Here is a 57,671-nt window from a genome sequence, read left to right as displayed (position 1 = left end):
AACCTCTGGAAAAAAAAGAAGAAGCTGGCAGACTACCTCTTATATCGTGGGTGGGAATCGCACTTGGTTTATGAAAAAGTAAGTGAATTAATTTCATAAAAAAGTCCAGCAACATGCCGGACTTTACTTTTAAAAATAAAAATGTTTTATAAGTTGAAAACCGCTCCCACATTAACGTTAAACTGATTGTAAAGATGTTCTGCTGGTGTTAGATTGTCATTGTATTTGGCAATTGGGAACTGTGCCTCGGTATATAAACCGAATCCTTCTGTGAAAAAGTATCTGGCCCCTACATGGCCTCCAAAGTTTTTAAGGCTTAAGTTTAAACCAGGATATAAGTCAAAATTCTCATCAATGTTCAGGACGTTTCCGATATTGGCATTAAAGCGGGCCTTTAAATCAAAGCGATCTGTGAAATCTGCTTTTTCAACGACAGTTCCACCATAAACAACCACATCTTTGTCCAAACCATTTGAAATTCCCAAGGCATAGCTTGAAGACACCCCAATAGAGATATTTTCTCCTAAACCATAATCATAAGATAGATTAATACCCGTGGCTGAATCTTGAAAGTTGGCGCCAATTTGTAGTTTTTGGTCACCTTTACCCTTGAAAGCTTGTGCGTGAACAAACGATACAGCTAATAAGGAAAGGGCGCATAAAAATTGTTTCATAGTAATAGGTTCTAAATTTTACTAATCAAAAATACTAGATACTTTTGAGATATCTATGGGTTTTTACAACGGCTTGTTCATTTTTCCAGTCAATCCATTTTTGCCCTTGTAACCGTCTCATCAAATTATCTATATGACGCATAACGAAAATGTTATAAATGGCTTTACCTAAATTCTTAGGTTTTTTGGGTATGGACCTCAAGCTCATTGAGAATCCTGGGGTGATATAACGCATATAGTGCCAATAACCTTCAGGCATATAAAGGACCTCGCCATGGTTGAGTTCGGTTTTAAAACCTGTGGCATGCTGTAGTGCTGGCCATTGAGAATAATCGGGATTGGAAAAGTCGATGTCTTCTCTGGTGATTAGGGAATGCGGAATCTTATAAAGTACTTTGTTCTGATTTTGATCAAAAAGAATGATCTCCTTTTTGCCTTCGAAATGGAAATGGAAAATATTGGCTAGGTCAATATCATAATGCATAAAGGTATAGGAGTTCTCCCCGCCAAAGAAGAGCATGGGGAGTCCCTTCATCAATTTTAAACCAAAGTCTGGGTAACTATAATCCGCTTGTAATTGTGGCACTTCCTTTAAAATGTTCCATAAAAAAATGCGATAACGGGTAGGCTCATTTTTGAGTAAATCAATATAGTCACCCATTTTCATTTTAGAGTGAGGTTCGTTAAATCCATCTTTGTGGCTTACCGGTCGATCATCATAGAGAGGAACCACCTTATCTCCAGCAACGGATTTTATATAATCTAAATTCCATTTTGAAAACGCTGGCCAATCCTCAATAAAACGCTCGATAACCACAGGTTTTTGAGGTTTGTAATACTCTTTGAAAAAGGTGTCCTTATCTAGGGTCTTTACGCGAGGAATGGTTTTTAATTGCACCTAAACTGAAATGATGATTAACCTTTCAAAGTTAAGAAAAGGTTACCAAATGAATTATAGGGATTTGTTAATAATAAAAAACCCCCTAAAAAAGGGGGCAATTATTAAGTAGTTGGAGTTTCTTCATCTTGAATGATGGGTTCATTAGGATCTTTACCTTTTAAATATTCAGGTAATTCCATTCCAGCCATGTTGAACATTTCCTGTAAAGGCGGAACAGATTGATATAAGCCTGATAAAAAGTTGGCTGTAGATCCTTTTCCGTCCTTACTTTGACCATTTTCCCAAACAGTCACTTTATCTATTTTAATATTTTTAATAGCCTCTGCTTGGATTTTTACCAATTCTGGAAGCTTGTCAGCAATTAAAAGTAATACAGCATCTCTAGAATTGTTGCCTGCTGCTTTTACAATTTGATCAAGACCTTGAGCTTGTTTTGTTAATACTTCAAACTGTCCTTGAGCTTTGGCTTGTGCTTTAAACAAAATGGCATCGGCCTCACCCCTAGCTTTTCTTCTGATTCTTTCAGCTTCAGCTTCCGCATCGATTTCTGCTTTGCTTTTTTCGATTTCAGCTGGGATGATAACATCAGCAATTTGAGAAGATCTTTCTCTTTCAGACCTGGCCATCTCTGCTTCTTTTTCTGCAGCGTAAGATTCTTCTAAAGCTTTGGCTGCTTGAACTTTTTCAGAGGCAATAGCCAATCTTTCTGCTTCTGCTTCTTTTTGTCTTCTTAGAGCATTGGAATTTGCTACCTCAATTTTTGCCGTGTTTTCTCCATCTACTGCCTTTGCATTTGCAGCCGCAACTTGAGTTCTTTCGTCTTGAACCGCATTAGCCTCACCAATGGACCCGTCTCTATTTTTTTCTGCTACGGATTTTCTGGCCGCGTTAATAGCGTGGGCAGCTGCTTCCTTACCTAAAGCTTCGATATAGCCAGATTCATCAACGATATCCGTAATGTTTACGTTGATAAGTTTAAGTCCTACTTTCTTAAGTTCAGATTCAACACTTTGGGAAATATTGGTCAAGAACTTATCGCGATCGGAATTGATTTCCTCAATATCCATGGAAGCTACAACCAAACGCAATTGTCCAAAGATGATTTCTTTAGCCAATTCTTGAATGTCCTGTAGACCAAGTCCTAAAAGACGTTCGGCAGCATTTTGCATCACCCCCGGTTCTGTGGAAACCCCAATGGTAAACCTTGAAGGAACATTAACACGAATGTTTTGCTTACTTAGGGCATTTACCAGATTAACCTCAATAGAAATGGGTGTTAAATCCAAGTATTCATAATCTTGAATTACAGGGATAATCAAAGCTGCCCCACCATGGATACATTTGGCAGATTGGCCTCCGCCAACCTTACCGTAAACCACCAAAATTCGGTCTGAAGGACATCTTTTATATCGCTTGATAAGAACGACTAGGATTACGAAGAAAAATAAAATAGTGAAAATGATTCCTAGGGGCAAACCTAGGTCTGTCATTTGTAATAAAGGTATAGTCATGGTATAGATAATTAGGATTGTTTTTTAATAATTAGGATGCCATTGGCGGTTATTTCAGTAACAGAAATTACTGAGCCAGGTTTTAGATCTAGACTTTCATCTGTTATAGCTTCAAGTTCTCTTAGGGATCCTTGAACGTTAATATGTACTTTTCCAATGGAAGAACGATTTTTACCTACGGTTAAATATACTTCCCCAATAGAATTGATGGCATTTTTATAGTTTAGGGTACCACTATCGTTTAACTTTTTCATATAGTGGAACATGGTTGCCATTAAGGCCATCATAATCAATCCGCAAAAGAAAGATATTAAAATGGTTAATGGCTTTGAAAGACCAGCATCCATGCAGGCGATACCAGACCATCCAAATATGGTAAAGAAACCAACTAGGTTCTTGAAAGTTAAAAATTGGAATCCAATTCCTGTATCTGTTTCTATTTCTGTATCAACATCTCCTAAATCGGTTTCTCCTCCTAAAAGGCTTAAAATTAATGTGATAGTAAATATTAATGAACCTGCAAGGGCAACGGTCCAATAGATTTTTGGAAATGTTTCCATGGTAGTATACCAATCCATCATAGTTGTTAGTTGTAAGTAAAGTTGAAAGATAAACTTTTTATAAAAAGAAAAAACTTACAAACGTCATGTTTTTTCCTTTACAACTTATGAGTATTCCAAAATCATTTTTTGTTACAAATAAAAAAACCCAAACGCTTCGTTTGGGTTTAGATTCTATGTGTTTTTATCCTTATTTAAATCTATAATTAAGACCGAAAAGAAGGTTGCCTTTTGGCATGGGAACTAAGTTCGTTTCATAATATTCTTCATTAAAAATATTGTTGGCAAAAACTGAAAGTTCCAATTGGTTGATGATAACTGATAACCCAGCGTCATACACGGTATAAGCTTGCCCAGAAGTTCTTTCGGCATATTTATATACAATAGTAGGTTGTAAAATATTAAAGAATCTTCCTTTATAGGTTGCCGTTACTTGATGTTTTAAAGAATTGATGGAATAGCGTGAGAAAGCGATGTCCAAATCTTTGACTTCATCATCAATAAAGGTATAACCTAAATCCATGAGTTGTGTATCACCTGCTATATCAAAACGATAATTGATATTGGTCTCAAATCCTTTGGTGTTCAAATCTCTGATATTGGTAGCTTGCCAAAGATCATCTTCATTTTCCTTGACATAGTCAATCAATTTTTTGGAATCACGATTAAAGAATGCCAAAGATCCATTCCATTTTGCACCTAGATATTTGATACCTATTTCCTCTGCTATGGCCTCTTCAGGATCCAATTGGTCATTACCCAAAGTCGTTGGATCACTGTAGTACAGGTCGGTATAGGTTGGAATTCGGTAAGTATAACCAACATTTCCATAAAATTTAAATTGTTCTGAAATGGAATACCCAATGTCAACCCCGGGGAAGGCATGAAACTTAAAATCTGAAAAATAGGTCAGAGCAACACCAGGAGTCACATCTAGTTTATCATTTAGAAACTTGAAACGATGCTCGAGGAAAAAATTGGTCATGAAGCGTTCGCGGTCCCCTAAATTATTGCTGGAAAGATATACTTGTGCCAAATCAACCCCAAATCCTGTTGTTCCTAAAGAAGATGAATAAGATCCATGAAGTTCGGCAGCAACTTTGTTGGTGATATGTAAATTTCTGTAAACCTCGGGATTGGTACGAATGAAAACATATTCATCCTGATTTCTTCTCCAGTACAATCTCGGTTTTAAGGTGAGGTTGTTATGTTTGTAAACCGAAGAAAGTCCTACCAAACTTGCTTGGGTTTCTTCATATTGATCAGTTGCAGATGGGGTAGAATAAAAACCATTGGCACCAAATTTACGCTCCTGAAATGTTGCAATGAGATCAATAGGCATATGGTTCTTGTTGAAGCTACTTTTGATAAAATAGTTCTGGTTGTCATAATCGGTATTGTAGCGATATCCTTCAGAAGTGTTTCTGGAATAGTGCACCAAATGAGAGGTGTTCTGTAAATTACTGCTCACCGTAACTTCTGCATTTTTTTGACCAAAAGAGCCACCTTGAACTCCTAATTTTACCTGGTTTTCCAAAGCTTTTTTAGTAACAATGTTTACTGCACCAGTAAAAGCATTTTGACCAAAAACTCTGGCTGCCGGTCCTTTTATAATTTCTATGCGTTCTATGACATCTAAAGGTAAGATAAGGTTCATGGTATGATGACCTGTTTGAGCGTCTTCCAGTTTTATTCCATCTATTAAAAGAAGGGTTTGGTCAAAACTCCCACCTCTAATGTATAAATCAGCTTGGGAACCGGCGGTACCTCTACGTCTTATATCGACCCCGGCTACCTGCTGCAATAAATCTACTACGTTGGTAGCGGCACTTTTTTGGATCATTTCCGAGTTGATGACGGTGATGGTTCTAGAATTTTCTTTAAATGGAAGTTCAATTCTGGAAGAGATAATCACCACTGAGTCTAAATCTTGTTGAGGGAAATCCTGAGCTTGTGTCAGGAAGATACCTGCGAGAAAACTAGCTAAGAGGAGATTTAATTTCATTGTATATTTCATTAGGGATTTTTAAAAAACGATGCAAAATTCGTAATTTTCCGGATTAGTAAACTAGTCCAGTTTTAAAACAATGAATAGTCCGGTTTTAGATCGAGTAAAACAATTAATTCAAGTCGATAAATCGGCTACCCAGCCCGTTTATGTTCAAATTTCCCAACAAATAATCAATGCTATACAAAGGGGATATATTACTAAAGGTACAAAACTTCCGGGTACACGGGTGTTTTCCAAAGCTTTAAATATACATAGGAACACGGCTGTGGCTGTTTATAATGAATTGGCAGCGCAAGGATGGGTAGAAATCTTGGCAAATAAAGGATCTTTTGTACTGGTTCCAGAAAGGAAGAAGGAAGCGATTGTAGCACATGGATTTCAAGTAGATCAAATCAATAGGTATCCCGATAAAACAGGTTTTCCATTTCAAGCTTCTTTTCATTTGGCTTCTACCAGAGAATATTCAGAAGCAAAAATTAGTATCAATGATGGCCAACCAGATTTGAGATTGCATCCTACCCATCAGTTTTCTAGATGGTACAATTCGACTTTAAAACGTAGAAACTTGCCGAGTAAATGGCATCAAAATGAAGACTCCTTCTATTTTAATTATGAGACCCAGCTGTGTAACTTTTTGAATACTACTCGCGGGTTCAATATGAAGCCTCAAAATTTGATTAGTACCAGAAGTACCGAAATGAGCTTGTATGTGGTCTCTCAATTGCTTTTGAAAAAAAGGGACGTGGTTTTGGTAGGTGATTTAAGCAACTATTCTGCCAATAGAATCTTTCAACAAGTAGGTGCCGATGTAAAAATCATTCCGGTTGATCAAGATGGTTTGGATGTCAATTATATAAAAACCCATTTTATCAAGAAATCTATTAGGTGTGTCTATATAAATCCGCAAAGGCATTATCCCTCCAATCAAACATTAAGTGCTGAAAGGCGTCTGCAGCTTTTGGAGTTGGCCAAAGAATATCAATTTGCCATCATTGAAGATGATTTTGATTATGATTTTCAGTATGAAGGGTCTCCTATGTTACCTTTAGCTAGCTCTGATACACACGGAATGGTAATTTATTTGGGCAAGTTTGGTCAATCTTTATTTCCGAGTTTTCAAACCGGTTTTGTAGTAGCTCCCAAGAACTTGATTTCTGAGGCTAAAAATTATTTGGAGTTACTAGATGCCCAAGGTGATTTGATTCAGCAACAAATGCTATCTGCGCTTATCTATGAAGGTGAAATCCACCGCTATTTAAAAAAGAATGTGTTGCTTTATAGACAGCGACTGGAGGTTTTATGTAACCAATTAGATTTTCATTTTGGAGATATTTTAAAATGGGAAAAACCAACTGGTGGACTTGCGATTTGGCTACAATTTACTGAGCCAATTTCCTTGGTCCGTTTTACGGAAGAGAGTGTCAAGGAGAATGTCTTTCTTCCCAAAACTATTTTATATCAAGATAAGAATACTTGCGCCATCCGTTTTGGGTTTGGTCACCTTAACGAAACAGAAATAGAGTACGTTATGGATAGCTTGAAAAGCGCCTATTTAAGGATAGCAAAATCTCACTAGGTTTAGAATATTATTGAATGAAATCAAATTGTGGAATGCTTGAAGTTTGTATTATATTTAGCAGATAAATAAACGCTTTCATGATTCATCTTTCTTCCTTAGACTTTGTTATAATCGCTTTGTTCTTTGCATTTTCTATCCTAATTGGTATTGTAGTCTCCAAAAAATCAGGGGAAAATAGCTCTGAGTTTTTTCTTTCTGGACGAAACATGCCTTGGTGGTTGTTAGGGGTATCTATGGTAGCGACTACCTTTGCAGCTGATACACCTGGATTGGTTACTGAATTGGTGAGAACCAATGGGGTTTCTGGAAACTGGGTTTGGTGGGCTCTGTTGCTTACGGGAATGCTCACTGTTTTCTTTTATGCCAAATTATGGCGAAAGTCGGGAATTACTACGGATTTAGAATTTTATGAATTGCGGTATTCCGGGAAACCAGCTAGTTTTTTAAGAGGATTTCGAGCTATTTATTTGGGGGTTATTTTTAATATAATCACCATGGCAGGTGTTTGTTTGGCCGGCTCTAAAATTGCCAATATTTTATTGGGATTGTCCCAACAAGAAACGCTGCTATATTCTTCAATTATAGTGGTGATTTATTCCTCGTTAGGAGGTTTAAAGGGGGTATTGATTACAGATTTCTTTCAATTTCTTTTGGCCATGGTTGGGTCTGTTTGGGCTACAATTTATATTGTTAATTTGCCTGAGATTGGTGGAATGGGAGAGCTTTTGCAACATGAAAATGTTTCAGGAAAACTTAATATTCTTCCAGACTTCTCCAATACTGAAACATTAATAACGTTGTTTATCATCCCATTTGCGGTGCAATGGTGGAGTACTTGGTATCCCGGAGCAGAACCAGGAGGTGGTGGATATATTGCACAACGTATGTTAGCTGCCAAGGATGAAAAACACGCCACTTGGGCGACTCTGTTTTTTAATTTTGCCCATTATGCTTTAAGGCCGTGGCCATGGATTCTAGTAGGTTTGGCTTCTTTGGTTGTGTTCCCTTCCTTAGAGAGTATTGGAGTCGCCTTTCCTGGGTTGCATGAGGATATGCACGGTCATGATGTGGCGTATGCGGCTATGATGACTTATTTGCCTGCTGGCTTAATCGGTTTGGTGATTACCTCTCTCGCAGCCGCTTTTATGAGTACGATTTCCACACAATTGAATTGGGGTAGTTCCTATATTGTTAACGACTTTTATGGAAGATTTATAAATGAAGGTGCTAGCGAAAAGCAGAAAGTGCTCGTTGGTAGAATTTCAACAGTCCTTTTGATGGTTTGTGCTGCTTTATTCTCCTTTTATATCAAATCAGCTAAAGACGTTTTTGATCTGTTGTTACAAATAGGAGCGGGGACCGGCCTGTTGTTTATACTCAGATGGTTTTGGAAGCAAATTAATCCGTACAGCGAGATTGCTGCCATGGTGATTTCATTCATTATTGCGGTAGTGTTTTTTGTTAATGGAAAATTGGAACAACCATGGTTTGAGTTACAAGGGTATATGCAATTGATTATAGGTGTGGTCTTAACCACTATTGGGTGGATTGTTGTGACACTAATGACGCCTAGAAGTAATCAAGAAACACTTAGCCATTTTGAAAATGTAGCCTTTGGTAATGAAAGTAAATTCAAAAATATTGGTTATAAGATATTAGCTTTCTTTCTTGGTGTCATAGGAACTTATAGCGTGTTGTTTGCTACTGGTTATTATATTTATGGGAAAATCTTGGCAGCATTCTTATTGACGGTTTTGGCTATTGTTTGTGCGGTTATACTGAAGATGATTTGGAACAAGGTTCTTGATGAGGTTGAATAGATTTAAGAAATGTACTTTATTTCTTTAGTAAATTTGAAATGGTCCATATCAATAAATTCATTATCACCTTTGTTTGTGGCATCCAAAACATCAGCAGATAGGGTTTCTGCAATCTGAATAGCCACATCAAAGGCCTCGATTTTATCTTGTGTGGAATAGGCCTCAATTTTTTGGTTTCTGCTGTGAAATAAGTTCAATTTAATTATGTCTTGAGTTCTACTAGATTGGGCAGAGACTGCTCTCATAGTTACTGTTTCTGTTGTGGCAAATACAGAGACATAGTCTATTTCGGGTAAGTCCTGCCAATTTCCAAAACTGAGACCTAAAAAGGAGGTGATATTTCGATATTTTTTTGAATTTAAATCGATTTCAGTGCCTTGTCGCTTGAGGGTTTGGAAAACCAAGACTAATGGCACAATGGCTAATATCCCAAATAGAAGTATAAATAGTGGGATATTAAGAAGAAAGGTGACTCCTAAGATGGTTTTCCAAAGGGGTACTTTTTGGATAAATTTAATGGTATGGGACATGGCTAGTTGATTTGTTTGGTTCTGGCTAAAATAAAAAAACCGTAAAGAAAAACTTTACGGTTTTAAAAATTATAGCGAAATAAAGCTTACTCGACTAAAATAATGGCTTTATTATCTTTCATTTCTAAAGTGCCAGAGTTGATTTTAAGTTTTAAAAGTTTGTCTTCTGGTACCAAAGACCCATGCAGTTCATCATAAACCAATTTACTATCGGAATGCGTATGAATCTTAATGGTTCCTTCTTTCAATAACGACACAATAGGTGCGTGGTTATTTAACATTTGAAACTCTCCCATAGCTCCAGGCACAACCACAGAATCAACTTCTGAACTGAAAATGGTGGCTTCTGGTGATACAATTTCTAAATACATAGTTTCTTAGTATTTAGTAATCAGTAATTAGTAATTAGTGGATTAAAGCCAACTGCATACGGCATACTGCTTACTGTTTTACGCTTCCGCTAACATTTTCTCTCCAGCTTCAATAGCATCTTCAATAGTTCCTTTAAGGTTGAAAGCTGCTTCAGGTAGGTGATCTAATGCACCGTCCATAATCATGTTGAAACCTTTGATGGTATCTTTAATATCTACCAAAACTCCAGGAATACCAGTAAACTGCTCAGCTACGTGGAAAGGTTGTGATAAGAAACGTTGTACACGTCTTGCTCTTGATACGGCCAATTTATCTTCTTCAGATAATTCTTCCATACCTAAGATGGCAATAATGTCTTGTAATTCTTTATAGCGTTGTAATAACTCTTTTACTCTTTGTGCACAGTCATAGTGCTCTTTTCCTAAAATGTCTGCAGTCAAAATTCTAGAAGTAGAATCTAACGGGTCTACCGCTGGATAAATACCTAGCTCAGCAATTTTACGAGACAATACGGTTGTAGCATCCAAGTGAGCAAAGGTTGTTGCAGGCGCTGGATCCGTTAAGTCATCCGCAGGTACATAAACCGCTTGTACTGATGTAATAGAACCTCTTTTGGTAGAAGTAATACGCTCTTGCATCGCACCCATTTCTGTTGCTAAAGTTGGTTGGTAACCTACCGCAGATGGCATACGACCTAGAAGTGCAGATACCTCAGAACCAGCCTGTGTAAAACGGAAGATGTTATCAACGAAGAAAAGTACGTCTTTTCCTTGTCCGTCTCCAGCTCCATCACGGAAGTACTCAGCAATAGTCAAACCAGACAAAGCAACACGTGCACGTGCTCCTGGTGGCTCATTCATCTGTCCGAATACGAAAGTCGCTTTAGAGTCTTTCATAACGGCTTTATCTACTTTTTGAAGATCCCATCCTCCGGCTTCCATAGAATGGATGAAGTCATCACCATACTTGATAATTCCAGACTCAAGCATCTCTCTTAAAAGGTCATTTCCTTCACGAGTTCTTTCACCTACACCAGCAAATACTGATAAACCACCGTGACCTTTTGCAATATTGTTAATCAACTCCTGAATCAATACCGTTTTACCTACACCGGCACCACCAAATAATCCAATTTTACCTCCTTTTGCATAAGGCTCGATCAAATCGATTACTTTAATACCTGTAAATAAAACTTCGGTAGAAGTTGATAAATCTTCAAACTTAGGAGCTTCCCTGTGAATTGGAAGTCCGTTGTCTCCAGTTTTTGGTAAGTTTCCTAGTCCGTCGATGGCATCACCCATTACGTTGAAAAGACGTCCGTAAACATCGTCTCCAATTGGCATTTGGATAGGAGATCCTGTTGCAATAACTTCAGTCCCTCTACTCAAACCATCGGTAGAGTCCATGGCAATAGTACGAACAGTATCCTCACCAATGTGAGATTGAACTTCAAGTACTAATGTGGAACCGTCTGGTCTGCTAATTTCTAATGAATCGTAAATCTTTGGAAGTGCAGTCTCAGAACCAAATTCAACATCGATAACTGGACCTACAATTTGTGCAACTTTACCTGTAACTTTTGACATTACTTATGTATTTAATATTATGCAATTTAATTGAATGAAAACGCCTCTGGTTTTCGCGCTGCAAAGATATGTTTTTTAATTTAATATAAAATATGTTTTTAGGGTTTTTGGTGCCAAAAAAAAACGCCCACTTTTAAGGGGCGCTTTTTTTTATGCAATGTGTTGGATTACTGAATGTAAACTCCTGTAAAATCTACTGGATTAACCCCTTGAATATTCGATCCGTATTTGGCGTTTATCACTTCCAAAATTTTGTTTGCAATTACCGAATAACCTCTTGGAGATGGGTGAATTCCATCTAAAGAAAAGGTTCCTCCAGTCACGTAATCTGCAGTCATAAATGCACTTCCAGCTTGATATCCAGTGTTGGCCACTTCTGTAAAAAAGCTATTGACATCAAAAAATGCCAAATCGTTGGTCATCGCTGCATTTTCAATGATATTGTTAAAGGCTGAAATAGCATTGTTGACATCTTCTTGTTCTTCTGGTAAAAGGACCCATTGGTCATCCATGGCATAGGTAATTCCTTCTAAGGAAAACATGCCTGCCAATTGTTGGGCGGAGGCAGCTGGAATACCATTATTAATCAATTGGGTGGCCAAAGCGGTTGCCGATGCCATGTTTGGAGTTCCAATAACTGAACTGCTCGTTAAGACAACTAAGTCTTCAGCAGTGGCTTGTCTACATTGTCCGTACTGTTGCCCTAAAATATTTGCGATAAGTGGCGCTGCTTCTGGAGGTAAACCAAATTGACCAATAAAAGCAGGAAAAGTAGGACTGCTGTTCAACGCAAATTCAATAGAGGCTGAAATATCTGTTAAATTTTCATCTTTGATGACAATGGCACTTGCTGCATTTTCATTGAATATAATGGCTCTTTCTGGTTCGCCTAATGCAGTGAAAACACCATTTAAAGCGCCAAAGATCATATTTAGAGTCGGTATTTGCGGACCAAAATCTGGATTGGTTGGGTCTAATGGCGCATATGGCACGGTATTGAAATATGGGGTAGAAGTCACATCAGGAATATTCATAATGACCCCTTCTGCACCTCCTGAAACCATGGTTTGAACCAAGCCATTGTATACTTGGGCAAAGACATTGGAGTTAGTAATATCATTAGAAGCATAGGTCGATGGGTCTAAATTCCCAGTCACATTATGATCTGTCCCAGACCCACCAGATGCGGCGTAACCCAAAACGTCATTATTTCCTATCCAAAGAGAGAAAAAGGTTGGATTCATAGCCATGGCATCAGCTATAACAGTCGTGTTTGGTGATGTTGCCATTCTCACAAAATAAGGATTAGCAGCTCCAACAGCTAAATTGGCAAGGTTCCCATAGCCAGGAGCTACCAAGTGGTATGTTTTGGCTCCAGGAACTCCCATGTTGTTGAATGGACCGTTTAAAATATTTGATACTTCAGTAGAAGGCGTACCGCTAACCACTGAAGGTGTTTGTGTAGCGATATCGAAAAACATTCTAGGAGAAGCAATCGGATTTCCTCCTAGTAGAAGACCTCCAATGTCGTCATTCATATAGGGTTGTGTAAAATCTCCTCCTCCGGCCAAGGCAAATTGACCAGCCAATAGGTTTGGGAAGGATACCTCTTGTCCCATAGCAAAAAGGGAATTGTCAGAGTATCCTGCTGTTAGTGAATTTCCAACACTTACAAAGGTTGAAAAGTCTGCCGATCCACTACTGTATTGAATGTCCGGATTCCCTTCTACAACCTCATTGTTGACAGGGTCTGAAAGAGCGTCTATATCACTGTCACAGGCATAAAGTGCAAGTGAAGCAGTTAGAATTAAAGAAATATATTTAATTTTCATAACCAGTTTTTTTAATTGTTGAATGTCCAAGAAATGTAATAAAGAGCTCCTACTGCTCCTGAACCTGGAGCACTTACATATTCATAGCCCAAAATGTTGGAGCCTCCTAATTTAAAAGTTGATTTGATACTTGGAATGGTATAATTAATTTGGGCATCAACTGTACTTCTTGCAGGTAAATATGCATCAGCAAAGGATGATTGCCATAGGTAGGTGTCATTCCATCTCCAATTCACATTAAAACCAAAATTTTTAAACAATTCGTTGTGGCCTAGACTTGCTTTGACTTTATGTTCAGGGGTATTGAAGGATGTTTCAAATCCGGGGTCGCTTGCTTCATCAAAATCCAATTTGGCATAGGTATAGTTGACACCAAAATTAAACCCATTCCATACTTTGGTATTAAACCCAATAGAGGCACCATAAGAATTGATATCTGCCGTTGAATTTGTATAGGTTTGGTAAGCTTGGTAGTCACCATTTTGTAATGCTAATAAGGATAAACCATTATCTCCAGCTTGTCCGTATAAAGGAGTTAGAACCGTTTTATTAGAAATAAAATCTTCATATTGGTTATAGTAAACACTCAAATCAATATTGACGCGTTCTACAATACCACGATACCCCACTTCATAAGCGGTCACTTTCTCCGGTTTAACTAGACCCACATTAATAGCTGTTGGATTACCAGCATTAACAGATGCCAAGTCAAATGCATTAGAATAAGCATCACCTCCATTCAACTGTACATTTGGAGCTCCTACTATGGCAGCACCGTTCGTACTTAAAGGTGCGCTTGTAGCTGTATATCTGTCTAGATTCGATGGAGAAGAACCGACCAATATGGCACGTCCTGCATTTAAACCAATAAATAAATCTTGAGTTGTTGGATTTCTAAATCCTGTTTGGTAAGAAGCGCGAATGTTGTGCTTTTCAGCTTCATCTGCAGCATAAACAAAAGACACTCTTGGAGAGAAGAAACCATCAAAAAATTCTGATTTGTCATAACGAACAGACCCAGTGAATTTTAATCGGTCACTTAATAATTTTTTCTGAAGTTGAACATAGGCTCCATATTCATTATAATCAATAGAACCATCATAGTCTGTGTATATAGTACCTCCAGAATTTAAGGAATATTGTCTGTAAGAACCTCCAACCATGATGTCAACTACATCAATTAAATGACTTAAATTGTAATTGGCATCCACGTGGTAAATTTTGGAGTTGTCCTTAAACTTGGCACCAGTTTCTAGGTTAGGATCAGAAGTAACTCTGTCGAAAGTATTGTTAAATGCATCCGTTCCAGGTATCAATCTTCCAGTATCTGCTGCAGATCGTGCTGCGAGATGTGCTGCCGCTTCTTGCTCTGAAGTTGGGTCAAAAATACCCTGTCCCGCCAAATATCCCAAATAGGCACCAGCATAATCGGTAAACCATTGGGTGTCTCCTTTCCATGCTCTGTTCATATTAATCGCTGCGAAACGAGAATCATATGAATTACCCGCCTTTTCTGCGGTAGTGTATCCCCTTACAAAAAAGTTCTTGTTTCTTATTTCCAACTTATGTTGTTGCATTAAGAAATCTTTGATGGAATATCTATTGGCCCCTTGATAGATGGTACTTCCTCGACCTATTTTGGAATTCCATATGATTTCGAAATCATTTTCCCAAGGTCTATAATATAGTCCAAAGTCAGCCTTTAAACTTTCAGCATCGTAATTCATTAAATCCACTTCGTTATAACCAGTCCTTGATACCATTGAAGAACCATAATTAGTTGCTACTGGTATTGGAAGTGCTCCAGCGGCAATTTCATCAAAATTTAAAGTAGTGGATACTTCATCGCCGTATACATTTAATCCATCATATCCAGGGTCATTTCTGTTCCAACCTGGGTTGTTGAAGTCTCTATAATCTGTAGCATACCATTCCGTACCATTTAAAAATGATAAAGATGCTTTAGCTGCAAATTTTTCACTGAATTTATAAGCAGCTCTTATTCCCACGTCAACATATGTATTATCCCCGGCATTTTGACTTGAAGTCATCCCTGTTTTGCCATAAACACTAATACCAGAATGCTCAAAAGGATTCTTACTGGTCATGAACATGATACCATTGAAAGCATTTGCTCCATATAGTGCAGAAGAGGCACCAGGCAATAATTCAACCGAATTAACATCTAATTCTGACATCCCCAATAGATTTCCAATCGGGAAGTTCAAGGCTGGCGATGAATTATCCATGCCATCCACCAATTGCATAAATCTTGAATTGGCAAACGTGGCAAATCCTCTAGCATTTACCGATTTAAAAGTTAAACTATTGGTGTTTATGTCAATACCTTTTAAATTTTCAACAGAATCATAGAAGGAGGCCGACGCTGTATTCTTGATTTCAGTGAGATCCATTCTTTCGATGGTCACTGGGGATTCCCTTATTCTTTCGGGAGTCCTTGATGCAGAAATAACAACTTCATCCAACGAAGTTCCTTCTTCAAGGATAAAATTGACTTCCTGACTATTTTGTGTGATTTCCATGGTTTCAGAAGTGAATCCTACGCTACTTGCTTGGATTGTAAACGGAGGGTCCTGTTCTACTGAAAAGGTAAAACGACCGTCAAAATCGGTTGCCGTTCCTTGAGACCTTCCCATTACCACTACATTTGCTCCAGGTATGGGTTGTCCATTATTGTCCGTAACCGATCCTGAAATTGTTGTTTGAGAATATGTTGTAAAACATAGTAACAACAAAAACATCGATAGAATTGATTTCATTTGTGAGTCTTGGTTTTTGATTAATTCGATTAGCAATATATGTAAATATGGGGCAAAATAATGCATTTTTCTCAAAAAAGTATGCATGCATAGTAAATTTTCTCAAAAAAGATATGTTAAATTTGATTATTTACTATTTGATAGGGCTTTAAAATAAAAAAATCCCGAAGAATTCGGGATTTTATATAATTGAAAATCAGTAAGTTATTCGACTGTAACTGACTTAGCTAAATTTCTTGGCTGGTCAACATTTTTTCCAAGCATAACTGCTATGTGATAAGATAAAAGTTGCAATGGAATAGTTGTTACCAATGGTGAAAGGAATTCTGATGTTTCTGGAACCTCGATAACATGATCTGCTAATTCCTTTACGTGAACATCCCCTTCAGTAACAATACCAATTATTTTCCCTTTTCGAGATTTGATTTCCTGAATGTTACTTACAATTTTTTCGTAATGCCCCTTTTTAGTAGCAATAACCACAACTGGCATGTGCTCATCGATCAATGCAATAGGACCGTGTTTCATTTCCGCAGCTGGATAACCTTCGGCATGGATGTATGAAATTTCCTTAAGTTTTAAGGCGCCCTCTAAAGCTACTGGAAAATTAAAACCTCTTCCTAAATACAAGAAATTTCTAGAGTCTTTATATATATCTGCAATGGTTTTTACTAAATCGTCTGATGTCAAAGCTTTTTCCACTTTAGAAGGAATGCCTTCCAGCTCAAATAGATAGCGCCTAAAGTCACTGCTCGATATGGTGCCCTTAGCTCTAGCTAATCTTAAAGCCATTAAACTTAAGACGGTAATTTGGGTCGTAAATGCTTTAGTAGAGGCTACCCCAATTTCAGGACCAGCATGAGTGTATGCTCCAGCGTTGGTCTCTCTAGCAATAGAAGAGCCTACCACATTACACACACCAAAAACAAAGGCTCCTTTAGATTTGGCCAATTTAATGGCGGCTAGGGTATCTGCTGTTTCTCCAGATTGCGAAATAGCGATAATTAAATCTTTTTCTGATATGACCGGATTGCGATACCTAAACTCAGAGGCATATTCAACCTCTACTGGAATTCTAGCTAAATCTTCAAAAATATATTCAGCTACAATACCCGCATGCCAAGAGGTTCCACATGCCACTATGATGATTCTTTCGGCATTGAGGAATTTTTTCATGTTGTCCTCAACTCCTGCCATTTTTATAATGGCCTCATCGGTCAAAAGTCGCCCTCTAAAGGTATCTAAGATAGCACTTGGTTGCTCGTAGATTTCTTTGAGCATAAAATGCTCATAGCCTCCTTTTTCAATTTGCTCCAAATTCATTTGAAGTTCTTGAACATAGGGATCTACTAGGCTATCATCTTTTATTTTGCGTACTTTTATTTCTTTACCTAAACGTACAATAGCCATTTCTTCGTCTTCAAGATAAATGGCATTTTTGGTATACTCTAGGAAAGGAGAGGCATCACTAGCAATAAAAAATTCGTTGTCTCCAATTCCGACAGCCAATGGACTTCCAAGTCTGGCAATAACGATTTCTTCTGGTCTGTTTTTGTCAAAAACAGCAATGGCATAGGCACCAACAACTTGGTTAAGGGCTGTTTGAACAGCTTTTCCTAGTTTGACATTTTCTTGCTTCTTAACATCTTCAATTAGGTTTACCAAAACTTCTGTGTCAGTATCTGACTTAAAGTGGTATCCTCTTGAAATCAATTCCTTTTTAAGGGACTCATAATTTTCAATTATCCCGTTATGAATGATGACTAAATCACCAGAATTTGAATAATGTGGATGGGCATTAACATCATTGGGTTCCCCGTGGGTTGCCCATCTAGTGTGCCCTATCGCTAATTTTCCTGTACTTGGGATTTCTTTTGAAACACGATCTTCTAAATCAACTACTTTACCTTTGGTTTTACAGACGTTTAAATCGGTACCATCAAATAAAGCAATACCAGCGCTGTCATAACCTCGGTATTCTAAACGCTTCAGGCCTTCCATTACTATGGGGTAAGCTTCACGGTGTCCTAAGTAACCAACAATTCCACACATAGATTTTTAATTTTGATCTGGTTCTGAATAAAATATTTCTAATTCTACCCTTTTATCATCAGGTACGTTTGAATTACCACCATGCAAAATAGTTCCTTTCGGGGATAGAACTGTTCCAGGAGAAATTTCTTTTACCTCTTCCCCATTTTTTATTTCAGAATTTAAAACACTATTCCTATTAACGCCATTTATGACTTCTGGAGCATATAGGATATTCGTAGTGACCATCAAGCCAAGGCTGAAATTAGTTGAATCACGAAGTAGAATATTATTTAGGTGTTCAGTAATCCTTAACTTATATCGATAACCTCTACCATTTTCATCTTTCTCCAAAATGGTAGAATGATAAACTTTTGAATAAAGAGGTGAATTAGCAACAGCTGAAGTGAGATCGTAATTATAATCTATTACAGGTATATTATTTTTTAGGTCATAGAGAATTACCCGCTCTGGCTCTTGAGATTCCTCTTGCGCAAAAACGGCATCTTGATCTACATAGAACACCATGTTGGCCTCATTAATAAGTCTGGTAGGGTTGCCATTATCATCCTTAAAGGAGCTAATAAAATCATCATATACCGCCTCATCTTTGAATAGGTCAATGATTGCAACTGAGCCTTCTCCTCCTTTTAAAAATAACTGCTCGTCACCATTGAATTCATCTGCATTGGCATCGGCATTTTCAATCAGGGTATTTGAGGGATCATTTTTAATAATGGATACTCGGTTACCAGAAAATGACATTTCAAAAATATCCTGATCTCTTACAGTGTCTTCTTCATCATTGGTGTAATATAAATTAACACTAGCGCTTGAAGCTTCAAAATTCAACATGAAATAGCTTCCTTGACCATTCACTGGCTCTACTTTAAAGTATAAACCTCTGAAGAAATTGGTAAAATTATTTCTATTGCTCAACTCTGGCTGAAAAGGAGCTTCTGTATCTGGCTCTTGTGGTTGTGGAGGAAAAAACAATTCCTGCCAAAATGAATCTGGTTGTTCATTTAATTTTAGCCTTAAACTTGGAGCAATCTTTCTGTCTTCAATATATGTAGGCAGACCCTCGTCGTCATATGTAATCTCACCGTTCTCATCTCTTTCATAATCTCCCAGGCTTATGGCGTTTGGGTTAATTGTGAAATTCTCATTAACATAAAGTAATTCACCTTCGTTATTACCATTGTCAAAAGCACTTAAATCAGAATAGTAGAGTTGTTCTACCACTGGTTCTGATGCTTGGTCGTAATCACTTAAAAAATAGTTAGACCTGTAAACTGACAATTTCATTGGCGCTTCGTTAAAGATTGAATCCAATTCATAGATTGAATTTCCTTCCGAGTCAGTGCCAGTGACATTTGAAAAATAAGGAATGGTTACTACAATCGAGTCAAAAACAGGGTCGGTTCCCCAATCTGGATTGTAGCTATCAGGTATAATTTGTGTAACCACATGGTTCGTGGTTGGCCCATAAACAGGGTCATCATAAATTCCTAAGCTGTTGGCAGGTAATCCAGATGTTTGCACTGCGTTGAGCATCTTGTTATACGTTGCAATAGGATATCTAACACTAGAAGTGTTGAAATTATGGTTTCCTTGCAAGTCACTATCTGACGATATAAATTCTTTTTTACAACCTGTTAAAAGGAGTGAAAATATAGCAAATGCACCAACTGTTTTTAATAGATTCATGTTTCTTTTCATAGAGGTTTTAGGGGTAAAACGTTTAACCTAGTAATTCATTGTAAAACTCGGTATAAGCATCTGAAAAATCATCAAATGGTTTAAAATCCAATACCGGTTTGTTGGAGTTGGTTAAGTAGTTTTCCAATTCATCAGGGATGACTTCAGAACCTACAATTAAGGCATCTGAATTGTCTATGGCTACCTTCATTAAGTTGTTGTAAGTTGGTTCTTCCAAGGTATTGACCATGGCATCACTGATATTGTCAAATTTAATTTTCCCAGACATGCCTTTATTCAATGTGCCATCAAAGCTTTGTCCGTAAATGGAAGTTACTATTTTACTTTCGTTAAATAAGGGTTCGTCTTGATAGTATTCTTTTAAATAAAGAGGCAATAAAGAAGCTAGCCATCCATGTACATGAATAATGTCTGGAGACCAATTTAATTTCTTAACCGTTTCAATAACACCTTTTGCAAAAAATATGGCGCGCTCATCGTTATCTGGAAAGAGATTACCTTCTTCGTCGGTTAATGTTGCTTTTCTTTTGAAATATTCGTCGTTGTCAATAAAGTAAACCTGAATACGTTCCTTTGGGATGGAGGCTACTTTAATGATAAGTGGCATATCTAAATCATTTATGACCAAATTAATCCCTGAAAGTCTAATCACCTCGTGTAGTTGGTGTCTTCTTTCATTAATATTACCATATCTTGGCATAAAAATCCTAATTTGCCCACCTTGTTGGTTTACCATCCTTGGGGCTTCAAACGACATGGAGGAGATTTCGGTTTCGGGTAAATAAGGCACTACTTCAGATGATACATACAATATCCTCTTATCTTTCATAAACTTGTAAGTTTTTGGCAATTCAGAATAAAAAACATGCGAAATTACAAAATTTTATGCAGATTCCCTTTAAAATATTAATTTTGCGCCCGTTAATTTTTTACTAAATATGCCGATTTTCAAGGATAAGAAAAGTTTGCAGAAGGTTATTCATGCCTACAAGTCTAAAGGAAGTAAAATAGGTTTAGTGCCTACTATGGGGGCTTTACACGAGGCCCATCTGTGCCTAGTTAGGGAAGCTTTGAATGATAATGATTGGGTGGTGGTGAGTATTTTTGTGAACCCAACCCAGTTTGATAAAAAGGAGGATTTGGATAATTATCCACAAACTTTGGAGAAGGATGTCGCTTTGTTGAAGGAAGTATCCCAAGATATTTTGGTTTTCGCACCAACTGTTGAGGATATGTACGAAGGAAACACGGTGGCAGAGCATTTTGATTTTGGCGGTTTAGAACACGAAATGGAGGGTAAATTCAGGACTGGCCATTTTGATGGTGTAGGAACCATTGTAAAGCGCTTGTTTGAAATCGTTGAACCAGATGTCGCTTATTTTGGAAAGAAGGATTATCAGCAGTTACGGATTATTGAGAAAATGGTCGAAAAGCATCAGATTCCCGTATTGATTAAGGGTTGTGAAATTCACAGAGAGCCCAATGGATTGGCGATGAGTTCCAGAAATATGAGGCTTACTCCAGATCAACGAGAAAAGGCTTCTGTAATCTATAAGATCTTGAATACTGCCAAAGAAAAGTTTGGCACAAAAAGTGCTAATAAAATTACGGAGTGGGTTGAAAAACAGTTAGCTAAGCATGCCATGTTTCAATTGGAATATTTTACTATTGCTGATTCGGAAACCTTAAAACCAATTCAAAGAAAGTCTAAAAACAAACATTACAGAGCGTTTATAGCGGTATACGCTGATAAAATTAGATTGATTGATAATATCGCTTTAAATTAATTACCTTTGCCACATGCAAGTACACGTAGTAAAATCTAAGATTCACAGGGTAAAATGTACAGGTGCAGACCTAAATTACATTGGGAGTATCACTATTGATGAAGACCTAATGGAGGCTGCTAACATTATCCAAGGTGAGAAGGTTCAAATAGTGAACAATGATAATGGAGAACGATTAGAAACTTATGTGATTCCTGGACCAAGAAATAGCGGAGAAATTACATTGAATGGAGCAGCAGCAAGGAAAGTATCGGTTGGAGATACTTTAATTCTAATTTGCTATGCTATTATGGACTTTGAGGAGGCCAAAACGTTTCAGCCTGCTCTTGTTTTTCCAGATGAAAGCACCAATTTATTGAAATAATTTGAGCTCCACTTTAAAGAAATATTTAAAAATCATACTCCCAATTTTATTGGGAGTTTTTTTAATGTGGTTTTCACTGCAGCAAGTGTCCTTCCATGAATTATTGGGATACTTTAAAAATGCCAATTATACTTGGGTTGGTTTAGGAGTTCTTTTTGGGATATTAAGTCATTTATCAAGAGCCTATCGATGGAAATACCTCTTGGAGCCTCTGGGTTACAGGGTAGATTTTTGGAATAGTGTGATGTCTGTATTTTCAGGATATTTAATTAACTATACCATTCCTAGAGCAGGTGAAGTTGCTAGAGCCTCCTTACTTACTACTTATGAGGAGGTGGAATTTGAAAAGGTTTTTGGAACCATAGTGGCTGAAAGAATGGCTGATTTACTTATGATGCTTTTAGTCATATCGATGACCCTCTTCATTCAATTTGAATTTATTTCCAGTTTTTTTATGGGTAAGTTTCAAAGTCAAAATTTGGGTGTTGGTTTGGTTTTGTTGCTTTTAGCATTTGGAGCGTTCGCTTTTCTAGTTTTTAAAAGTTCTTCCAAATGGGCCATTAAAATAAAACACTTTGTTAATGGTTTGGTTCAAGGGGTTCTAAGTATTACAAGAATGGAAAATAAATGGGCTTTTATGGGGCATACCGTATTTATTTGGGTGATGTATATACTCATGTTTTATGTAGTGACCTTTGCAGTTGATGAATTGCGAGGTGTCACTCTAGGTATGGCTTTGTTAGGCTTCATTTCTGCTAGTTTTAGTATTGCAGCAACCAATGCGGGCATAGGTGCTTACCCATTAGCTGTATTTGCGGCTTTTTCACTTTATGGGCTTGAAAAAGCTCCTAGTTTGGCATTTGGTTGGATCACCTGGGCCTCCCAAACTTTTATGTTGGTGCTTTTGGGTGGATTGTCTCTAATCTTATTGCCAATTTATAACCGATTGAAAAATAACTGATTCCGAAACGTTTTTATTTTAAAACCTACATCAAATTTGCTATCTTGCCATAAGGTACGAACTTAACCCCTATTCATGAAAAGATTTATCTGCCTCACTTTTGTTCTGCTTTTATTTCAGTCGTTGACTGCCCAAGTTATTTATGAGCCTTTCAATTCGGCCAAATTAGGGCGTAATTGTGAAATTAAAATCCAATTACCTCGCGGATATGATTCCGAAGAGAAAATTGAATATCCATTGATTGTGGTTCTTGATGGAGACTACTTGTTTGAACCAGTAATAGGTAATGTAGATTATCAGTCTTATTGGGACGATATGCCTGGTTGTATCGTGGTAGGGATTAATCAAGATCAAACACGTACCGATGACTTTTCGGTTACAGAGGAGAACTATTTTCCATCGATGGATGGGGCTAAGTTTTTTGAATTTGTAGGACAGGAATTGGTGCCCTATATTAATGATACGTATCACGCATCTGATTTTAGAATCATAGTAGGTCATGATTTGAGCGCCAACTTTTTGAATTTTTATTTGTTCAAGGAATTGCCGCTGTTTAGAGCTTATGTATCTTTAAGTCCAGACTTGTCACCTATGATGGTTGAAAGGTTGGGAGAAAAGATGCCAGCTGTCCAGACAGATACATTTTACTATTTGGCTACTGGAGAAGAAGATGCCTCTGCTTTAAAAGAAGGGATCGAGGCCTGTAATGCGGTTTTATCTGCCGTCGAAAACCCTAAATTTCATTACCGTTTTGATAATTTTGAAGCCACAAACCATTATTCATTGGTGGGGTTGGCATTGCCAAAAGCTATTAGTCAAATATTCAATTTGTATAAGCCTATTACTAAAAAGGAATATCAAGAAGACATCCTTACTTATGAAGGGTCGCCTTATGATTATCTAGTTAAAAAATATGAAAGTATTGAATCTTTCTACGGATTCAAGAAAAAGCTGATTGAAAATGATATTCGAGCTATAGCAGCTGCTTCTAATAAAAAAGATGATATTGAATCTCTTGAAAATTTGGCTAAATGGGCAAAAAAGGAATACCCAGATTCTATGATTAGTTCGTACTATATGGGTATGTGGCATGAAAAGGCAGGCGATATGAAACGTGCCTTACATAGCTACCAAAGTGGTTTGCTTCTTCAATCATCCCAGTTTATTGATAAGGATATGTTGCTTGAAAAGATGTACGAAATTAAGGGCGAGAATTAATCGATATTGTATTTCATCGAAAAAATTTAGCATTTTAACTAATAAGTAGTATGTTTACGTCGCAATCTAACTCTACTTATCATGAAAAAAGCTTTACTCCTAACACTAGCTTTAACCATTATTGGTGTTACTTTCGCCCAAACATCTACCAAAGTTTTTGAGTCTTCTAAGCTGAATTCTAAAAGAACACTTAAAATTCATTTGCCAAAGAATTATGACCCAAGCTCGAATTTGAAATATCCTTTGGTTTTTGTGTTTGACGCAGATTACCTATTTGAGCCAGTAGTGGGGCAAACCAAGTTTCAATCTTACTTTGATGAAATGCCAGGTTCCATTGTTGTGGGTGTAGTTCAAGGAAATGAAAGAGTATATGATAGTTTTTTTGATGAAGTAACTGGATTGCCATTTGAGTCTGGGGCTCGTTTTTATGAATTTGTTGGTCAGGAATTGATTCCGTATTTGGACTCTAAATACAAAACAAGTGATTTTAGAGTGGCGGTTGGTCACAACATTATGGGGAACTTCATCAACTCCTTTATGTTAAAAGACAAGCCCTTGTTCCATGCCTATGTGAATTTAAGTCCAGATTTGAAAGGGTCTATGGGAGACAATATCGTTCATAGATTATCTAATGCAAGAAGTGAATTTTTCTATTATATGGCTACGAGTACAGATGATAAGCGCATGTTGCATGAGACTATCATGGAAACAAATGGAAAGATCAAACAAATAGAAAATACCAATGTCACCTATTATTTTGATGAATTTAAAGACGAATCCCATTATACCTTAGTAACGGGAGCTATTTCTAGGGCTTTTGATAAAATATTTGAATTGTATAAGCCGTTGCAAGAAAAGGAGTTAAAGGAAAAAGTGCTTCCTTATGAAGGTACTTTAGATAATTATTTAGTGGATCGATACAAAAAGATTGAAGACCGTTTTGGAATCGTTAAACCTATTGCTGAGGAAGAGTTTCAAAAAGTAGTAGCTGTGGCTGAAGAACGTGAAGACTTGGAATCCTTGGAAAAATTAGGAAAATTGGCCAATAAGGAATATCCAGAATCCATGTTAGGTGATTATTATCTGGCGCAGCATGCAGAGAAAATTGGGAAACCTAAAAAAGCAGTTAAATTTTATGAAGAAGCTTTGCTGCTAGATGCGACAACCAGTATCACTTATGAAGATGTTTCATTAAAATTACAGGAGATTAAAGCCACTCTAGAAGAACGGGATATTGAAGATCCAGACTTGGAAGGAGAGGGCGCTGAAATCTTGACAGAAGAGCCAACTGAAGGGGTAGCTGTCGAAGGTAGCACTGAAGATTAAAATTCTCAAGTTACTCCACAATAATCCATAAATATCGCTTATTTTTAGTCCAAATTTTATTTTGTGGCTAAAGTCAAAACAACCTTTTTTTGTCAAAATTGTGGAAGTCAGTTTTCTAAATGGCAAGGGCAATGCACTACTTGTAAACAATGGAACACCATTGTAGAAGAAGTCGTTCAAAAATCTGAAAAAAGCGATTGGAAATCTTCTACATCTTCACCCGCAAAACGCGTTTCAAAGCCGTTAAAAATTGCAGAAATTGATTCAACAGAAGAATCAAGGTGGAACACTTTAAACCAGGAGTTCAACCGGGTTCTTGGGGGTGGTTTGGTTCCTGGGTCTTTAACCTTACTTGGAGGGGAGCCTGGAATTGGAAAGAGTACACTTCTATTACAAATTGCCTTAAAACTTCCTTTTAAAACCCTTTATGTTTCTGGGGAAGAGAGTCAAAAGCAAATAAAAATGCGTGCCGAACGAATCAATCCTCAAAACACAACCTGTTTGGTACTTACAGAAACAAACACCCAAAACATTTTTAGGCAAATAGAGACTGTGGAACCAGATATTGTGGTCATTGATTCGATTCAAACCTTACATAGTGATTTTATAGAATCTTCTGCGGGTAGTATTTCTCAGATTAAGGAATGTACAGCTGAATTGATCAAGTTTGCCAAAGAAACGGCAACTCCGGTTATATTGATTGGGCACATTACAAAGGATGGAACAATTGCTGGTCCGAAAATACTGGAACATATGGTAGATACGGTTCTTCAATTTGAAGGTGATAGAAACCATGTATTTAGAATCCTAAGGGCGCATAAAAACCGATTTGGCTCAACTAATGAATTGGGCATTTATGAAATGTTGGGTTCCGGCCTAAGGGAAGTGAATAATCCAAGTGAGATTCTTATTTCTGAAAAAGATGATGAGTTGAGCGGTCATGCTATTGCAGCAACTTTGGAAGGAATGAGGCCTTTGATGATTGAGGTGCAGGCCTTGGTTAGTACCGCTGTATATGGGACACCACAACGTTCTGCAACTGGATTTAACGCAAAGCGTCTCAATATGCTTTTGGCGGTATTAGAGAAACGTGCTGGCTTTAGGTTGGGTGCTAAAGATGTGTTCTTAAATATCACTGGAGGTATTACGGTAGATGACCCTGCTATTGATTTGGCAGTAGTGGCATCAATTTTATCGTCAAATGAAGATGTCTCTATACCACAAGACTATTGTTTTGCTGCGGAAGTGGGCTTATCTGGTGAAATTAGACCCGTTCAGAGAGTGGAGCAACGTATATTTGAAGCAGAGAAGTTGGGCTTTTCTACTATTTTCATCTCAAAATTCAACAAGCTATCTCTAAAAAATACCAAGATTAAAATTCAATTGATTGCCAAAATAGAAGATTTGGTTGGATGGTTGGTTTAATTCCTTAGAACTTTAATATTCATCTTAAATCATTTATATTTAGGGAGATATTGTTTTATATTATGAAAAGAACACTTTTGCCTCTAGTTTTTCTTGGCGTCTTTATTTCCTTAAGTTTTATTTTCTATCCTATTGACGGGTATGAAACGACTGGTATTAAACGATTATACCAAATTCAAAAGTTTAAAGAGGATAGCATTCCATATAAACGTATTCCGCCTGGGGCTTATAAAAATTTGGCAGATATTAAATTGAATCTAACTAACATAATGGAAGATAGTGTTGATTTGATATTGGTGGAGAATAAAGATTTTGAAAGTCGGGTCAATAAGCTATTTCCTAGTGGGAAATATTCAGCAGCTGTACTGGATATGTCTGACCCTGAGAATTTGAAATATGCGGCTTATAAGGAGAATGTGGGATATCAGCCCGGTAGTGTAGGGAAGATAGCTGTTTTAAATGCTGTGTTTTATCAACTGGGGAAATTATGTCCAGATTCTTGGGAGGATAGGGTTCGTTATTTGAAAAACAGGAATGTGTCGTCTCGATATTGGGGTACTGGTGACCATCATACCATACCAGTTTATGATATAGAAAAAGATAAATTGGTTAAGAGAAAAGTACAGGCAAGTGATGTCTTTTCTTTATATGAATGGTTGGACCATATGGTATCTGTAAGTAACAATGGCGCCGCTAGTGTAATGTACCGCGAAGCAATGTTAATGGCTGCTTTTGAAGAATATTATTTTACGTTGACTGAGGAAGAAGCTGAAAATTATTTTAAGGAAACACCTCGAGATTCATTAACCAATTTGGCAAATATGGTGGTCAATGAACCATTAAGAGAATTGGGTATTAGTGAAGATGAATGGCGCTTGGGAGGTATGTTTACCAGAGCTGCAGAAAAATATGTTGGCCGAAAGGGAGGAAGCATAGGGACGCCACAAGGCTTGATGAAATATTTAGTCAAATTAGAACAGGGTAAAGTAGTTGACGCGCAATCAAGTTTGGAGATTAAGCGTTTACTTTATTTGACAGACCGACGTATTAGGTATGCGAGATCACCTAAATTGGATAGCGCCGCTGTTTATTTTAAATCGGGAAGTTTTTATAAATGTGATAGGGAAAAGGATCCAAATTGTAAGCAATACGCTGGCAATGTCTACAATTATATGAATTCAGTTATCATTGTCGAACACGATGATGGTACCAAGTATATAGTTTGTTTAATGACCAATGTTCTCAACAAAAATTCGGCAGGAGCTCACATGTATTTAGCTGGAAAAATTGACGATTTGATTACTAAAGATCATTTGGATAGTATGCCCTCCGAACTTGATATAGAATATAGGGATGATGAAGATCAAGGCGATGGTTAAGCAGAATTGGCAAACTGTTTCATAGTTTCGGTTGCATAGATTCTTATGGCTCTATTGGTGTGTTTTTGCATGTCCGAAACTTCCGATGAAAGAGTGGATAAATTGAGAACTTTTATTAAGTGTAAAACTTCTAACTTCACACGATTATCTCTTTTCTTGAGTAAAAGTTTGAGGTAGGCCATTTCTGGAACAATATTAATTTTTAAAGGGACATGCTTCAATTCTTGCTCTTCAACAATATAATATTCCACTAATGGCAAAATTCTATTGCTTAGTTGACTCTGTAATAAATTGTCCAAGAATTCCAAAGCGTTGATTCGTGCTTCTTTTGTTTCACTCAGAATACCCGAGTAGCTCACATTCATATCTGCCTCTTCGTAGAGAATGCTCAATAGTTTGAAAATGCAAAGAAAGCTTTGATCTAATTGTTTTTCCAAAAGGTCCTTTAAACTTTCCTGAGCGATTTTTATTTCGAATTGGTCGTCATCTTCTTGGTGCTGAATAGCTTGTGATTTCAACACGTAAATTATGGAACTTAAAATATCCAAAGTTTCCTTGGCAAACTCACATTCCCTTATTATTGATTTTTTGAAAGATCTACGGTTGAAAATGAGATTCTCGTTTTTTGATTTTAATTTTACCAATGCTTTTGAAGCTTCAAGTCTGATATAAACATCCTCGTTTTTAAGTAACCTTGATAGCATTTGCACTGAGTTTTGTGTTTCAAATGCCCCGATTATTTTTGGAATAAATCGCTTGATTTCATCATCTAAATTGATTTCATCATCTATATGTAGTAAGCGAGTTGAAATATCGGGGCCATAAGTTTTTAAAGCTTTTATGGCTTGATTTCTGAAAGCTTTTTCCTTTAAAAATGGGGTTAATAACGGAATGTAATCTTTTTCCAATGTAATAGCAGCTGCTTTAATGGCGCGTTTTACGATATACTTACTTTTGTTGTATAAATGAACATTGATGAAGGGGTAATATTTTTGAATGCCAGAATAGGCTATGGTTTCCAATAGTTCTGCAACTTCCACTTTATTAGAAAATCCATCGGGAGCACTTAATTCTTGGACCCAATCTGAAATTCGTGATTCCAAATGATATTTTTTAGCCAATTTTTTGTTTTGTGATGTTTCCTTGGCTAAACAAAGTAATGCTGCCCTCGCTATTCTTGGGTCATGATGGTTTAAAAATTTATCAAAAAATGCTGTTTTACTTTTATAAGAGAAATCCAATAAATATTCAAGGGCATAATAAATTACTTCTGGGTCTGGCTCCTTTAATAGTGCTTCAATCTTTTCTTTAGATACGTCCGATTTAAAATGATGTAATTGCCGAATTACAGCTTTTTTAATTTTGTTTGAAGGGTGTTTTAACAACTGAATAATTTCTGGTCTGAGTGCCGAAATTTTATAGGGGCTTAATCTTCCCAATAAATCAATTATTTCCTTTGGGGTAGCTGAAATAAAAACTTTTCTAGCATATGCCAATGTAGAAGCTTTATTATGCTTCTTTTCTTCATGATGATCATAGTTCAAGTTGCGTTGGATATTGAGTCTAAAGGAATTAAAATAAGTCTCCCGGAGTTTATAGATTAGAATAATCCAAAGGAGGGAGAAGAACACTACCAATAAGGTGAGATGGAAGGACTCTAATTTTAATTTCCTAACCATTATAAAAAGCATGAGACCAGCAAAACCTGTTGCCATACTATCAACGGCCACATCTATAAAGGATTTGGCTTGATTTTTAATCTGGAAGGGTATCGGCATGATTGATAATTCCGTTGCCGCTTTATTTAAACTTTGTTTAAAACTACCATCAATACCTTTGATTAATATTAAAACCCATAATTCTGGAATGGCAATGAGAAGCAAACTTCCTAATGCGATGCCCAATGGTAGGATTAATAGGGATGAAGATACGCCTAGTCTACTAAGTAATTTATTGGTTAAAAACAATTGAGTCCCTAAGGCTATGACATTAAAGGTAGAAAACCAAAACCCAAAAAATGAGGCGAGTTTATCTGGGTCTGTGATAGACTTGTGGGCCAAATCACTAAACTGGAAATCTACTATTTTGGCAACAATCACGCCCAGTCCAGTAATAAGGGCTAAATATGATAAATGCTTTGATTTTAAAACAATTTTAAATGCTGATTCATGTGATGAAGTTTCAACTTGTATTCGCTGTTTTTTAGTGAATTCATTTAGTTTTTTAACCCTCCAGTGCCAGATTTGTTGAATAACTGGGATACAGCACAAAATAAAGAAGGAAGCCAATAAGATGGCATCTCCGTTACTATATCGAGAAACAATAATACTTGTAAGATAGCCACCAAAAATACCACCGGCTATAGCTCCCGCTCCTATAAAACCAAAAAGGCGTTTTGCTTCTCTTGCATTAAAAACCAAATTGGCTAACATCCAAAACTGAGAAGTAGCAATCACGGCAAATAGAGCAACACCTACATAATAGATATACAAATAGTATTCCCCTAAGTTTCCAGAGTTCATGATTAAATAGAGGGAGATAAATCCTAAGCTAAAGAAAATTAGGGTTGTAGTAATTACCTTGTTCAATGAAAATCTAACAACGGCACGATTGTAAAAGTAGGTGATACAAGTAGCAATCACGGCCACTAAAATATATCCCAAAGGCAAGTGTTCGGCTCCCAATTTTGACAAGAATAGAGCATTAACAGTGGGTTTTACGATTAATAAAACGGTAATTATTAAAAAGATATAAAGCTGCATTAGGAACGAAATGCGAATTTCTCCGTCTCGCAGCCCAAATGTTTTGTTGATTAAGGCTCTTATCAAAATGTAAGAATGATTATTCACTTAATATTAAGCATTCTAAATCAATGCGTATAGGGAATTAACAAAATTTAAACTTTCTATGGAGGGGTGTTTTTGGGTTTGTTAGCAAATGAAACCATTTAATCAGCGTCAGTCATTCTAAAATCCCATATTTTATCAGCTTATTTCTCTAAAAATCATTAATTTCGCACGTCGATTTGAATACATGTAACAATGAGTAAGAAATTCCCTGAATATAAAGGCCTTGACTTGCCAAATGTGGCTAGTGAAATCCTTGATTATTGGAAAGAAAATAACATATTCGAAAAGAGTGTCACCACACGAGAAAACGCTAAGCCATTTGTGTTTTTTGAGGGTCCACCGTCAGCTAATGGCTTGCCTGGTGTTCACCATGTTTTGGCACGAGCTATCAAAGATATATTCCCTCGATACAAAACCATGAAGGGATTCCAAGTAAAGCGTAAAGCTGGTTGGGATACACATGGTTTGCCTATTGAGTTGGGTGTTGAAAAGGAGCTGGGAATTACTAAAGAGGATATCGGTAAAACCATTTCTGTTGAGGATTATAATGCTGCCTGTAGAAAAGCTGTAATGCGTTATACTGATGTTTGGAATGACCTTACAGAAAAAATGGGGTATTGGGTTGATATGGATGATCCATACATCACCTATGAGCCCAAGTATATGGAAAGTGTTTGGTGGTTGTTGAAGCAAATTTATGACAAAAACTTATTGTATAAAGGCTATACCATTCAACCCTATTCGCCAAAGGCAGGAACGGGTCTAAGTTCACACGAATTAAACCAACCAGGAACCTATCAGGATGTTACTGATACAACAGTAGTGGCTCAATTTAAAGCTAAACCAGAAAGCTTACCTGATTTTCTTCAGGGAGAAGGGGACATTCATTTCCTAGCATGGACTACAACACCTTGGACGTTACCAAGTAATACAGCTTTAACTGTAGGGCCAAAAATAGATTATGTATTGGTCGAAAGTTTTAACCAATATACTTTTGAGCCAATAAAGGTGGTTTTAGGGAAGCCTTTAGTTAACAAGCAGTTCTCTGGTAAGTTTTTTGAGGCTGAATCGGCCGAAGATATTGCCAATTATACCCAAGAAGATAAAAAGATCCCTTTCCGCATTCTTAAAGAATTTAAAGGGAGTGATTTGGTAGGAATCAAATATGAGCAATTGTTGGCCTATGCCCTACCTTTTGAAAATCCAGAAAATGCGTTTAGGGTGATTTCTGGAGATTTCGTAACTACCGAGGATGGTACTGGAATTGTGCATACGGCGCCTACTTTTGGTGCAGATGATGCCTTAGTTGCCAAACAAGCGACCCCAGAGGTACCTCCTATGTTGGTCAAGGATGAAAATGACAATTTAGTTCCATTGGTGGATTTACAGGGTAAATTCCGTCCTGAAATGGGCGAATTTGCTGGTCAATATGTGAAGAACGAGTATTATGCAGATGGAGAGGCTCCAGAAAAATCTGTTGATGTTGAGTTGGCCATCAAATTGAAAATTGAAAATAAAGCCTTTAAGGTTGAAAAATATAAGCACAGTTACCCGAATTGTTGGAGAACTGATAAACCTATTTTGTATTATCCATTAGATTCTTGGTTTATCAAGGTGACTGATGTGAAAGAACGTATGGTAGCCTTAAACAATACCATTAACTGGAAACCTAAGGCTACAGGAACAGGGCGTTTTGGAAATTGGTTAGCCAATGCCAATGATTGGAACCTGTCGCGTTCGCGTTACTGGGGTATTCCTTTGCCTATCTGGAGAACTGAAGATGGAAGAGAAGAGTTGTGTATAGGTTCGGTTGAAGAATTAAAGTCGGAAATGACCAAAGCCATCGAAGCGGGAGTTCTGGATCAAGATATTTTTGCCGACTTTGAAGTGGGGAATATGACTGATGACAATTATGACAAATTAGATTTACATAAAAATATTGTTGATCAGATTACTTTGGTGTCCCCTTCAGGGAAACCGATGAAAAGAGAAAGTGACTTGATTGATGTTTGGTTTGATTCTGGTTCCATGCCATATGCACAGTGGCATTATCCGTTTGAGAATAAAGAGAAAATAGATGGTCATACTTCTTATCCGGCCGATTTTATTGCCGAAGGAGTTGATCAAACCAGAGGTTGGTTCTATACATTACATGCTATTGGAACTATGGTGTTTGATTCGGTAGCTTATAAAAATGTGGTATCAAACGGACTGGTTCTTGATAAAAACGGACAGAAAATGTCCAAGCGTTTGGGGAATGCCGTTGATCCTTTTGAAACACTTTCCACTTACGGGGCAGATGCTACCCGTTGGTATATGATTAGTAATGCCAACCCGTGGGACAATCTTAAATTTGATATAGAAGGAATTGAAGAGGTGAAACGTAAGTTCTTTGGAACCCTTTATAACACCTATTCGTTCTTTTCTTTATATACCAATTTAGACAATTTTACTTATAGTGAGGCGGATTTGCCTTTGGAAGAACGCCCAGAACTGGATCGATGGATTTTATCGGAATTGCATACTTTAATTCAAAAGGTGGATGCGTTTTATGCCGATTATGAGCCTACCAAGGCGGCTAGAGCTATTTCAGATTTTACTCAGGAATACCTGAGTAATTGGTATGTAAGGTTAAGTAGAAGGCGTTTCTGGAAAGGAGATTATGAAACAGATAAGATCTCTGCTTACCAGACACTTTATACTTGTATGGTGACTTTGGCTAAGTTGGGAGCTCCTGTTGCTCCATTCTTTATGGATAGGCTATATCAAGACTTGAATGGTGTGACCCAAAAGGAACCATTTGAAAGTTTACATTTAGCGGAGTTTCCACAGTTTGATGAGGTGTTTGTTGACAAGGAATTGGAACGCAAAATGGAAGCTGCACAAACTATTTCTTCATTGGTACTTTCTTTAAGAGCCAAAGAGAAAATCAAGGTACGTCAACCATTGCAAAAGATTATGGTTCCCATAGATAGCCAACGACAAAAAGAAGAAATCTTGGCAGTTGGGGATTTGATTAAAAGAGAAGTTAATATCAAAGAAATAGACCTTCTGGAAGATGCTTCTGATATTTTGGTTAAGAATATCAAGCCAAACTTTAAAGCTTTGGGGCCTAAATATGGTAAGGATATGAAGTCTATAGCGGCTAAAGTGGCTCAATTTAATGCGGATGACATCAAAAAAATAGAGCAAAATGGCGAAATTGACGTTGATATTAACGGAAAAAATATTACTTTAGGCAGCGATGATTTTGAAATAACGTCACAAGATATTGAGGGTTGGTTGGTTGCCAACCAGGGTTCATTAACCGTTGCCCTTGATGTTACCATTAATGAAGATTTACGTGAAGAAGGTATTGCCCGTGAGTTGGTAAACCGAATCCAAAACCTCCGTAAAGATTCAGGATTTGAAGTAACCGATCGTATTGATGTTTCCCTGCAATGGGAAGAAAACATTGAAAAGGCAGTCGCTTCAAATATGGAATATATAAAAGAAGAAACACTAACTGAAGAACTTGAAATTTTAGATCAAGTGAATGATGGTATAGAAATTGCTTTCGACGAAATAAATACCAAGTTGTTCATACAAAAACATTAAGATTATGTCAGTAGATGCAAACGTAAGATACTCAGATAAGGATTTAGCAGAATTCAAAGCCATAATACAAGAGAAAATTGAAAAGGCCAAACATGATTTGGAGCTGATTAAGAGCGCTTATATGAATGATTTGAATAATGGTACAGATGATACATCTCCAACATTTAAAGCCTTTGAAGAGGGAAGCGAAACCATGAGTAAGGAAGCCAACTCCCAATTGGCCATTCGTCAAGAGAAGTTTATTAGAGATTTAAAGAATGCCTTGATTCGAATTGAAAACAAGACCTATGGTATTTGTCGTGTTACTGGAAAACTAATAAGCAAAGAACGCTTGAAATTGGTACCTCATGCAACTTTAAGCATTGAAGCCAAAAACATGCAATAAAAAATACATTTAAAAGATCTAAAGCGCTTCAAATTTATATTGAAGCGCTTTTTGTTTTATGAAGATTCATGTTAGCTGTTTTTTAATGTTGTTGGGAACTCTATTTGCGTTCTCTCAAAAGGTCACGCATAAAACCTTTGATGACGATTTGGTGGCATTTTTGCAAATAGATTGCGACCAGTGTTTTCGAATAAACTTGGAAAACACCAAACAAGATGGGATAGAAATTCAAATGGCTGTTGAGGGGGAATATAGCGAACAGGTCATTTTGTTGACGGAATCGAATTTGGATAGCTTAAAGATTTCTACGGCATTCCAACCTATCTTTAAAGCTCCAGACGATAAATTGGCAGCTCATAAAGCTCTTTCTATTGTTTTACATGTTAAGGTTCCCAACGATAAAGTTGTATCTGTAAGAAGTGATTTGGCCTCAATTATGGTGCGAGGGCAATATCATAAGCTAAGAGTAGAATTAAAGCAGGGGCATTTTGATGGCTGGTTGCACCGCCCTAATATTACAGTGCATACCCTTCAAGGTGATATAAATTTAGTGACCGATCAAGGAAATACCCAGCTCATTTCCAAAAATGGAAGCGTCTCTAAAGAAACTTTAGGTGCGGGTTCTAATGATATTGAGTTGAGGACTATTAACGGAAACATTCGGTTGCGTAAAACTGAAGAATAATTTTCTATTTTTGCTATTCAAATACGCTGCATGTCCTTAAAAAAATCCCTTGTTTTTATCATTCTTATTTTATTGGTAGACCAGATTAGTAAAATATATATAAAGACCCATTTTGTCTTAGGGGAAGATGTAGCAATTTTCAAATGGTTTAAGATTTATTTTGTGGAAAATGACGGGATGGCATGGGGAACCAAAATAAGTGACTTTATTCCTTTTATGTCTGATCGGGTAGCCAAGTTATCCTTAACTATTTTTAGAATCGTTGCCATTTTAGGTATAGGCTATTGGCTTTATGATGTTACCAGAAAAAGGACCTCTAAAATTATGATTTTGGCGGTGGCCTTAATATTTGCAGGGGCATTGGGGAATATTCTGGATTCTGTTTTTTATGGAATTTTGTTTAGTGATAGTTATGGCCAAGTAGCTACCTTTTTACCACAAGAGGGAGGCTATGAATCCATGTTTCATGGGAAGGTGGTTGACATGCTTTATTTTCCTATTTGGAAAGGTTATTTGCCAGAATGGATTCCTTATTATGGCGGTCAATTCTTTACATTTTTTGAACCTGTTTTTAACGTAGCCGATGTAGCCATCAGCACAGGTTTTGGGATGCTAATTGTATTTAACCGACAGGCTTTTTCAAAGAATTAAATTCTTCAAGAAAAACTACTTTTTTTATACGTCGTCCTTTCTACTTTCAAACTTCTTCATTACACTATCTATCGTTACACCAAATTTTACGGAAAAACCCGTAATAGGAACTAGGTATTTCATCGAAAAGAGTAAAAAATACGTAGAACTACGTACATTCAGGAGAATGTAAAATTGTTAGTTTTGTCATCCCAAAGATTTTTGATCTTACCTATGAACACCCACGCTAGCACCTAACATTGTTGGGTGCTAGGGGTTATCAAATTGTTACCCCTTAATAATTTTTTAACTAAATTAATTTTTTTAAAAAGCATATACCTTATCCGGGGTGACACAATAATCCAAATTGATATCATTAGCGAATCGTTCTGCTATATGGTCTTCAGGCTCAAAAAAGGACAGTCCTATTTTTATGGTATCAGGTCCGCAATCTGCAAGAAATCGATCGTAAAATCCTTTCCCATAGCCTATTCTATGCCCTTCTTTGTCAAATGCCATTAAAGGAACGAATACCACCTCTAATTTGGAAGAAGGAATAGGAATTCCGTCAACAGGCTCTGGTATGTTATAGGAATTTTTTTTAAGAACTGTGGCATCTGTCAATAGGTAATGAGTCATGGTTCCTGTTTCAAAATCACTTTTGGAAAGGACGATGTTTTTGTCTTTTCCCGAGAGAATATGAATGATATCGTTTGTATGAACTTCTTTTTGTTCAACTATGGATAGGAAAATGTGATAAAAGCTGTGATTCCAAATATCCATGGTCAACAGTCTATTTGCAATTTGAAGGCTAAGATTCAGGATATCATCTTCACTTAGGGTATTTCGTTTGGCCTTGTAGGCTTTCCTCAATTCCTGTTTGGTCATTTTAATTTGGTAGTAATATGAAACAAAGCATCTCCTTGGTAAACGATAGGGGATTCATTCACATTGATAATGTATCCCGAATTAAAGGCCTTGACGGGATGTATAAATTTTCCGTAAGGATCTGTTATGTGACCTAAAACATCTCCTTTGGATACCAAGCTATTGACAGTGATGATAGCCTTGAACATGCCAGAAAAATTGGCTCTTTGCCACCTGCTTGTCAAAATGAAAACGGGCTTCTTCCTTGGGCGTGTTACTTTGAATTTAGTTGACAGCATGTCCAAATGCTTTAGCGTACGCTTAATTCCCTCTACAGCTGTCGCTGATATTTGAGGGTCTATATGGTTAGATTTACCTCCCTCAAACAACAACATTGGGATGCCTAACTTGCTGGTCACATTTCGAAATGATTTCTTGATGTTTTTGGAGTATAGCACAAATGGCGCATTAAAAACCTGAGCCAAATGGTCTAATTCGGGGTCGTTTTTGACAATTCTGATTTGTGGTGCATTAAAGCGGCCTGCTCCCCCTGTATGGAAGTCCATAATGAAATCAACATCAGGGATGACCTCATTCACTAATTTATAAGCAACCCTGCTCGCTAATGAGCCCTTTTTAGTTCCTGGAAATACACGGTTCAAATCACGGCCATCGGGAAATTCCCTAGTTAGGTTAATAAACCCAAATACATTAATTACCGGAAGGCAAATAATAGTTCCTCGTTTGGGTTTGTTAATGCCTAAGGAAATAATTTGTCTTACAATTTCAACTCCATTAACTTCATCACCATGTAAACCGCCTGTAATCAAAACAACAGGTCCGGGTTTTTTAGAGCGTTCAATAATCACAGGGACATCCACACTGGAAGAGGTATGCAAATTGGCCACATCAAAGCGCAATTCACATCGTTCGCCTTCACGAATCTCCTTTCCTAAGACATGAATGGATGTTTTCTGTGAGTCGGTCATTATTTGTTTCTTTCTATGTAGGTAAGTATAGCTCTAGCAATGTTACGTCCCGTAGCCTTTTCTATGCCTTCTAAACCAGGAGTTGAATTGACTTCTAGTAAGAGAGGACCTCTAGCAGATTGTAGCATATCCACCCCACAAACAGGCAATTTCAATGCTCTTGCCGCTCCCATGGCTAATTTTAGTTCTGAATCACTTAGCTTTATCAAGGAAGCTGATCCGCCACGATGTAAATTGGAGCGAAATTCACCTTCTTTACTCTGTCTTTTCATGGCGCCTACTACTTGACCATCAACCACCAGCGCTCTTAAGTCAGCCCCTTTCGCTTCCTTAATGAATTCCTGAACGATAACCCTAGCTTGCAAACCATTAAAGGCTTCTAATACAGATTCGGCTGCGTTTTTGGTTTCAGCCAAAACCACGCCCAATCCTTGGGTACCTTCCAGAAGCTTTATAATAACTGGTGTTCCTCCTACATGTTCAATGACTTCCTCAACATCTCGTGAATAGTTGGTGAAAACCGTTTTAGGCATACCAATCCCGGCTTTACTTAGGCGTTGTAGGCTTCTTAGTTTATCTCGAGAGCGAATGATAGCATCAGAAGTGGCTGTTGTAAAGACTCCCATCATTTCAAATTGTCTTACAACGGCGCAACCGTAAAAGGTAACCGATGTCCCAATTCTGGGGATGATGGCATCCACATAATCCAGATATCTGTTTTTGTAATAGATGGTGGGTTTTTCCTTTTCGATAATAATATCGCATTTCAAAGGGTCGATCACTTCTACTTCGTGACCTCTTTTAAAGCCTTCTTCAATTAGGCGTTCTGTTGAATACAGGTTGGTGTTTCTAGACAGAATGACAATGTTCATGGGCACATTGGTTTTGGGATAGGTTTTGTTGACTTACATCAACCAAAAATTTTTTGTTTAAAAATTGCCTTCCAAGCAAAACGGGAAACTTCATATCATCCCGCGTGCTTAAAGTTAAATTAATTGTATAGGTTTTACCAAATAATATGATACTGGATTTTACTTTAAATCGATTTTCCTTAAATCCATTACTGCTTTTTACATCCGTTTTAGAGTAGGAATCAAATGTTACTTGTTTCCCACTAAAGTTGGGGTGACCAGCACTGTAAAAGGTGCAGTAAAGCTTTTGGTCCTTTTCTTCTATTTGCGAACAATGGATCGCAGAAGTGTAAGCTCCTGTATCAATTTTTACATCCACTTGAAACAATCCTAGCTTAGGGAAGTCTGCTACGTCTGTCCTACCAATTATTTTCTTCTCCATCTCTTAGGGTTTTAAAAAGTGGCACAATGTAAGGAATATGATGCTTCAAAAAGCTTAAATTTACATTAAATTTCAATGCATTGATAGATATATCTGTAACTTTGGGAAAATGGCCGACACATCGCTCGAAATTCAATTGAAAACGCTTCCGGATTTACCGGGAGTTTACCAATATTTTGATAAGGACGGTAAGATTCTTTACGTAGGAAAGGCTAAAAACCTAAAGAAACGGGTTTCTTCCTATTTCAACAAACATCATGATTATGGCAAGACAAGAGTACTTGTCAAAAAGATTGCCAACATTAAGCATATTGTTGTTGACACGGAAACCGATGCGCTTTTGTTGGAAAACAATCTCATCAAAAAGTATCAGCCACGGTATAATGTCATGCTCAAGGATGACAAATCCTACCCATGGATTTGTGTTAAAAAAGAGCGATTCCCAAGAGTTTTTAGTACTAGAAGGGTCATCAGGGATGGTAGTGAGTATTTTGGTCCTTATACCAGTATGAAAACCGTTTCCACTTTGTTGGAGTTGATTCGAGGACTTTTTCTGTTACGCACGTGCAATTATGACCTTTCCCAAGATAAAATTGAGGCAGATAAATATAAAGTTTGCTTAGAGTATCATTTGGGCAATTGCAAGGGACCTTGTGAAGGTTTGGAAACTGAAGTGGCTTATCATGAAAATATTAACTCGATAAAAGAAATTTTAAAGGGGAACTTTAAAGATTCTCTGAATCAGTTTAAGTCTCAGATGAAAGCCTATGCCGAGGAAATGCGTTTTGAGGAAGCGCAAAAAATAAAGGAAAAAATAGAGGTGCTAGAAAATTACCAATCTAAATCTACTATTGTAAATCCGAAAATTAGCAATGTAGATGTCTTTTCCATTGTGAGTGATGAGAGCTTTGGGTATGTAAATTTTTTGCAATTGTCTTATGGCTCCATCATTAGATCTCATACACTTGAAATCAAGAAAAAACTTGAGGAAACTGACCATGAGTTGTTGGAGTTAGCCATCACAGAACTAAGACAGCGGTTTCATTCCAAATCAAAAGAGATATATGTGCCATTTGATGTTGAAGTGGGAGGAGGAATAAAAATAACAGTCCCCAAGTTGGGTGATAAAAAACACCTTTTGGATTTATCAACCCGCAATGCTAAATACTATCGATTGGAACGATTAAAACAGGTGAAGATTACAGATCCAGATAGACACGCCAATCGCATTATGGCCCAAATGAAGGCTGACTTAAGATTAAAAAGAGAGCCTAGGCATATTGAGTGTTTTGATAATAGTAACATTCAAGGAACGAATCCTGTGGCTGCATGTGTGGTATTTAAGGATGGTAAACCTAGTAAAAAAGATTACAGGCATTTCAATATAAAAACAGTTGAAGGACCCGATGATTTTGCTTCTATGGAAGAAGTTGTATATCGCCGGTACAAACGTTTGCTGGAAGAAGAGCAACCTTTACCCCAGTTGATCATAATTGATGGGGGCAAGGGACAATTGTCTTCGGCTTTAAAGAGCTTGGATGTTTTGGGTTTGAGAGGTAAGATTGCGATAATCGGAATTGCTAAACGTTTGGAAGAATTATTTTATCCAAATGACCCAATTCCCTTATATTTAGATAAGAAAAGTGAAACCTTAAAAGTCATTCAGCAACTCAGGAATGAAGCACATCGATTTGGGATTGAACACCATCGGAATAGACGAAGCAAAACAGCATTGAATACCGAGTTAGAAACCATTCCCGGTGTAGGAGAAAAAACCATAGTTGAGTTATTAAAAAAGTTTAAGTCGGTAAGAAGGATATCCCACGCGAAATTGGATGAGTTGGAAGCGGTAGTTGGGAAATCTAGAGCCGAAAAAATATATAAATACTATCATAATTAATGAAAAGCCCCATTGTTTTTCTGTTGCTTTTGTTATTCGTAACATCTTCTGCTTTTTCACAGGCTAGAACTGATGATGAGGTCAAGGTGGGACTCGTTTTAAGTGGTGGTGGAGCCAAGGGGTTGGCACATATAGGTGCTCTTAAGGTTATAGATAGCTTGGGGATTCGGATTGATTATGTAGCTGGAACTAGTATGGGAGCTATTGTTGGTGCCTTATATGCTTCTGGTTATTCAGGAAAAGCTCTAGACTCCATTTTTCGGGATGTCGATTTTGATAAAATTATAAATGATGAGTTACCTCGGGCATCTAAAACATTCTACGAGCGGGACAACTCAGAGAAATATGCCATTACCCTTCCCTTTGATAATTATAAAATCAACTTACCATCAGCTCTATCAAGAGGGCAAAATACGTTGAGTTTATTGTCACAGTTGACATTGCACACCTGTGATGTTGATCAATTTGATCAATTGGATATTCCTTTTTTCTGTGTGGCTACCAACGTAGAAACTGGGGAGCCGGTGATTTTAGATAAAGGCAGTTTACCACTATCTATTGCGGCAAGTGGCGCTTTCCCGTCATTATTTCAACCCGTCATTATTGATGATCAAGTTTTGATTGATGGAGGTGTGGTCAATAATTATCCCATTGATGAGCTGAAAGCCAAAGGTATGGATGTGATTATAGGGGTAGATGTACAAGACGGTTTGGCTGATAGAGACCAATTAAAATCAGCCTTGTCCATTCTTTTGCAGATCAATAATTATCGTACCATCAATGACATGAAGGGAAAGATTGGACGGACTGATATATATATCAAACCAGATATTGAAGACTTTACCGTCATGTCTTTTGACGATGGGAATGAAATTATAACACAAGGGGAAATTGCAGCCAAAAAACTGGCAGATACACTTAGTCATTTGGCTGGAAAGCAAACAAAAAAACCAAGGGAAAGATTAACGATAAAACCCATTGATAGTTTGCGAATCAACTCCATTATTGTTTCTGGTACTGAAAAATATACAAGTAGCTATGTCATTGGTAAATTAAAATTCAAGGCTCAGAGCGAAATTTCTTATGAAGATTTGGTGACAGGCGTTAATAATTTGGCAGCCACAAATAACTTCCAGAGTGTGATTAATCGCTTAAAGTCGTCCAAATATCAAAAAGGCTATGATTTGTATATTCATGTAAAAGAAAGTCAGCTTAAAACCTATCTCAGATTCGGGTTGCATTATGATGAATTGTACAAATCGGCTGCTTTGTTGAATGTTACCAGGAAATCGGTTTTGTTTAAGAATGACATTGCCACCTTGGATGTAGGCTTAGGAGATAATATTAGGTACAATTTTGAATACTTTATTGATAAAGGATTTTATTGGAGTATCGGATTAAAGTCTAGGTTTAATCAATTCCAAAAGAATGTTTCATCTCGGTTGATAGATCCTTATCAAGCAGTTCAGCCCTTCAATAGTATCAATAAGTTTGATGTAGAGTTACAGGATTTTACAAATCAGTTTTATTTTCAAACCTTGTTTCGCCGTGATTTTGCCCTCATTTTAGGAGCAGAACATAAACATTTAAAAATTCACTCAGAGACTGTGGCCTCTGGAGATGATGAAGGAGAGACCCTATTTGAGAATAGTAATTATTTGAGTGTATTTGGGAAGTTGAAATTGGATACTTTTGATAACAAATACTTCCCTAATCAAGGTTTTTATGTGGATGGGGATTTTCACCTGTATTTGTATTCATCTGATTTTAATGGTGATTTCACCGAATATTCCATCGCTAAGGGAACCTTTGGATATGCTAAGAATATCACTAAAAACTTTACCGGGAATATTTCATTTCAAGGAGGGTTCCGAATAGGTGAAAATGAAAATCCGTATCTCGATTTTGTACTTGGTGGTTATGGAAATGACTTTATCAATAATTTTGAAGCATTTTATGGCTATGATTTCATGAGTATTCCAGGTGATAGTTATATCAAAGGGCTAGTAACCTTGGATTATGAGATTTTCAAAAAGAACCACATCAATGTATCGGCCAACTTCGCCAATGTAGGCGATAACATTTTCACGAATGGAGAATGGGTAACTACTCCAAACTTTTCTGGCTATGCTCTAGGCTATTCCTTGGAAACCTTTATTGGCCCCATTGAGGCAAAAATGACTTACTCACCAGAACTTAAAGAGAGTATTTGGTTTTTCAATGTGGGATTTTGGTTCTAATTATTCATTATTTGTGATTTTTTTTGTCATATTTGCAAAATATGAAGCTTTTTTGGACCTATTTGTTACTTCATCTACATTTTCTTATCAAGAGAAACCCTGAATAAGGCTACATATTTTGTATCTTTAGAAGCCTAAAAATTTAGGTGAAATCATTAATTTTTTAATTTAAATTTTAAAGCATGCCTTTATATCATAAACTGGGAAAAATTCCTCCCAAAAGACATACACAATTCCGTAAGGAAGACGGTAGCCTGTATTATGAGCAACTCTTTGGTACGATTGGTTTCGATGGGATGTATTCCAATATGTATCATGAACAACGACCAACTCAGGTTAAGGAGATCAGAAATCAATATAATGTTTCTCCTAAAGTTGCCAAGGCCAACAACATGCAATCCTATCGTTTTAGGGGCTTTCAAGTGCCGCCAGAAAATGATTATTTAGAAAGTAGAAAAACGGTTTTGACTAATAGTGATTGCAGTATTATTTTAGCAGCACCTAAAAAATCCACAGAGGATTATTTTTATAAAAACACTGATGCAGACGAACTAATTTTTGTCCACAAAGGCACAGGAAAGTTGAGAACCCATTTGGGGAATTTAGACTTTAAATATGGGGATTATCTATTAATCCCAAGGGGTATTATTTACAAAATTGATTTTGATACAGAAGATAACCGATTGTTTATAGTGGAGTCAAGAAGACCTATCTATACCCCAAAAAGATATCGCAATTGGTTTGGGCAGTTATTAGAACATTCTCCTTTCTGTGAGAGAGATATTAGAAAGCCGGAAGAATTGGAAACTTACAATGAAAATGGTGAGTTTTTAATCAAAGTGAAAAAGCAGGATGATATTTTTGACATGGTTTATGCTTCTCATCCATTTGATGTAGTAGGCTATGATGGCTATAATTTCCCTTATGCTTTCTCGATTCATGATTTTGAACCGATAACTGGGCGCATTCACCAACCGCCGCCAGTGCATCAAACCTTTGAGACTGATGCTTTTGTGGTTTGTAGTTTTGTGCCACGTTTGTATGACTATCATCCTGATAGCATACCAGCACCCTATAACCATAGCAATATAGATAGTGATGAGGTGTTGTATTATGTGGATGGCGACTTTATGAGTAGAAATGATATTGAAGCAGGTCATATTTCATTGCATCCTGCTGGTATTCCTCATGGTCCACATCCTGGAGCTACAGAAAGAAGTATTGGGAAGGAGAAAACAGAAGAATTGGCCGTTATGGTAGACACCTTCAAACCTTTACAAGTTACCGAAGAAGCATTAAAAATAGCAGACGAAGATTATTTTAAATCTTGGTTGGAATAACCTTAATAAAAAGCAAAATGAGCAAAGAAATTAAATCAGTAGACTACGGTCTAGAAAAAATATTTGAGGGGGCAGAAGACTTCTTGCCTTTATTAGGAACCGATTATGTAGAATTCTATGTGGGAAATGCTAAACAAGCGGCTCACTTTTACAAAACGGCGTTTGGCTTTCAATCATATGCTTATAAAGGATTAGAAACTGGCAGTAAGGAGACTGTTTCTTATGTATTGAAGCAAGACAAGATTAGGTTGGTGCTAACAACACCATTAAATTCAAAACATCCTATCAATGAGCATATCGTTAAACATGGTGATGGTGTTAAAGTGGTGGCTCTTTGGGTGGAGGATGCTAAATCTGCCTGGGAGGAAACAACTTCACGTGGTGCAAAATCATACATGGCACCACAGGTAGAAACTGATGAGTTTGGAGAAGTGGTCCGTGCAGGGATTTATACTTATGGAGAGACCATCCATATGTTTGTGGAACGTAAAAACTATAATGGTCAATTTTTACCAGGTTTTGTTAAATGGGAGTCCGATTACAATCCAGCTCCTGTAGGGTTAAAGTATATTGACCACATGGTAGGAAATGTAGGTTGGGGAGAAATGAATACGTGGGTGAAATGGTATGAAGATGTCATGGGATTTGTAAATTTCCTTTCGTTTGATGACAAACAAATCCATACAGAGTATTCGGCCTTAATGAGTAAAGTAATGAGTAATGGAAATGGGCGTATCAAATTTCCAATAAATGAACCGGCTGAAGGTAAAAAACGTTCTCAAATTGAGGAATATTTAGATTTTTATGAGGGAGCGGGAGTTCAGCACATTGCTGTAGCTACAGATGATATCATCAGTACGGTTTCTGATTTAAGATCAAGAGGAGTTGAATTTTTATCTATTCCACCAGAAGAGTATTACAGAGCAGTACCTGGAAGATTGGAAGAATTTAGCCATGAATTGCGTGAAGATATTGAAACCTTAAAAAGTTTAGGTATTATGATAGATGCCGATGAAGAAGGTTATTTGTTGCAAATTTTCACCAAGCCAGTTGAAGATAGACCAACCTTGTTTTTTGAAATCATTCAAAGAATGGGAGCTCGAGGTTTTGGAGCTGGAAACTTCAAAGCTCTTTTTGAATCCATTGAAAGAGAGCAAGAAAAGAGAGGAACTCTATAATGCAGAATATTAATTCTTTCTTAAATAACTCCTTCAATTATATTGAGGGAGTTGTTGTTTTATAACTTTGGAATGGTAATTGTCATTTAATTGCAACATAAATTTGAATGAATAAAAATTACATTTGTACCTAACAGTTATGAAGAATCTTATATCTATTGCCCTATTTTTACTAATAATGCCTAAATCCTGGGCACAAACTGAAAGCGCCTTTGATACAGGAGAATGGTTTCGTTTTGAAATGAGTTATAGTGGTTTTTTTAAAGCAGGAGAAGCCACATTAAAAGTGAATAATGGCTCCTACAATGGAAAACCAGTTTACCACGTGGTTGGAAAGGGATGGACAACCGGTGCTATCAAGTGGTTTTTTAAAGTAGAGGATTTGTATGAGAGTTATTTTGATAAAGAGCACATACGTCCCTATAGATTTATCAGAAAGATTGATGAAGGGGGGCATACCAAGAATATTGAAATCACCTTTGATCATGAACAAAATAAAGCGCTTGTAAATAATATTAAGCATAGCCGTAAGGCAGAATTTGATACCAAGCCAAACATTCAAGATATGGTGTCTACCTTTTACTATTTAAGGAATAATTTGGATGTCGATGACCTGAATGTTGGGGATGAGGTGTTTGTTAATATGTTCTTTGATGAAGAGAATTATGGATTTAAAATAAGATATTTAGGGTCAGAAAATATAAAAACACCTTTTGGAAAGGTAAATGCTCTAAAGTTTCGTCCATATGTTATGGCGGGGAGGGTGTTTAAGGAAGAGGAAAGCTTAACGCTGTGGGTGTCAAACGATCAAAACAGGATACCGTTACGTGTCAAAGCTGATTTGGCGGTTGGTTCTTTGCGTGCCGAATTGAATGCCTTCAGAGGATTGAAATACCCATTTAAAATAATTGTTGAAAACTAACTAATGGAAACTAAAAAAAATATAACCAGCCAATTAGAAGAGAAATATAAAAATTTGGGTCAGGATGTAGATGCCCATTTGGAAGGATTGCTTTATGGGAAACTCATTAATTATTGGGATTACATTCAGACAGATGCCCTTTTAAACTTGCAAGTGCAACGTACTGTTCTTCCAGATGAGATGGTTTTTATAATGTATCATCAAATCAATGAACTCCTATTTAAAATGATTTTATGGGAAATTGATCAAGTAGCCAAGGAACCAAATATTTCTGCCGAATTATTTACTGAAAAACTGATGAGAATCAGTAGGTATTTCGATATGTTGACTTCGTCCTTTAATATTATGAAGGATGGGATGGAAGTGGAGCAGTACAATAAATTTAGACATACTTTAACCCCTGCTAGTGGTTTCCAAAGTGCCCAATACCGTAAAATAGAATTTGCATCTACTGAATTGATTAATCTGATAGACCACAGGTTTAGGGAAACCATAGACAGAAATACCTCATTTGAATACGCTTTGGAGCATTTATATTGGCAAGCAGCAGGTAAGGACTACAAAACAGGCAAAAAAAGTTATACATTAACAGCTTTTGAAGAGAAATACAAAGATGAATTTATTAGATTTGCGGAATTCTATAATACACATAACCTCTGGACTAAGTTCAAAGAGCTTCCAGACAGTGTTAAAGAAGACAAGAGTTTAATCGATGCAATGCGTCATTATGACCAAACTGTTAATATCAAATGGGTCATGGCGCACTATAATACGGCCAACCATTATTTAAACATTGGTGGTAAAACAGCAGAAGCCACAGGTGGAAGCGAATGGGTCAAGTATATGCATCCCAAATATCAAAGAAGAATATTTTTTCCGGATTTATGGACCAAAGAAGAATTGAAGCACTGGGGAGAAAATGTCTAACTTTTTTAACTGCCGCCTTACTGGTTACTAGTTGCGGCAAAAAGAAAGAGTCTCTCCCTATTGAGGAAACCGAAGAAATAGCCATTGTGGAACCCGAAGACACTTTTGAGTTTGGGTTCAATCTTAATGATTATATTGTTAAAAGGGATACTGTCCGTTCTGGAGACAGTTTTGGCGTTATTATGGAACGCAATAAATTAGGCTATCCCAAAATCTTTCAAATTGCTGAAGGAGCCAAATCCAGTTTCGATATTACCAAACTGCAAATAGGGAAGCCCTATACCTTGCTTTGCTCTAAAGACACCTTGCAGGAGCCAAAATGTTTTATTTATCAGCCTAATAAAGAAGAGTATGTGGTGGTGAATTTCCAAGATTCCATTCATGCTTACACAAATAGAAAGCCTGTCACCTATGTTGAAAAGGAAGTCGCCGGGGTTATAACCAGTAGCATTTCTGAAACTTTGGAAGATTTAGGAATCAGTCCTAGGCTGACTTTTAAATTGGCTGATGACATTTATGCTTGGACCATTGACTTTAGAAGACTACAAAAGGGAGACCGCTTCAAGGTTATTTACACAGATAAGTATATTGATGATTCCATTTATGCAGGAATTGCCGATGTAAAAGCCGCATTTTTTGAACACAATGGCGAACCTTTTTATGCCTTTGAGTATGAGACAGACAGTATTAAAGGGCTTTCTGATTACTTCAATGAAGAAGCAAATAATTTACGACGAGCCTTCCTAAAAGCTCCAGTAGAATATAAAAGAATTTCCTCACGTTATAACCTAAGACGTCGTATTGCTCTGTATGGCAATAAAATTCGTCCGCATAAAGGGACAGACTTTGCTGCCGATATAGGTACTCCTATTCGAGCCACTGCCAACGGTACGGTTATCAAATCGGCTTATACGAGAGGAAACGGAAATTACGTCAAAATCAAGCATAACGCGACCTATAGCACCCAATACCTGCACATGAAAAAGCAAAATGTGAAAGTTGGGCAATTTGTGAAGCAGGGAGATGTGATAGGCTGGGTAGGAATGACAGGAAATACCTCTGGCCCGCATGTTTGCTATAGATTTTGGAAAAATGGGGTTCAAGTGGATCCCTTTAGACAAAAGCTTCCTGCAGCTGAACCTATTGCAGATAGCTTGAAAACTTCTTATTTGGCTTTTATACAGCCTTTGAAAGAGCAATTGGATCGTATTCCTTTCAAAGAAGTTCCCGCAGAGGAAGACGTTCTTTTTGAAAACTCAGATGAAAATTTAATCAGTCAGGCACATTAATAAATGGCATTACCTAAAATAAACCCAACCGAAACCAAAGCTTGGTCCAAGCTGTCAGTTCATTTTGAAACCGTAAAAGGATTACATCTTAAAGAGCTCTTTGCAGAAGACGCAGCGAGAGCCTCAAAAATGACAATACAATGGGAGGATTTTTATGTTGATTATTCCAAAAACCGAATCACCGAGGAAACTTTTTCTTTGTTGATGGAGTTAGCTGATGAGGTTAAACTCAAAGAGGCCATGAACGCCTATTTTTCGGGAGAGGAAATTAATGAGACTGAAAAACGCGCTGTTTTGCATACGGCCTTAAGAGCGAAACAAACTGATGAGGTTTTTGTTGATGGTAAAAATGTCATGCCAGAGGTATTCGCCGTTAAGGATCAAATAAAGAAATTTTCTGATGATGTAATTTCAGGAAATAGAAAAGGCCATTCAGGTAAAGCATTTACAGATGTGGTTAATATTGGTATTGGTGGTTCAGATTTAGGACCAGCAATGGTTGTAGAAGCCTTATCCTTTTATCAAAACCATTTAACAACCCATTTTGTGAGTAATGTGGATGGTGATCATGTGAATGAAGTAATTAAGCACCTGGATCCAGAAACGACTCTATTTGTAATTGTTTCTAAAACATTTACAACCCAAGAAACGATATCTAATGCAACAACCATAAGAAATTGGTTTTTGCTGACTCAACCAGAAGAAGCTGTAGCAGATCATTTTGTAGCGGTATCTACCAATATCGAAAAAGTTCAAGAGTTTGGTATTGCTGAGAGTAATATTTTCCCAATGTGGGATTGGGTAGGTGGTCGTTTTTCACTTTGGAGTGCCGTGGGCCTATCTATCAGTCTATCTGTAGGTTTTGAGCATTTCGATGCGTTGCTTTCTGGAGCAAATAAGATGGATGAACATTTTAAAACCACTCCTTTTGAAGATAACATTCCGGTTGTTCTTGGTCTTTTGACGGTATGGTATAATAATTTCTTTGGTTCTGAAAGCGAAGCAGTCATTCCTTATACTCAATATTTGAATCAATTTGCTACTTACCTACAGCAAGGTATTATGGAGAGTAACGGGAAATATATTGACAGAAATGGCCAAAAGGTGAATTATCAAACTGGGACTGTTATTTGGGGAGAACCTGGAACCAATGCGCAACATGCCTTTTTTCAATTAATTCATCAAGGTACAAAGTTAATTCCGGCTGATTTTATTGGATTTGTAAACGCGCTTCATGGTGACCAAGACCACCAGGAAAAACTTATTTCCAATTTTATTGCACAAACAGAAGCCCTTATGAACGGTAAAACTTCTGAAGAGGTTTTACAGGAATTTAAGGCAAAAAATGAGAGCCTAGACACGGTTAAAGAGCTTTTTCCTTTCAAAGTTTTTGAAGGAAATAAGCCGACTACTACTTTATTTATTAACAAATTAACCCCAGAAAGCCTTGGAAAACTGATTGCTTTGTATGAACATCGCATCTTTGTACAAGGTGTTATTTGGAATATTTTTAGTTACGATCAATTTGGAGTTGAGTTAGGTAAGCAATTGGCTAACAATGTTTTAAAAGATTTAAAATCACAAGATGTTGGAGCTCATGACCCGTCAACTTCAGGTTTAATCAATCACTTCAAGAAAACCCTTAATTAATTGTTAATTAAACTGTTGACTTTTTTATAAATTTCATCAGTGTTTTGCCCAATTTATCTATAATTTAATCAGGCATTTAGTTAAATATTTAATATGCATGCATAATTAACTATTTCATAATGTTTGAACTATTTAGTTGTGTAATTTTGCGAAAAAATTTAGAAACCAATTTCTCAATTAACATGAAGAACATTACTAGATTAATTTTTCTTGTAGGAGCCATTATGTTTTCAGCTTTTACATTTGCTCAAACAACAATTACGGGAACCATCATGGATGCCGAAATGAATGCTCCCCTACCAGGTGCAAACATTGTGGAGAAAGGGACCTCCAATGGAGTCTCATCAAATTTTGACGGAAATTTCACTTTGACTACCAGTGCTGCTTCGGGACAAGTAGTTATTTCATTTGTCGGTTATGGCAAGGTGACATTAAGTTTTAATGGAAATACAAATTTAGGTACTATTACCTTATCTCCTGATAACACGCTTGAAGAAGTTGTTATTGTAGGAACAGGAGTTATTGACTTGGTAAAAGACAGACAGACTCCTGTAGCTGTGTCTACTATTAAGGCCAAGGAAATTCAACAAAAAATCGGAACTCAAGACATTACTGCTACGTTGGTAAATACACCTTCAGTATATGTTGCAGGTCAATCTGGAGGTTATGGAGACTCCAGAATGAGTGTTCGTGGTTTTGACCAAACTAACACAGCATTCCTTATTAATGGACAGCCAATAAATGCCATGGAAGATGGAATCGTATATTGGTCAAACTGGTCTGGTATGAGTGATGTGGCTAATGCCATTCAGATTCAAAGAGGTTTAGGGTCTTCAAAATTAGCTATTTCTTCTGTTGGGGGAACTGTCAACTTTGTAACTAAAGCTACTTCTAAAAACCAAGGAGGATTTGTTCAAGGAGTTGTTGCTAACAACGACTTTATGAAATCAACAGTTTCCTATAACACAGGTAAAATGGAAAATGGTTTAGGAGTTAGTGCCTTAATGACCTACTGGAGAGGTGGCGGATACAATATGGGTACCCGTGGTGAAGGTCAAACCTATTTCTTTTCAATAGGTTATGAGCCAAACGAAAAGCATAATTTTAACTTTTTAATTACTGGAGCTCCTCAATGGCATGATCAAAACTTTTCTAAAGCCATAAGTGATTATTTAGATTATGGTAGAAAATACAACAATAACTACGGTTATTTGAACGGGGAGTATATGACTGAAAGAAGAAACTTTTATCATAAACCTGTTGCTAACTTAAACTGGGACTGGACTATTAGTGAAAAAACTAGCTTGTCAACAGTTGTTTATGCCTCTTGGGGCCGTGGAGGAGGAACTGGAAACTACGGTTCTCGAGTTAGAACAGAAGATGGTAAAGTAGATTTTGATGCCATTATGCAAAATAACAACTTAGCAAATGGTGAGGGTATGTTTGGTAATGGAACTTATTTAATACGTTCTTCAATGAACAACCATAGCTGGTATGGTATGGTTACCAACTTAAACCAAAAATTAAGTGAAACTTTGACCTTAAATGTTGGAGCTGACCTAAGAACTTATTATGGGACTCACTACAGACAGGTTGAAAATTTCTTAGGTTTAAACAGCTGGACAGAAAGTAGAAGCTTGTATGATGACACTCATAACAGGGTGACAGATCCAGTTTTCAACACAGTTACTGAGTCTTTTGCAGCAAACCCTTGGACTGCTACGTTTAATACAATGGGTGAAGATCAAAGAATTGATTATGATAATAGTGAGCGTATTTCTTATGGTGGATTATTTGGACAATTGGAATATGTGAACGATCAACTTTCAGCATTCTTCCAAGGTTCTATTTCAACTCAATCACATCAAAGATTTGATAGATACGATTACTTGCCTGAATTTGAGGAATCTGAAAAGGTTAATAATACTGGTTATAATGTTAAAGCTGGAGCTAATTATAACCTAAATGATAATCACTCAATCTTTTTTAACGCAGGTTACTACAGTCGTCAACCTTACCATGAAAACATCTATTTGAACTTCACCAACCGTGTAAATCCATTTACTGAAAACGAAAAGATATTAGGTCTTGAAGTTGGTTATAAATTAAGATCTCAATTTATTGATGCTAACATTAATGCATACCGCACCAATTGGAAAGATAGAGTTCAAACTGTATCTTATACAGATGATGCTGGAGATTTGTTTTATGACGTAAACAATGGTGTGGAGCAATTACACACTGGTGTTGAATTGGATTTTGTTGCTAAGCCACTTTCAAATTTAAATATTACTGGATTTGCTTCTTTCGGTAATTGGGAGTATGTAGGTGAAGTATTAGTGCAAACTTTTAACGACAACCAAGAATTACAAGGTCAAGAAGTTGAGGATATCGATGGAGGTAAAGTAGGTGATGCTGCCCAATTTACAGTTGGAGCTGGATTTGTTTATAGATTATGTGATAGCTTTTCAATTGACTCAGATTGGAGAATGTATAATGACTTATACAGCAATGTAGTAACTAAAGATAATTTGGAACTTCCATCCTATGATTTAGTTGATTTGGGTATGACTTATACAATGAATGTTGGAAAAAGTAATAATTCCATAGTATTCAGAGGAAATATCAATAACTTGTTTGATGAGGTTTATATTTCTGAGCTTTCTACAGCTAATGAAGCAGAAGCTGGTGATGAGACTTATAAAGGAATCAATGTTAGCAATAGAGGATATTTCGGTTTAGGTAGAACTTGGAATGTAAGCATGAGATTTAATTTCTAGTCTTTTATATAATTGGATAAAAAACCTCTTCATTTTGAAGAGGTTTTTTTATACATTTTAATTAGTATTTTTGTTTTCTCATCTTAAACAGTTAAACACATGTATGACATTGTACAAAATTTACATTCCTATTGGGCTTATTTGGTATTGACCGTATTAACGGTTGCCGTAGTAAACAGTATTATAAAGGCTCTAGGAGATAGAGAATACAAGGCTCTTGATTTTAGAATTTCATTGTTCACCTTAATTGTTTCCCATATTCAATTATTGATTGGGTTGGTGCTTTATTTTGTGTCACCACGCTTAAGTATGTTTAGCGAGCTAGGTATGGGAGGTGTTATGAAAAACGCATTGTTAAGATTATATTTGGTGGAGCATCCTTTGGTTAATATCATTGCCATTGTACTGATAACTATGGGTTACTCAAAACATAAAAAGAAATTGGTTTCTAAGTCCAAATTCAACACGGTTGCCATCTTTTATTTATTCGCTTTGATTCTACTTTTATCAAGAATTCCTTGGGATGTTTGGATGGCTTAACAAATAAAAAAGTCGCCTTTAAGGCGACTTTTTTATTAACTATAAGGATGAGATTTTTATTCAGATATTTCTTTAATTACATAGACATATACGGGGAAGTGATCACTAAAACCATCAGTGAATCCCCCATCTGCAAAGCTCCTTAAAGGATATCCTTTATATCTTCCATACTTTCCTACCAAGTAGTTTTTATTGTAAATACCTGCCTGATAAAATTTAAAGGTTGAAAAGTCTTTGTCTAATAAAGGCTTTGAGATTAATATTTGATCAAACAAGCTCCAAGCGTCTCTGTAGGCTGTTGTACCTAGTCCTTTTCGATAAAAGCTCTCATAGGGGTTGTAAATGCCTTTAAACTCTACCTTATCTCGGTCTTTTTCGGCATTTAGCACTTTTTTGACACTTTCATTTGTTGGGTCGTCATTCAAGTCGCCCATCAGGAAAATTTTAGCATAGGGATCATTGGTTTGCAACGAATCAATAATCTTTTTACTCAATTTGGCAGCCGCAACACGTTTTGGTCGGCTTCTAGCTTCACCACCACTTCTAGAAGGCCAGTGATTAACTAGTACATGAATCATGTCACCTTCTAGAGTCCCGCTGACCAAAAGTTGGTCACGAGTATAAACACGCTTTCGGGAATTGTCATCATAGATTTTCAATTCGTGAGAGCTTGTATGTAAAGGAGTGAAAAACTTTTTTTGGTAAAGCATAGCTACATCAATTCCTCTAGCATCTGGAGAGTCATAGTGTATAATACCGTAATCTCTTCCTAAAAGAAGGGGGTCATTGATCAAGTCTTCAATAACTTGTCTGTTTTCAACTTCAGATATTCCAATAATTACCGGAGAGTTATGGGTGTCATCCAAACCGATATCTGATAGGACTCTAGCCATGTTGTGGACTTTCTTTTTGTATACCGTCTCAATATCACCTTTCATTTCCATGATTGGACTGGCTTCATCAAATTTTGAAGTGTCATTAATGGTGTCAAACAGGTTTTCCAGATTGTAGAATGCAATGGTATGAATTTTATAAGTCTTTTTTTCTTGAGCATTAAGTTGGCTTGTTCCAATGGCCAAAAAAAGGCAGTAAAATAGGATAATGTGTAATTTCATCTAATCAATAAGTTAACTTTAGGTTACCAAAATACAATTGTCGGGCCAAATGTAGATATTTATCATAAATAATGTAAATTTGGGCGCTTTAATTAGTTATTACTTAACGCATAAGAAGTTATTAATCTTAAATTCTAACATGAAAAAACGCTTATTGATTTTTTTAGCGGGATTTTTTTCATTGGCCTTTACTTTTGCTCAAAGCACCTTGATAAAAGGTAGTGTAAAGGATGCAGCAACCAATGAACCTCTTCCCGAAGTTACCATTACCATTGAAGAAACAGGACAACAAACCCAAACTGATGCGAAAGGGGAGTTTGTTTTTTCACAAAATGTCCCATTAGGTGAGCAAATGCTTAGGCTCACAAAAAACGGGTATGCTCCCAAAAGGTACCCTATTGTAGTAAATGAAGGAAGTATCGTAGATATTTCTGATATGATTTTAGATATCGACGTCACAGATACGGTCGATTTGTTTACCATTACTTTATCTGATGACGAACTAAACAATGATACCAGCGGTGCCGATAACATATCGGGTTTATTGCAATCATCCCAAGATGTGTATCAGCGAACGGCAGCCTTTGAATTCAGCTCTTCGTTTTTTAGGGTTCGAGGTATGGATTCTGAGAACGGTAGTGTTTTGATCAATGGGATTGAAATGAATAAATTGTATGATGGTAGACCACAATGGAGTAATTGGGGAGGTTTAAATGATGTGCTTAGGAATCAGGAATTAACCACTGGTCTTCAGCCTTCAGATTATAATTTTGGTGGATTTATAGGAACAAATAACCTTAATGTTAGGGCCTCGAGATATCGTCAAGGTGGTCGTGTAACCTACTCTTCATCAAACCGCAGTTATACGAATAGGGTAATCGGTAGTTATGCCACTGGAGAACTAAATGGAGGTTGGTCTATGGTGTTTGCCGTAGGTAGACGTTGGGGTAATGAAGGCTTCCAAGACGCCACCCTTTATGATGCTAATTCTTTCTTTACCTCTATAGAAAAGAAACTAGGAGATAAGCATTCTATAAATTTTACGTCTATGTACGCCCCAAACAGAAGGGGGAAATCATCTCCAAACACACAGGAGGTATATGATTTAAGAGGAATTAAATACAATGAATACTGGGGTTGGCAAGATGGAGATAAGAGAAACTCTCGTATCAAGACGATTGAAGAGCCCATCTTTATGTTGAACCATTATTGGGATATCACTGAGAAAACCAAATTAAATACGAACATAGGTTACCAATTTGGAAAAATAGGTAACAGCCGTTTAGACTGGAATGGATCGAGATTGAATGATGCCGGAGTAGCAGTAGGAGGTGGTTCTAACCCAAGTCCGGCCTATTACCAAAAGCTTCCTAGTTTCTGGTTAGGATTGGATGATGGTCCTAATTATGAAAATGCCTATTTGTATGGACAAGATTTTATAAATGACGGCCAGATAAATTGGACGGATATGTACCAACATAATTTAGAAAATGTGGGTGGTCATTCTACATATATTCTATACGAAGACAGAACGGATGATTCTCAATTTACAGCAAATACTATTTTAAGTTCAGAAATTAACCAAAACATCCTTTTAAATGGAGGGTTGACTTATAAAAAATTGAAATCAGAAAATTTTGCTGAAGTTCTTGATCTATTAGGAGGTAATAGCTATCTGGATGTAGATACGTTTGAATCTGATCCAGACAGACAGCAAAGTGACATGAACAATCCATTTCGTACTGTAGGTGTTGGAGATAAATTTAGATATAATTATAATCTCCATGCTGATATAATTTCTGCATATGCTCAAGCCAAATTTAAATATAACAGAGTTGATTTTTATGTGGCAGGAAATGTTGGTAAAACCAATTATTACAGAGAAGGCTTGTATAGAAATGGTTCCAATGCAGAAAACTCATTCGGAAAAAGTGAAGAACTCGATTTTACTGGTTTAGGAGCTAAAGCAGGATTTACCTTCAAAATTTCAGGTAAGCATTTGATAAATGCTAATGCAGGATATCAAGCCAAAGCGCCTAATTTAAGAAACACTTTTTCAAATTCTAGGGTGAACAATAATATTATCCCAAATATAACAGAAGAGAAAATTACAGCCTTTGATGCAA

General features: G+C 36.9%; 44 protein-coding genes (2 of these 44 cut by a window edge). 25 read left to right on the top strand and 19 right to left on the bottom strand.

Features of this window, described 5'->3' with window-relative positions; translation table 11 throughout:
* Positions 1-99, top strand: the 3' portion of a protein-coding gene (locus tag LOK78_RS03290) for a regulatory protein RecX (protein ID WP_232633613.1). It extends 375 nt beyond the left edge of the window; only the last 99 of its 474 coding nucleotides appear in the window; its start codon lies beyond the left edge, outside the window; its stop codon occupies positions 97-99.
* A gap of 47 nt (positions 100-146) precedes the next feature.
* On the opposite strand, the gene LOK78_RS03285 is transcribed toward LOK78_RS03290, so the two are convergent.
* The 5 genes from LOK78_RS03285 to LOK78_RS03265 form a co-directional block, all read right to left on the bottom strand.
* On the bottom strand, positions 147-674 hold the full coding sequence (locus tag LOK78_RS03285) for a DUF6646 family protein (protein WP_166957064.1): 528 nt from the start codon (positions 672-674) through the stop codon (positions 147-149).
* A gap of 34 nt (positions 675-708) precedes the next feature.
* Positions 709-1,572: a cupin-like domain-containing protein gene (locus LOK78_RS03280; protein ID WP_232633611.1), complete on the bottom strand. Its 864-nt coding sequence runs from the start codon at positions 1,570-1,572 to the stop codon at positions 709-711.
* A 104-nt stretch (positions 1,573-1,676) separates the two neighbouring features.
* Positions 1,677-3,086 (bottom strand): flotillin family protein, encoded by a 1,410-nt coding sequence (locus LOK78_RS03275; RefSeq protein WP_232633609.1) that lies wholly within the window; start codon positions 3,084-3,086, stop codon positions 1,677-1,679.
* Between the two features lie 11 nt (positions 3,087-3,097).
* Positions 3,098-3,667 (bottom strand): hypothetical protein, encoded by a 570-nt coding sequence (locus LOK78_RS03270; protein WP_232393776.1) that lies wholly within the window; start codon positions 3,665-3,667, stop codon positions 3,098-3,100.
* A 169-nt stretch (positions 3,668-3,836) separates the two neighbouring features.
* A complete protein-coding gene (locus LOK78_RS03265) occupies positions 3,837-5,663 on the bottom strand; it encodes a TonB-dependent receptor plug domain-containing protein (RefSeq protein WP_232633608.1) in 1,827 nt (608 codons plus the stop codon).
* Between the two features lie 70 nt (positions 5,664-5,733).
* Between LOK78_RS03265 and LOK78_RS03260 the strand changes: the two genes are divergently transcribed.
* Positions 5,734-7,233 carry an aminotransferase-like domain-containing protein gene (locus tag LOK78_RS03260; protein WP_232633606.1) on the top strand — a complete coding sequence of 500 codons (1,500 nt, stop codon included), beginning with the start codon at positions 5,734-5,736 and terminating at the stop codon, positions 7,231-7,233.
* 80 nt (positions 7,234-7,313) lie between these two features.
* Positions 7,314-9,056 carry a sodium:solute symporter family protein gene (locus tag LOK78_RS03255; protein ID WP_232633605.1) on the top strand — a complete coding sequence of 581 codons (1,743 nt, stop codon included), beginning with the start codon at positions 7,314-7,316 and terminating at the stop codon, positions 9,054-9,056.
* Positions 9,057-9,058: 2 nt separating this feature from the next.
* Here the strand turns inward: LOK78_RS03255 and LOK78_RS03250 are convergent, their stop codons facing one another.
* The 8 genes from LOK78_RS03250 to LOK78_RS03215 form a co-directional block, all read right to left on the bottom strand.
* The gene (locus LOK78_RS03250; RefSeq protein WP_232633604.1) at positions 9,059-9,586 is read right to left on the bottom strand and encodes a hypothetical protein; all 528 of its coding nucleotides are present in this window, start codon (positions 9,584-9,586) and stop codon (positions 9,059-9,061) included.
* An 86-nt stretch (positions 9,587-9,672) separates the two neighbouring features.
* A complete protein-coding gene (locus LOK78_RS03245) occupies positions 9,673-9,957 on the bottom strand; it encodes a F0F1 ATP synthase subunit delta/epsilon (RefSeq protein ID WP_053970970.1) in 285 nt (94 codons plus the stop codon).
* Between the two features lie 78 nt (positions 9,958-10,035).
* Complete coding sequence (atpD, locus tag LOK78_RS03240; protein ID WP_053970971.1) at positions 10,036-11,544, bottom strand: F0F1 ATP synthase subunit beta; 1,509 nt, start codon at positions 11,542-11,544, stop codon at positions 10,036-10,038.
* Between the two features lie 167 nt (positions 11,545-11,711).
* Positions 11,712-13,376, bottom strand: a complete 1,665-nt coding sequence (locus LOK78_RS03235) for an SGNH/GDSL hydrolase family protein (RefSeq protein ID WP_232633602.1) — start codon at positions 13,374-13,376, stop codon at positions 11,712-11,714.
* Positions 13,377-13,387: 11 nt separating this feature from the next.
* Positions 13,388-16,156 (bottom strand): TonB-dependent receptor, encoded by a 2,769-nt coding sequence (locus LOK78_RS03230; RefSeq protein ID WP_232633600.1) that lies wholly within the window; start codon positions 16,154-16,156, stop codon positions 13,388-13,390.
* A gap of 204 nt (positions 16,157-16,360) precedes the next feature.
* A complete protein-coding gene (gene glmS / locus LOK78_RS03225; protein ID WP_166957082.1) occupies positions 16,361-18,208 on the bottom strand; it encodes a glutamine--fructose-6-phosphate transaminase (isomerizing) in 1,848 nt (615 codons plus the stop codon).
* A gap of 6 nt (positions 18,209-18,214) precedes the next feature.
* Positions 18,215-19,909 (bottom strand): BamH family beta-barrel-assembly machinery protein, encoded by a 1,695-nt coding sequence (bamH, locus tag LOK78_RS03220; protein ID WP_232633598.1) that lies wholly within the window; start codon positions 19,907-19,909, stop codon positions 18,215-18,217.
* Positions 19,910-19,931: 22 nt separating this feature from the next.
* The gene (locus tag LOK78_RS03215) at positions 19,932-20,738 is read right to left on the bottom strand and encodes a glycogen/starch synthase (RefSeq protein ID WP_053970974.1); all 807 of its coding nucleotides are present in this window, start codon (positions 20,736-20,738) and stop codon (positions 19,932-19,934) included.
* A 109-nt stretch (positions 20,739-20,847) separates the two neighbouring features.
* On the opposite strand from LOK78_RS03215, the gene panC reads away from it, so the two are divergent.
* From panC to LOK78_RS03180, 7 genes are all read left to right on the top strand, one after another.
* On the top strand, positions 20,848-21,696 hold the full coding sequence (gene panC, locus LOK78_RS03210; RefSeq protein ID WP_232633590.1) for a pantoate--beta-alanine ligase: 849 nt from the start codon (positions 20,848-20,850) through the stop codon (positions 21,694-21,696).
* A gap of 13 nt (positions 21,697-21,709) precedes the next feature.
* Positions 21,710-22,060: an aspartate 1-decarboxylase gene (panD, locus tag LOK78_RS03205; protein WP_053970976.1), complete on the top strand. Its 351-nt coding sequence runs from the start codon at positions 21,710-21,712 to the stop codon at positions 22,058-22,060.
* A 1-nt stretch (position 22,061) separates the two neighbouring features.
* Positions 22,062-23,021: a lysylphosphatidylglycerol synthase transmembrane domain-containing protein gene (locus LOK78_RS03200; protein WP_255673736.1), complete on the top strand. Its 960-nt coding sequence runs from the start codon at positions 22,062-22,064 to the stop codon at positions 23,019-23,021.
* Between the two features lie 75 nt (positions 23,022-23,096).
* Complete coding sequence (locus LOK78_RS03195; protein ID WP_232633586.1) at positions 23,097-24,239, top strand: alpha/beta hydrolase; 1,143 nt, start codon at positions 23,097-23,099, stop codon at positions 24,237-24,239.
* A gap of 81 nt (positions 24,240-24,320) precedes the next feature.
* Complete coding sequence (locus tag LOK78_RS03190) at positions 24,321-25,565, top strand: alpha/beta hydrolase (RefSeq protein WP_232633583.1); 1,245 nt, start codon at positions 24,321-24,323, stop codon at positions 25,563-25,565.
* A 63-nt stretch (positions 25,566-25,628) separates the two neighbouring features.
* Positions 25,629-26,990, top strand: coding sequence for a DNA repair protein RadA (gene radA, locus LOK78_RS03185; RefSeq protein ID WP_232633581.1), 1,362 nt, complete (start codon positions 25,629-25,631; stop codon positions 26,988-26,990).
* A gap of 62 nt (positions 26,991-27,052) precedes the next feature.
* Positions 27,053-28,369: a serine hydrolase gene (locus LOK78_RS03180; RefSeq protein WP_232633580.1), complete on the top strand. Its 1,317-nt coding sequence runs from the start codon at positions 27,053-27,055 to the stop codon at positions 28,367-28,369.
* On the opposite strand, the gene LOK78_RS03175 is transcribed toward LOK78_RS03180, so the two are convergent.
* Positions 28,366-31,218 (bottom strand): MFS transporter, encoded by a 2,853-nt coding sequence (locus LOK78_RS03175; protein ID WP_232633572.1) that lies wholly within the window; start codon positions 31,216-31,218, stop codon positions 28,366-28,368. The genes LOK78_RS03180 and LOK78_RS03175 overlap by 4 nt on opposite strands.
* 192 nt (positions 31,219-31,410) lie before the next feature.
* Here LOK78_RS03175 and ileS point away from each other — a divergent pair, with 192 nt between their 5' ends.
* From ileS to LOK78_RS03155, 4 genes are read left to right on the top strand one after another with little or no spacing between them, the layout of a single operon-like run.
* The gene (gene ileS / locus LOK78_RS03170; RefSeq protein ID WP_232633571.1) at positions 31,411-34,815 is read left to right on the top strand and encodes an isoleucine--tRNA ligase; all 3,405 of its coding nucleotides are present in this window, start codon (positions 31,411-31,413) and stop codon (positions 34,813-34,815) included.
* Between the two features lie 4 nt (positions 34,816-34,819).
* Positions 34,820-35,200, top strand: coding sequence for a TraR/DksA family transcriptional regulator (locus LOK78_RS03165; RefSeq protein ID WP_053970983.1), 381 nt, complete (start codon positions 34,820-34,822; stop codon positions 35,198-35,200).
* Positions 35,201-35,258: 58 nt separating this feature from the next.
* The gene (locus tag LOK78_RS03160; protein WP_232633570.1) at positions 35,259-35,885 is read left to right on the top strand and encodes a DUF4097 family beta strand repeat-containing protein; all 627 of its coding nucleotides are present in this window, start codon (positions 35,259-35,261) and stop codon (positions 35,883-35,885) included.
* A 30-nt stretch (positions 35,886-35,915) separates the two neighbouring features.
* The gene (locus LOK78_RS03155; protein ID WP_166957104.1) at positions 35,916-36,536 is read left to right on the top strand and encodes a lipoprotein signal peptidase; all 621 of its coding nucleotides are present in this window, start codon (positions 35,916-35,918) and stop codon (positions 36,534-36,536) included.
* Positions 36,537-36,839: 303 nt separating this feature from the next.
* Here the strand turns inward: LOK78_RS03155 and LOK78_RS03150 are convergent, their stop codons facing one another.
* Genes LOK78_RS03150 through LOK78_RS03135 form a run of 4 tightly spaced genes read right to left on the bottom strand, consistent with a single transcriptional unit; the run spans position 36,840 to position 39,664 of the window.
* Complete coding sequence (locus LOK78_RS03150; protein WP_232633569.1) at positions 36,840-37,403, bottom strand: 5-formyltetrahydrofolate cyclo-ligase; 564 nt, start codon at positions 37,401-37,403, stop codon at positions 36,840-36,842.
* A complete protein-coding gene (locus tag LOK78_RS03145) occupies positions 37,400-38,371 on the bottom strand; it encodes a succinylglutamate desuccinylase/aspartoacylase family protein (RefSeq protein ID WP_232633568.1) in 972 nt (323 codons plus the stop codon). Before LOK78_RS03145 ends, LOK78_RS03150 begins: the two co-directional genes overlap by 4 nt.
* Positions 38,371-39,243: a 30S ribosomal protein S6--L-glutamate ligase gene (gene rimK, locus LOK78_RS03140; RefSeq protein ID WP_053970989.1), complete on the bottom strand. Its 873-nt coding sequence runs from the start codon at positions 39,241-39,243 to the stop codon at positions 38,371-38,373. The genes LOK78_RS03145 and rimK overlap by 1 nt, the downstream gene beginning before the upstream one ends.
* A complete protein-coding gene (locus LOK78_RS03135) occupies positions 39,221-39,664 on the bottom strand; it encodes an ATP-dependent zinc protease family protein (protein ID WP_232393796.1) in 444 nt (147 codons plus the stop codon). The genes rimK and LOK78_RS03135 overlap by 23 nt, the downstream gene beginning before the upstream one ends.
* A 109-nt stretch (positions 39,665-39,773) precedes the next feature.
* On the opposite strand from LOK78_RS03135, the gene uvrC reads away from it, so the two are divergent.
* The 10 genes from uvrC (at position 39,774) to LOK78_RS03085 (ending at position 54,430) form a co-directional block, all read left to right on the top strand.
* Entirely contained in the window at positions 39,774-41,564 is a 1,791-nt protein-coding gene (gene uvrC, locus LOK78_RS03130; RefSeq protein WP_232393797.1) for an excinuclease ABC subunit UvrC, read from the top strand.
* On the top strand, positions 41,564-43,804 hold the full coding sequence (locus tag LOK78_RS03125) for a patatin-like phospholipase family protein (RefSeq protein WP_166957114.1): 2,241 nt from the start codon (positions 41,564-41,566) through the stop codon (positions 43,802-43,804). Before uvrC ends, LOK78_RS03125 begins: the two co-directional genes overlap by 1 nt.
* 182 nt (positions 43,805-43,986) lie before the next feature.
* Positions 43,987-45,144, top strand: coding sequence for a homogentisate 1,2-dioxygenase (locus tag LOK78_RS03120; RefSeq protein WP_232633566.1), 1,158 nt, complete (start codon positions 43,987-43,989; stop codon positions 45,142-45,144).
* A 17-nt stretch (positions 45,145-45,161) separates the two neighbouring features.
* The gene (gene hppD / locus LOK78_RS03115; protein ID WP_166957118.1) at positions 45,162-46,322 is read left to right on the top strand and encodes a 4-hydroxyphenylpyruvate dioxygenase; all 1,161 of its coding nucleotides are present in this window, start codon (positions 45,162-45,164) and stop codon (positions 46,320-46,322) included.
* A gap of 139 nt (positions 46,323-46,461) precedes the next feature.
* Positions 46,462-47,244: a DUF3108 domain-containing protein gene (locus LOK78_RS03110; protein ID WP_232393799.1), complete on the top strand. Its 783-nt coding sequence runs from the start codon at positions 46,462-46,464 to the stop codon at positions 47,242-47,244.
* A gap of 3 nt (positions 47,245-47,247) precedes the next feature.
* Positions 47,248-48,171 (top strand): tryptophan 2,3-dioxygenase family protein, encoded by a 924-nt coding sequence (locus tag LOK78_RS03105; RefSeq protein WP_166957122.1) that lies wholly within the window; start codon positions 47,248-47,250, stop codon positions 48,169-48,171.
* Positions 48,129-49,460 carry a peptidoglycan DD-metalloendopeptidase family protein gene (locus tag LOK78_RS03100; RefSeq protein ID WP_232393848.1) on the top strand — a complete coding sequence of 444 codons (1,332 nt, stop codon included), beginning with the start codon at positions 48,129-48,131 and terminating at the stop codon, positions 49,458-49,460. The genes LOK78_RS03105 and LOK78_RS03100 overlap by 43 nt, the downstream gene beginning before the upstream one ends.
* Positions 49,461-49,463: 3 nt before the next feature.
* Positions 49,464-51,110, top strand: coding sequence for a glucose-6-phosphate isomerase (gene pgi, locus LOK78_RS03095; RefSeq protein WP_232633565.1), 1,647 nt, complete (start codon positions 49,464-49,466; stop codon positions 51,108-51,110).
* 182 nt (positions 51,111-51,292) lie between these two features.
* Complete coding sequence (locus LOK78_RS03090; RefSeq protein WP_232633563.1) at positions 51,293-53,890, top strand: TonB-dependent receptor; 2,598 nt, start codon at positions 51,293-51,295, stop codon at positions 53,888-53,890.
* 99 nt (positions 53,891-53,989) lie between these two features.
* On the top strand, positions 53,990-54,430 hold the full coding sequence (locus tag LOK78_RS03085) for a hypothetical protein (RefSeq protein ID WP_053970998.1): 441 nt from the start codon (positions 53,990-53,992) through the stop codon (positions 54,428-54,430).
* A 56-nt stretch (positions 54,431-54,486) separates the two neighbouring features.
* On the opposite strand, the gene LOK78_RS03080 is transcribed toward LOK78_RS03085, so the two are convergent.
* Positions 54,487-55,545, bottom strand: a complete 1,059-nt coding sequence (locus tag LOK78_RS03080; protein ID WP_232393802.1) for an endonuclease/exonuclease/phosphatase family protein — start codon at positions 55,543-55,545, stop codon at positions 54,487-54,489.
* A 139-nt stretch (positions 55,546-55,684) separates the two neighbouring features.
* Here LOK78_RS03080 and LOK78_RS03075 point away from each other — a divergent pair, with 139 nt between their 5' ends.
* A protein-coding gene (locus tag LOK78_RS03075) for a TonB-dependent receptor (RefSeq protein WP_232393803.1) crosses the window boundary here: on the top strand, positions 55,685-57,671 show its 5' portion. It continues 794 nt past the right edge of the window; only the first 1,987 of its 2,781 coding nucleotides appear in the window; the start codon lies at positions 55,685-55,687; its stop codon lies off the right edge, out of view.

This window comes from Mangrovimonas futianensis, assembly GCF_021245805.1.
Classification (GTDB): Bacteria; Bacteroidota; Bacteroidia; order Flavobacteriales; family Flavobacteriaceae; genus Mangrovimonas; species Mangrovimonas futianensis.
The sequence above is the reverse complement of the archived record's forward strand: the minus strand, read 5'-3'. Positions and strand labels throughout refer to the sequence as shown.

Excerpts from the sequence above, each read along its gene's own strand:
- LOK78_RS03285 (WP_166957064.1), bottom strand. The coding sequence starts at position 674 with ATGAAACAATTTTTATGCGCCCTTTCCTTATTAGCTGTATCGTTTGTT.
- LOK78_RS03275 (WP_232633609.1), bottom strand. The coding sequence starts at position 3,086 with ATGACTATACCTTTATTACAAATGACAGACCTAGGTTTGCCCCTAGGA.
- LOK78_RS03270 (WP_232393776.1), bottom strand. The coding sequence starts at position 3,667 with ATGATGGATTGGTATACTACCATGGAAACATTTCCAAAAATCTATTGG.
- LOK78_RS03265 (WP_232633608.1), bottom strand. The coding sequence starts at position 5,663 with ATGAAATATACAATGAAATTAAATCTCCTCTTAGCTAGTTTTCTCGCA.
- LOK78_RS03260 (WP_232633606.1), top strand. The coding sequence starts at position 5,734 with ATGAATAGTCCGGTTTTAGATCGAGTAAAACAATTAATTCAAGTCGAT.
- LOK78_RS03255 (WP_232633605.1), top strand. The coding sequence starts at position 7,314 with ATGATTCATCTTTCTTCCTTAGACTTTGTTATAATCGCTTTGTTCTTT.
- LOK78_RS03250 (WP_232633604.1), bottom strand. The coding sequence starts at position 9,586 with ATGTCCCATACCATTAAATTTATCCAAAAAGTACCCCTTTGGAAAACC.
- LOK78_RS03245 (WP_053970970.1), bottom strand. The coding sequence starts at position 9,957 with ATGTATTTAGAAATTGTATCACCAGAAGCCACCATTTTCAGTTCAGAA.
- atpD (WP_053970971.1), bottom strand. The coding sequence starts at position 11,544 with ATGTCAAAAGTTACAGGTAAAGTTGCACAAATTGTAGGTCCAGTTATC.
- LOK78_RS03235 (WP_232633602.1), bottom strand. The coding sequence starts at position 13,376 with ATGAAAATTAAATATATTTCTTTAATTCTAACTGCTTCACTTGCACTT.
- LOK78_RS03230 (WP_232633600.1), bottom strand. The coding sequence starts at position 16,156 with ATGAAATCAATTCTATCGATGTTTTTGTTGTTACTATGTTTTACAACA.
- glmS (WP_166957082.1), bottom strand. The coding sequence starts at position 18,208 with ATGTGTGGAATTGTTGGTTACTTAGGACACCGTGAAGCTTACCCCATA.
- bamH (WP_232633598.1), bottom strand. The coding sequence starts at position 19,909 with ATGAAAAGAAACATGAATCTATTAAAAACAGTTGGTGCATTTGCTATA.
- LOK78_RS03215 (WP_053970974.1), bottom strand. The coding sequence starts at position 20,738 with ATGAAAGATAAGAGGATATTGTATGTATCATCTGAAGTAGTGCCTTAT.
- panC (WP_232633590.1), top strand. The coding sequence starts at position 20,848 with ATGCCGATTTTCAAGGATAAGAAAAGTTTGCAGAAGGTTATTCATGCC.
- panD (WP_053970976.1), top strand. The coding sequence starts at position 21,710 with ATGCAAGTACACGTAGTAAAATCTAAGATTCACAGGGTAAAATGTACA.
- LOK78_RS03195 (WP_232633586.1), top strand. The coding sequence starts at position 23,097 with ATGAAAAGATTTATCTGCCTCACTTTTGTTCTGCTTTTATTTCAGTCG.
- LOK78_RS03190 (WP_232633583.1), top strand. The coding sequence starts at position 24,321 with ATGAAAAAAGCTTTACTCCTAACACTAGCTTTAACCATTATTGGTGTT.
- LOK78_RS03180 (WP_232633580.1), top strand. The coding sequence starts at position 27,053 with ATGAAAAGAACACTTTTGCCTCTAGTTTTTCTTGGCGTCTTTATTTCC.
- ileS (WP_232633571.1), top strand. The coding sequence starts at position 31,411 with ATGAGTAAGAAATTCCCTGAATATAAAGGCCTTGACTTGCCAAATGTG.
- LOK78_RS03165 (WP_053970983.1), top strand. The coding sequence starts at position 34,820 with ATGTCAGTAGATGCAAACGTAAGATACTCAGATAAGGATTTAGCAGAA.
- LOK78_RS03160 (WP_232633570.1), top strand. The coding sequence starts at position 35,259 with ATGAAGATTCATGTTAGCTGTTTTTTAATGTTGTTGGGAACTCTATTT.
- LOK78_RS03155 (WP_166957104.1), top strand. The coding sequence starts at position 35,916 with ATGTCCTTAAAAAAATCCCTTGTTTTTATCATTCTTATTTTATTGGTA.
- LOK78_RS03150 (WP_232633569.1), bottom strand. The coding sequence starts at position 37,403 with ATGACCAAACAGGAATTGAGGAAAGCCTACAAGGCCAAACGAAATACC.
- LOK78_RS03145 (WP_232633568.1), bottom strand. The coding sequence starts at position 38,371 with ATGACCGACTCACAGAAAACATCCATTCATGTCTTAGGAAAGGAGATT.
- rimK (WP_053970989.1), bottom strand. The coding sequence starts at position 39,243 with ATGAACATTGTCATTCTGTCTAGAAACACCAACCTGTATTCAACAGAA.
- LOK78_RS03135 (WP_232393796.1), bottom strand. The coding sequence starts at position 39,664 with ATGGAGAAGAAAATAATTGGTAGGACAGACGTAGCAGACTTCCCTAAG.
- uvrC (WP_232393797.1), top strand. The coding sequence starts at position 39,774 with ATGGCCGACACATCGCTCGAAATTCAATTGAAAACGCTTCCGGATTTA.
- LOK78_RS03125 (WP_166957114.1), top strand. The coding sequence starts at position 41,564 with ATGAAAAGCCCCATTGTTTTTCTGTTGCTTTTGTTATTCGTAACATCT.
- LOK78_RS03120 (WP_232633566.1), top strand. The coding sequence starts at position 43,987 with ATGCCTTTATATCATAAACTGGGAAAAATTCCTCCCAAAAGACATACA.
- hppD (WP_166957118.1), top strand. The coding sequence starts at position 45,162 with ATGAGCAAAGAAATTAAATCAGTAGACTACGGTCTAGAAAAAATATTT.
- LOK78_RS03110 (WP_232393799.1), top strand. The coding sequence starts at position 46,462 with ATGAAGAATCTTATATCTATTGCCCTATTTTTACTAATAATGCCTAAA.
- LOK78_RS03105 (WP_166957122.1), top strand. The coding sequence starts at position 47,248 with ATGGAAACTAAAAAAAATATAACCAGCCAATTAGAAGAGAAATATAAA.
- LOK78_RS03100 (WP_232393848.1), top strand. The coding sequence starts at position 48,129 with ATGGACCAAAGAAGAATTGAAGCACTGGGGAGAAAATGTCTAACTTTT.
- pgi (WP_232633565.1), top strand. The coding sequence starts at position 49,464 with ATGGCATTACCTAAAATAAACCCAACCGAAACCAAAGCTTGGTCCAAG.
- LOK78_RS03090 (WP_232633563.1), top strand. The coding sequence starts at position 51,293 with ATGAAGAACATTACTAGATTAATTTTTCTTGTAGGAGCCATTATGTTT.
- LOK78_RS03085 (WP_053970998.1), top strand. The coding sequence starts at position 53,990 with ATGTATGACATTGTACAAAATTTACATTCCTATTGGGCTTATTTGGTA.
- LOK78_RS03080 (WP_232393802.1), bottom strand. The coding sequence starts at position 55,545 with ATGAAATTACACATTATCCTATTTTACTGCCTTTTTTTGGCCATTGGA.